This is a genomic window from Halomonas sp. PAMB 3264 (genome assembly GCF_031954245.1).
Taxonomy (GTDB): Bacteria; Pseudomonadota; Gammaproteobacteria; order Pseudomonadales; family Halomonadaceae; genus Vreelandella.
On the sequence record NZ_CP134866.1, the window covers coordinates 685,033 to 742,703 of the forward strand.

Consider the following 57,671-nt stretch of genomic DNA (forward strand, 5'->3'; position numbering starts at 1 on the left):
AGGCGTGGCGTGCATACGTAGTCGCCGGTGGCCGGGGTAGAGAAAGCCTTCGACCAGCTCAAAAGGCACGCCGTGATCGTCGGCCAGCCACTCCACGGTCGGCCCCGATTGCTCGGCCAGCCGCTCGACGATCCTTTGGTCGGCCTCGAAGCCGTTCTTGCGCTGAATGTCCTCGGCCATGAGGCGTGGGGAGTCCTCGACTTCCAGCGCCTTTTGAAAGCGCGTGCCAGCGGCGGGAATGAAACCTTGTGACATCGCAGTGCTGCCGCGAGGCAGCGCATCGCGCTCCAGCACCGCAAGCTCGATGCCCGCCTCACGCGCCTTGAGCGCCGCCACCAGCCCACAGGCGCCGGTACCGATGATCAAAAGCGGCAGGTGGGCATCGAATTCAGTGGTGTGGGTGTAGGGAACGATCGCCATTACGCCTGCTCCGCGTGAGTGAAGGCATCCAGAATCTCGCCCGCTGGCGCCTGCCACACCTCAGCGTGCCCGCTGATATGCGCAAGCACTTCTTCCAGGCAGGCGATGCGGTGGGGCTGGCCGACAAGCCAGGGGTGAAGGTTCAGGGCGAACAGGCGCCCGCCAGCGGTGCGCGACTCCTCCAGCAGAAAATCGAACGCATCCTTCACCTGCGCGACCCATGAGTCTTCCGAGTGGAGGTTCTGGCTCATGACGAACTGGTCCTCGATCTCGGTGGAAAGCCCCATCATGGTGAGCGGGCCCGAGGCGGTCTTCCAGGCGTAGGGCAGCTCATCGTTGACCCAGTCGGCGCAGTACTCGATGCCGTTTTCGGTCAAAAGATCCGGTGTGTTGAAGCTCTGGTGCTTCGCCGGGCTGAGCCAGCCGCGAATGCGTTGGCCGGTCACGCGGCGCAGGGTGTCCACCGAGCGCTTGACCAGCTCGGCCTCTTCCTCGACGGGCTGGCCACCGTAGTGCAGGTGATCCATGTTCCAGCCGTGGGCGATGAACTCGCCGCCGTGCTCTTGAAGGCGCTTGAGCAGATAAGGCGTCTGCTCGGCGAGCTGGGCGTTGATCGCGTAGGTCGGCGTGATGGCGTATCGCTTCAAGGCCTCGAGCACCCGATAGATGCCCACCCGGTTGCCGTAATCGCGCAGCGAGAAGTGGCGCAGGTCCGGGTAGGGCATGGTCATGCCGTTGGGCACCTTGAACGGCTCGCCGCGCTGGTTGAGCGGGTAGAACTGCAGCGAAATATTGATCCATACCGCCAGCGTCTTGCCGCCGGGCCAGGTAATCGGGGGGCGTTCCCCGAGCATCGACCAGTCATAGCGGTCGTGGTCGTAGCCATGGCGGCGCAGCGGGTAGTCCAGGTAGTCGTCGTTGAGTGCCATGGTATCAACCCTCCCTTGGTGCGGTAGCGGCCTGCGCCTGAATACTGTCAAGCGCGGCATCGTAAGAGTGCGCCCGGTAGTGCTCGGCGATTTCCCGGCCGGTGGTGACCCAGACGTCGGAGTGGCCGGTAATGTACTCCAGCGCCTCCTCGAAGGCCTTGATGCGGTGAGGGCAGCTCACCTGGTAGTTGTGGGTGGGAATGCACATCACCGTGCCGGACTCGGCGCCTTCCTGATACAGGCGGTCGAAGTGACGCTTGAGCATGGTGGCGTACTGGCGCGGCTCCACCTTGTTCACCGCGTAGACGATGGTATCGTTCATCTCAAGCGAGTAAGGCATGGAGATGAACCGCTTGCCGGAGCGCACGCGTACCGGCGTGGGCTGGTCGTCGTGGAATAGGTCGCAGGTGTAGAGTCCGCCATCGCTTCCAAAAAGCTCTTCGCCCACTTCGGCGAACAGATCCAGCGTGCGCTCGGAGTGGGAAAGCGCCGGCGCCAGATACCCCGCGCAGGCCTGGCCGGTGTGGCGATGGATGGTCTCCATGCTGTCGCGGATCATGGCGCGCTCCTGGGCCTCGCTCAGACCGTAGGTGTAGCGCGTGTTGTAGATGCCGTGGCTGAAGAACTCCCAGTCGCGCTCCTTGCACATCTGGATGATTTCCGGATGGTGCTCGCAAAGCGCCGTCGAAAGCGATACCGAGCCGCGAATGCCGTACTTGTCCAGCAGCGCCATCTGGCGCTGGTGGCCTACCCGGTTGCCGTAATCGCGAATGCTGAAGCCCGGAACCGCCGGGTGCGGGTGCGGCCAGGGCTTGCGGCTGGGGTTCTGGGGCGGGTCGAGCTCGTAATACTCGATATTGGGTGCGACCCAGAAGGCGACCTTCGCGCCACCCGGCCACTCGATTTTCGGACGCTGGTCATAGGCCCAGTAGTCGTATACGCCAAGGGATTCCTTCATGGTTTGCTCCTCAGCCCTTGAGCCATGCCAGCACGTCGGCCACGGGCATGACGTCGGCGTATTTCAGGTGCAGGTCGGTCAGGTTGGCGTAGTGGTAGCTCTCGTGCTTGTCGGCCACGCACTCCATCGGCACGATGGTGCGATAGCCGCGGGATAAGCTCTCCACCGCGGTGGCGCGAATGCAGCCCGAGGTCGAGCCGCCGGTGATGATCACGGTATCCACCTGATGCCACACTAGAAGCGACTGCAGCGGGGTCTCGAAAAATGCCGAGGGCATGCGCTTGGTGTAAATCACATCGCGGGCGCGGTCGATCTCGGCGCGCTCGTCGAATTCGGCGCGCTCAGAGCCGTACTTGATGTTCTGCAGCGAATCCGGGGTGTCGGTGCGCGTGCCCCACACGCCGGCATCCTCGGCGGAGTCGAGAAAGGCCACGTGGGTCCAGACCACCGGCCAGCCTTTCGCGCGAAAGCCGCGGGCCAGTTGATTGGTGTACTCGAGCTGTTTCGGGTCGGTCTCGTAAGCGGTCTTGAAAAGATCCGTGCGGGTGTAGGCCTTTTGCGGGTCGACGTTGACGAGTACCGCTTTCTTGCCAAAGCCAAAAGGCACCCGCTGCGGGTTAGCCATGACGTCATGAAAAATCTCTTTGGCCGTCTTGTCCGTCGTCTGCATTGCTGTCTCCTGACATGGTTATTTTTAAAGCGTCGTTCTTGAAAAAGTCTTTCTTCTAGGCATTGTTTTTCGAAGGGGGCCGTGTCCAACTCTGTCTTGACTGACGCGGGCGCCCGGGGCCTGCCATTAGCGCTCTTCGTAACGCTCACCCAGTTCGAGCATTTTCTGAGTGCCCAGGTAATCGTTGAGCTCTTTGAAATCGAGCATCTGATCGCGAAAGGCGTCGGTGGTGCCGTCCTGTTTCAGCGTGGCGAAGAAGCGGCTCGCCATATGGGTAATCGCGCGCACCAGCGCGCCGGGGAAGATCACCAGCGAGAAGCCGAGCGCTTCCAGCGCCTGGGCGTTTTGCAGCGGCGTATCGCCACCTTCGACCATGTTGGCCATGATCGGCACCTTGCCCTTGAACCGGGTCATGATCTTGTCGATATCCTCGTCGGTGCGGATGCCTTCGATGAACAGCATGTCCACGCCGGCTTCAAAATAGGCCTGGGCGCGCTCGATAGCGCTGTCGGTACCTTCCACACCCAGCGCATCGGTACGCCCGATGATCAGCGTGTCCTCACTCTCCCGAGCATCCAGTGCCGCATGCAATTTACCGACCATTTCGCCCTTGGAGACCAGGGTCTTGCCCTTCAGGTGACCGCAGCGCTTGGGATAGGTCTGATCCTCGAGCTGAATGGCGTTGGCGCCGGCGCGCTCCAGAAGGCGCACGCTGCGCATTACGTTCATGGCGTTACCAAAGCCCGTATCGCAATCCACGACCACGGAAAGGTTCGTGCGCTCACGAATATGCGACATGGCGGTGCAGATTTCGGTGATGCTCAAAAGGCCGATATCCGGCCGCCCCAGCTGGGTATAGGCGAGACTGGCGCCGGAGAGATAGACCGTATCAAAGCCAGCCTGCTCGGCAAGTGAGGCGCCAAGGGCGTCGAATACGCCGGGGGCGACCACGATGGAAGGATCCTGCAACAGGCGTGTGAGACTCGGTGGGGAAGTGGTTTTTTGTGTCATAAGGCTCTCTTCAGAGGGGGGAGTGCCCGGCAGGGGCAAGGTGGGGGCGCACAAGCGCCAGATCGTTCCAGACCTGCTGACGGATGATCAGGCCATCTTTCAGCTCGAAGCGGTCGATAAAGCGCACGCCCGTGGACGTCGTGTCATCCAGCCAGGTCACGTCGAGCACGCCGTGGCAGATGACGATGGACTCAAGCGGCGTGACGCAGTGATCCACGCCGTGAAGGGTCTTACTCACGTGTCGGTAACGACTGCCTGCCCAGGCGATGACCTCCTCGAGGCTTGCCATCGTAGGCGCCCCGGGAAACTCCAGCGCAACGCGCTCGGCCAGAAACCGCTTGGCTTTCGCCAAGTCTCGCGCTTGCATGGCGGCGAGAAACGCGCGCACCTGCGTTTTATCGCTGCCACGCCGCTCGCTTGCGTTACTCTCCATGGCTGGTCTCTTGGCTGAGTTGCCGCTTTCTGCTTCGAAATGCTCGCGATGTGTGTTACTCAGTGCGTGGCAGAGCTGTGTCCTCGGCCGAACGTTTTGGTCACGGGTATACGAATCGATGAGTCGTTTAAATGTATTAAATTTGATACATTTTTATGTCTACAAAGCGGTGCGCGTCAAGTGCGCTGGAAAATTTTTTGACGACGTAGGGGAACAAGGATGAGCGAGGCACATACCTCGGCCGTGGGAGGGACGAAGTCGCATCGCATCTATCTGCTACTCAAGGATGCCATTCTCAGCGGCCGTCTTCCCTCGGGCGGAAAGCTTCCGGGCGAGAACAGGCTGGCCGAGCAGCACGGCGTATCGCGAGTGACCGTGCGCCGCGCCATCAAGGCGCTGCAGGCGAGCGGCCTGGTCGAGCGCAAGGCCGGGGTGGGCACGGTGGTGCTCAAGCAGCCGCTGGAGGCCACGGTGATGACGGCGAACGTCTCGAATCTGATGCCCAACATGGTGAAGATGAGCCAGGCCTCCCAGGTGCGGCTGCTGGAATTCGGCTATGCGCCGCCGCCGGAGACGATCGCCGAGCGGCTGGGCATGGCTCCGAACACCAAGGCACAGCGCTCGGTACGCGTGCGCATGGTGGACGGCAATCCGTTCTCCTACCTGATCACCCACGTGCCCGAGAAGATCGCCCTGCACTACAGCGAGGCGGACCTGGCCGATACGCCGCTGTTCGTTTTGCTCGAGCGCAGCGGCGTCAACGTGGATCACGCCTCTCAATCCATTTCTGCAACGCTTGCAAGCCACGATCTTGCCCAAGCGCTGGAGGTATCGGTCGGCTCGCCACTGATTTCGCTGACGCGCGTGGTGTTCGATGAAAAAGGGCGGGGTGTCGAACATCTGGAGGCTTTCTATCGCCCCGACCGCTACCGTTTCCAGATCGATCTCGAGCGCAATGGCGACGACAGCTCACGCTATTGGGAACCCCGGGTGGGCGGTATGCCTACCGACTCGACGGTATGAAAAACTTTACGAACGCGTTTTGCATGTATTATTTTTAATACCAATTATAAATTCTAAAAAATACATTTGACCTGTGCTTAAGATTTGCGCTAGTTGTAGAAAACTAATTGAAGAAAAATCTGTAGAGAAAAGCTGGCAGCCATATCCCCGTCGGCCAGAGCCAGGCTGAAAGCTGCCCAGGGCGTGATGACCGCCCCCACTAATAAAACGGTGCCACGCAGTGGCACAGGCCGAGACAGCGAACATCATGAGCACTCCCCAGACGCTATTCGACAAGGTGTGGTCCGCCCATGAGGTGTACCGCAGCGACAGTGGTCAAAGCCTTTTGTGGATCGACCGCCACTTCGTCCATGAAGGCTCCTTTCATGCCTTCAACAAGCTGGAAGAACGCCATCTGCCGGTCGCCAGGCCCGCCCTGACCTTTGGCATTGCCGATCACTACGCGCCGACGCTATCGCGCACTCTCGATGAAGTGAATGATCCCAGGATTCGGTCCATGATCGAACAGCTCACCGACAACACCGCCAAACACGATGTCACGCTTTTCGGGCTCGATGACCCACGCCAGGGCATCGTCCACGTCATGGGTCCAGAGCAGGGGCTGACCCAGCCCGGGCTTGTCATGGTTTGCGGCGATAGCCATACGGCGACCCACGGGGCGTTTGGCAGCATCGCCTTTGGCATTGGCGCCTCCGAAGTTGCGCATGTGCTGGCCACCCAAACGCTTTGGCAGACCAAACCCAAGGTAATGCGCATCACCTTGAAAGGACAGCTCTCGCCCGGGGTAACGGCCAAGGATATCGCGCTGACCTGGATTTCACGGTTGGGCGCCGACGGCGCACGCGGCTTTGCCATCGAGTATGCCGGCGAGGCGATTCGTTCACTTTCGATGGAGGCGCGTCTGACGCTTTGCAATCTGTCCATCGAGGGCGGCGGCCGGTGCGGCATGATCGCTCCGGATCAGACCACCTTCGACTATTTGAAAGGCCGGCCCTACAGTCCGAAAGGCGAGCTTTTTGACCGCGCCTGCGCGTACTGGTCCACGCTTTACAGCGATGCCGACGCCGTTTTCGATCAGGACGTTACTATCGATGCCGCGGAGATTGCGCCTACCGTCACCTGGGGCGTCTCGCCGGAAGAGGCGCTACCCATCGATCACCGCCTGCCTTCGTTGGCCGGCGACCAGGAGAGCGCCAGGGCGCGCCAGATTCGCGATAGTCTCGACTACATGGGGCTTTCGCCGGGCCAGAAACTCACCGATATCGCCATCGATCGGGTGTTCATCGGCTCCTGCACCAATGCCCGCATCGAAGACCTGCGCGCCGCCGCGGCCGTGCTGAACGGGCGTAAAAGCCGCGTGCCCGGTGTCGTGTCACCCGGGTCCACCCAGGTCAAGGCCCAGGCCGAAGAGGAGGGGCTCGATCGTATCTTCATCGACGCGGGGCTCGAGTGGCGCCACTCGGGCTGTTCGATGTGTGTGGGCATGAACGGCGACACGGTTCCCAGCGGTGAGCGCTGCGCCTCGACCACCAATCGTAACTTCAAGGGGCGCCAGGGCCCGGGGGCGCGTACCCATTTAATGTCCCCTGCCATGGTCGCCGCCGCCGCCCTCGAAGGGCGGCTGACCGATATCCGCACGCTGGCGCCAGGCGCCCACACCGACGGGGTGCGCTCATGAAACCCATCGAGATTTTAACCACGACGGGCATCGGCTTACCCCACGCCAACGTGGACACCGACCAACTGATTCCCGCGCGTTTCATGAAAGAGCCGCGCAGCGTCGGCTACGGGCAGTTTCTTCTGTTCGACGTGCGCCGCGACGCCCACGGCGCGCCTTCACCAGACTATCCCCTCAACCAGCCCGGCGCCGATGAGGCCGAAGTGCTGGTGAGCCGGCGCAACTTCGGGGCGGGGTCCTCGCGGGAGGCGGCGGTCTATGCGCTGGTCGACGGCGGTTTTCGCTGCGTGATCGCGCCGAGTTTCGGCGATATCTTCGCTTCCAACGCGGTCAATAACGGCCTGCTGCCCGCGGTGGTCAACGAGGAAGACGCCGAGCGTCTGCTCAAGGCGCTTGGCGAGGCGGCGCCGGTCGACGTGGACCTACTCGAGCAGCGCATTCGCGTTGGCGAGCTCGAGGTGGCCTTTACGATCAACCCGGTCTGGCGCACCAAGCTGCTCAACGGCTGGGACGATATCGACATGACCCGTCAACATGAAGGCGATATCGACACATTCGCCGCCACCTACGCCGAGCGATTTCCCTGGGCGCAGCCCTACCCGGGGGGCACGCCTTTGATCGGTAAAGGATAGCGGTGATTACAAGGGCGCTTTGCGACTCACCCTGATCGGGAAAGCGCCAAGCCCCCACGATTATTCAGTACCGGCATGTACGCTAACAGCCATTCCAATAAACAAACGTACCGGCAATCGACAGTCGTACCAATGATAATATCTACAGGAGACTCCCCATGAAAAAAGCCCCCTTGACGCTCGCCATAATGACCGCGCTCGCCTCCGTTCCGGCCTTCGCCGTCGATCAAATCAACGCCGTTCACGCCTTCCCGCCATCGTTGATCTACACCCAGAGCTTTCTGGAGTTCGTCGATAAAGTGAACGAGCGCGGCGAAGGGGTCGTGCAGATCAATGTACGAGGCGGCCCCGAGGTCATTGGTCTCTCCGAGCAGCCGGAGGCGGTGCGCAACGGCGTGGTGGACATGGCCTATACCGCGGCGAGTTTCTACGCCGGTACCGTGCCCGAGCGCGATGCCATGGTTGCCTCGAATACCAACGCCATTTACGCCCGCGAAAACGGCGGGATCGATCTGCTCAACGAGATCCATCAGGAGAAGATGGGCACCTACTATCTGGGCTGGTTCGACAGCGGCGTGAGCTACAACCTCTACACCATCGACGAGCCGGGCCTCGATGAAAACGGTGACCTGGATATTTCGGGGCTTCGGCTTCGCAGCAATCCCGTGTATGACGCCTTCTTCCAGGATTATCTTGGCGCGCAGCCGATCAGCCTGCCCACCACCGATGTCTATTCAGCGCTCGAGCGCAGCGTCGTGAACGCCACGGGCTGGACGCAGATCGGCCTTAAAGATCTCAACTGGGACAAATTCCTGAACTACCGGATCGACCCGGCATTTTTCTCTACCGACATGGGTGTGATCGTCAATCTGAACAAGTGGAATCAGCTAAGCCCCGAGTCTCAGCAGATTCTTCAGGAAGTGGCGATCGAGCACGAGCGTGACAGCGCCGAGCAGTTGGCCGAGCGTGCCGTCGAGCAGCAGGCCGAGCTCGAAGAGGACGGGATGAACGTCGTCACGTTGGAAGGCGAGGCGGCCCAGCGTTACGCCGATGCCGCCCGCGAAGCGACCTGGGCGCGCATGAAAGGCCAGATGGAACGTCACCCGATGGGCCTTGAGCATTACGATGAGCTGATCGAGAAGTTCAACGATCTATAACGTCGCCGGCCCTTACCGTACTCAAGACGCCGGCTCTTGCCCCGGCGTCTTTCTGCAGGACGCCAACTGCTTCGGGGTTTCTATGCGCTATGCACAACGCGGCTATTTGCTGCTGCTCAACGGCATGGCACTGCTTGCCGCCATCATGCTGGTATGGCTGATGGTGGCGGTGGTGCTGTCGGTCGTGATTCGTAACCTGGGGTTACAGCCCTCGGCGTGGTTCTTTCTTTCCACCGAGTACGCCATGTTCTACCTGACGCTTTTGGGCGCGCCCTGGCTTGTGCGTCAGAAAGGGCACGTGCATATCGAGCTGCTCACATCGGTACTGCCGCTGCCCGTGCTCAATATTCTCAGCCGAGCGGTTGCGCTGGTCTGCGTGCTGGTGAGTGGGGTGCTCGCCTGGAAGGGGCTTGATCTATTTTTGCTCAATATCGAACGCAGCGACTATGACGTGCGCGCGTTTTTCGTACCCAAGTGGATACTCACCATCGTCTTTCCGGTCAGCTTTACCCTGATGGCGGTCGAGTTTGGCCGCTTCGTCATCGGCCCGGAGATTCTTCACAGCGGCGAAGCGGGGATCAAGGAATGATGGAATGGTATTTTGCGCTGGCGTTTCTACTCTCGCTGATTCTTTTCTTCATGGCGGTAGGCACGCCCATCGCGCTGGCGTTTTTAGCCGCCAACGTCATCGGGGCCTGGCATTTCATGGGGGGGCAGGCGGGCATCGTACAGATGCTCAACAACGGTTTCGGGGCACTTTCGAGCTTTAACCTCGTACCGATTCCGCTGTTTCTCTTGATGGGTGAGCTGTTCTTTCGTACCGGGCTTGGCATGAAGATGTTCAACGCCGTGGATCGGCTAATGGGCAAGGTGCCCGGTCGGCTCTCCTACGTCACCGTGGTGGGTGGTACCGCCTTTTCCACGCTCAGCGGCTCCTCCATGGGGTCGACAGCGCTGATGGGCTCGCTTTTGGTGCCGGAAATGGAGCGCCGGGGCTACAAGAAGAAGATGGCGATCGGCCCCATTCTGGGTACCGGAGGCCTTGCGATCATCATTCCGCCCTCGGCGCTGGCGGTGCTTTTGGCAACGCTTGCCAAGATCGACATCGGCGCGCTGCTGGTCGCTGGCATTTTGCCGGGGCTGACGCTGGCCGGCTTTTACATGGCGACCATCTTCATCCAGACCCGGCGCGACCCGGAGGCGGCACCGGCCTACGAGCTCGAGCCGGTACCGCTAGGTGCCAAGCTAAAACTCATCGTGACCGACATTCTGCCCATGCTCAGCGTGATGGTGATCATCGTAGCGCTCATGCTGATCGGTTTCGCTACGCCCTCGGAGGCGGCGGCCTTCGGTGCGCTCGGGGTCATCATTCTGGGCTTTATCTTTCGCTGCATGACCTGGGCGGCGTTCACTCAGTCGGTGATCGGGGCGCTCAAGGTCACGCTGATGGCGTATCTAATCGTGTTCGGCTCGGCGACCTTCAGCCAGCTCCTGGGCTTCTCCGGCGCCTCCGGCGGACTGATTCAGTGGGCCACCAGCTTCGATCTATCGCCCATTTTGATGCTGATGGCCATGTTCGCCGTGCTCCTGGTGCTCGGCACCTTCATGGAGCAGATTTCGATCATGATGCTGACCGTGCCGATCTTCTTCCCGCTGGCTCAGGCGCTCGGGTTCGATTTGATCTGGTTTGGCGTGGTCGTGCTGCTAGCGCTGGAAATCAGCTTCTCCACGCCGCCGCTGGGGCTTTTGCTCTTCGTCATGAAGGGGGTCGCACCGCCGGGAACCACCATGCGGGAAATCTACTCCGCCGCCATTCCCTATATTCTCTGCTCGATGCTGCTGGTCGCGCTGCTGGTCATCTTCCCGAGCCTGGCCACCTGGTTGCCACGAATGCTGTGAGCGAAGCGAAATCCAAAAGAGAGGCGCCAGCCTCTCTTTTTTTATGGAGACGTCTTGATGGGTAAAGGTATTACGATGTTTCTTTCGCTATTCGCTCCTGCCAGCGATCCCAGGGCGGTACGTCGCCCAGTTCTTCGAACAGGTGCTCCAGAAAGGCACTGACCTTGGGCGCGGTCAGGCGTCGCTGGCCGTACAGGACGTGGATGTCGCGCCGGGCGGGGGCCACTTCGCCACGCCAGGATTTGAGTACGGGAATCAGCGCCTGGCGGGCGAGCTCGTCGGCAATCAGCCAGGTGGGAAACATCACCAGCCCCTGGCCCATCAATGCCGCCTGCAGCAGACTCTCGGCGCTGTTGCTGTAAAGCGAGCCTTCTACCTTGCAGATTAGGGGGCTACTGGCGCCTGGCTGGTCAAAGTACCAGCGCTGGCGTCCCATTTCACCCTGGTAGAGCAGGCAGTCGTGCTGGCAAAGCGCCTCCGGGGTCTGCGGCGTTCCGTAACGCTCAAGGTAGGCAGGGGAGGCCGCCACCACGTAGTTCATGGGCGCCAGGCGCCTTGCCACCAGCGTGGTGTCCGAAAGCTCGCCGACCCGAAAGGTGATATCGATACTCTCTTTGACCGGGTCGGTGAGCTGGTCGGTCAGTACCAGCTCCGCCTTGATAGCGGGGTAGCGACGCTGAAAACGGTGGAGGATGGGTACGATCTGGCGCTGGCCGAAGGATACCGGCGCGTTGATACGCAAAAGCCCCGACGGCTCGCTGCCCGACGCCTGAAGCGCTTCGGTCGCCAGGTCGAGCTGGTTGAGAATCTCACGAATATCCCGGTAATAGCGCTCGCCGGCCTCGGTCAGGGTCACCGCGCGCGTGTGACGGTAAAGAAGCTGCTGGCCCAGCGACTCCTCAAGCGCCGTGATCTGACGAGAAATGGATGAAACCGCCCGGTGAAAGTGGTGCGCGGTTACCGTGAAGCTGCCGGTCGCAGCAACACGTTCGAATACACGTAGAGCGTTGAGATCCATCGTATTGCGCCTGATGCAATAAAGATTTGCGGTTTTTCCAATTGTAGCAACTGACGTCTCTTACCAGAATGAACGTCATCGCTCGCCGTGAAAAGGTCACAAGGCCTTGAGAAAAGCGGGCAGTCACGTTCATCGAAGGAGTCATCATGCGTAAAGGCAACGCGCTCGTGGTAGGCGCTACCGGCATTACCGGCGGCAATCTGGCAAGCTATCTCAACGCCAGCGGCTGGACCGTTTACGGGCTGTCGCGTCGTGCGACCGAGCAAAGCGGCGTCATTCCCGTCACCGCGGATCTGCTCGATCGCAAGGCGACCGAAAAGGCGCTGGCCGAGCTGCCCATCACCCACGTGTTCTACTGCACCTGGATCAAGCGGGACAGCGAAAAGGAGAACGTCAAGGCCAACGGCGCCATGATGCAGAATCTGCTCGACGCCTTGCAGGACAAGAACATTCAGCACGTCTCGCTGGTCACCGGCACCAAGCAGTACCTGGGCTCTTTCGAGAGCTATGGCAGCGGTAAGGTGGAGACGCCGTTTCGCGAGTCTGCGCCCCGGGTGCCCGGTGATAACTTCTACTACGCCCTGGAAGACACCCTGTTCGCTGCCGCCGAGCGCGACGGGTTCAGCTGGAACGTGCACCGTCCGCACACGGTGATTGGCTACGCGGTGGGTAATGCCATGAACATGGGCACGACGCTGGCCGTCTACGCCTCGATCTGCAAGGAAACCGGCCAGCCGTTCACTTTCCCTGGTTCGCAAACCCAGTGGAACGCGCTGACCGATTTGACCGACGCGCTGGTACTGGCCCGCCAGATGGAGTGGGCGGCCACGACGCCGGGCGCGCACAACGAGGCGTTCAACACCGTCAACGGCGACATCTTCCGCTGGCGCCGCATGTGGCAGGAAATCGGCGAGTTCTTCGAACTGGAGGTGGCCGAATGCCCCGAAGCGCCCAAACCGCTGGAAGAGCAGATGAAAGATAGCGCCGATGTCTGGCAACAGATCGCCGAGAAGCACGACTTGGCCGAGCCGGATGTCGACAAGCTCGCCTCCTGGTGGCACTCCGATGCCGACCTTGGCCGCGAGCAGGAGTGCGTCAACGACGTAACCAAGATGCGCGATTTCGGCTTCGACCACTTCCGCGAGACCCGCGCCGCGTTTTTCGATCTGTTTACTCGCTTGCGTGCTGAGCGTCTCATTCCTTAAGACGTGTTTAGTGAATAAAAAAGGGGGCCTAATGGCCCCCTTTTTTAATGCGTTCATCTCCGCTTTAAGCAAGGACGAATATTGTCGGCGCTGTGCAACGAACATTACACATCGACCAGCTTATTGCCTGATCGAAAGATTATTGCCACATGGTGTCGTATTGCTGCCAATAGCGATCCAGGTCGCGCTCCTGAGTGATGGTGTAAAGATCGTACCGGCGGCTCAAACGTGCGCCGCCATCGCGGGTGAGCGGTTGCCACCTAAGCGTCGTGCTATTGCGGCTGGAGAAGGTGAAAAACGCGTCCAGTGGAATGGTGAGGTAGAGGCCCTTGTCGAAACTGCCCTCGCCAAAATCATCGCCGGCATCGGTCAGGGTGCCCCAAGCGCCCACTCGGACGCCCGAGTCGAACTCGCGGGAAAGATCGAGCGTGGCGCCTATATCACCGGCCAAATAACGGCCAACGCTTAGTTTGGCCAGCACGTCTTCCACGCCGGTTTCCACATAGGCGTTAATGTGGCCTGTCCAAACGCTGTAGTCACGCATATCGAATCGCTGGTCGAAGTCGCGTTGGCGCACCCAGTTGATGTCCGCGCCGAGCGCCCAGGGAGCGTCAAACTCGCGGTACAGCCACTCGGCACCGACGCCGGCGTACATCATTTCCAGTATGCCGCCATAGCCCATGGCGTATACGTTATCGCTCACCTTGGCCGTGCGCGTGTACTGCAGGTTCTCGATACCGAAGGGCGACTCCGACAGGTAATCCCCTACAAACGTACGCACTCTGGGCAGTCGAGAGTTGGCAATATATTCGTAGTTGCCCAGATTATCCGCCACTGTCCAGGCCATACTGCCGGAGAACCAGCCGTTGGGGTCGGTTTGATACTCGGCGCTGAGCTGGGCTTTGAGGCGGTAAAGATAACCGTCCGGGCCGCCGAAGTTTTGATCGAGCCGGGGCCCCAACTGCCAGTTGAAACGTTGGGCGGGCGCCTGATGCAGGGTCTCACCGGTGCCGTCTTCCAATCGGGCATGGGTATAAATACCGTATCGATAGGCGTACTCATGATCGGCCGAGGTCGCCGCCTCTACGAACTGCTCACGGTCATGAACGCTTTCGCGCAGCGGCAAGCCCCGCTCCTCCCAGTCAAAGCGGAACGTTTCGATCTCCTCATCGGCCTGGGCGTTCAGGATGCGGTTCGCACGCCCCTCGCTTTGGGCCAAAGAGCGAAAGCGCCCGGGCCGGGCGGTAACGGTCAGGCTATCGCCCTGTCGGGAGATGCGCTCCACCTGCATGCCGGCATTTTCGTTTAGGCGTTGGCTGGCCGCCGCCCAGCTTGCTTGCGGCGCGGCGTCCAGAGGCTGCAACGGCGGATCGTTTTTTAACTGATCAAGCCCGTTAAGATCGAGGTTGAACGTGATGCCCGCCATGGCCGTATTGCCGCGCTGCCACCCGGTATGCAGCTCCACGTTATCGCTAATGGCCAAGCGCGCCCCAACGTTGAAGCGACTATCCTGAACCTGATCATTGTCCTGGGGCTCATTGGAGTAATCGTTTCCTTCGTACTCGAGCTGAAGGATCAAGGGGTCCCAGGGCGTCTGATACTCCACTCCGCCGAAAACTGCCGCGGGCCCTGCAAAGTACTGGCCGAAATTGAGCTCGCCGCCGCCTGAGCCGCTGTTGGCCGAACGGTTATCGAAGCGGTCCGCCAGCCATCCAAAGGGAGAATCGATATCGCTTGCGGTCCCCAGGTAGCCCCAGCCTAGCCCTGCGGTGAAATCGAAATTCCCCCAGCGTTTACTGGCGACCACATATTCGGCGCCAAACAGCGTGGTACCGCCTATATCGCGTGCGCCCACGGCCAGCTGTGGCCAGTAGCGGGTTTCTTCCAATAGTCTCAGTTTGGCATCGAAACCCTTATCCAGGTTGCGGTCATACAGCGGGCCTGGCCGATTCTCGACGGAGACGTAGCGAAAACCGCCTTCGAACCAGCGAGTGGGTTGAAGAAACACGTTATAGCGTCGATAGGGGGCGGTGCGGCTAGCGCTCACCGACATTTCACCCAGCGGGTTCATGCGCGCGGTGGGCGTTTGCATGATGCCCACACCGCCGAAATCGCTTTGACCATGGCCCAACTGGCCGGCCAGGCCATCGGCGGCGGCCACGTTGGGCAAAATGAAGGCGGACAGCGTTACGCATACCCATGCCATGGGCCTTGAGGTACATGGGTAACAGCGAAAGGGGCGAGCAGCCAGTAAGTGAATTAAGGAGCGTGCCATTGAGTACATTGATCGCCAGGGAGTTGAGCGGCCAACACGCCTGGCAGCCGCTGATTGATGATATCCGGTTCTTCCGTCGTGCCGGGAAAGGGAAGCGCACCCATCAGCCCTTGCCGACTGGGCAGCGCGATGAGTAAGCGGCTGCCGGGGGCAAGAGGTGTTGTCTCGTGGTTCCAGGCCGCAACGCCTCGTCGTAACACATTCCCTTGAGGCGTTATCAGAGACGCATGGTCAATGTTGTTGAACGTTTGTTCTGGCAACGCTTTTTTTACATCGTCGATCGTCATGTTAGGGCGCCAGGCGGTTCGACTAACCCCCTGAAGGCCCCAGACTTCTACCCAGTCAGGAATATCGCAAACGCCCCAATAGGCCACGTTTTCCAGCAGCGGTGCCTCGCGTAGGTTGGTGCCCAACGCCAATAAATCCAGCCGCTGCGGGCTGCGCATCGCGCCATTTTCCAAACTGCGTAGTGCTTCTTGCCACTTCAAAAGCGCCTGAGCGTAAATCGTATTGCCTGTCACTTGGGCACTTATGACTAACGTGCCTAGCTCTTCGATCAAGTAGCGCCGCTGTTGTGGGTAGCGCTGCTGGTCGGTGAGCAGGAGAGCATAGGCATGGCTCCAACTGATGGGCGTCGCCTGTTGAGACAGTGTTTCCAGCCAGGCATCGGCCAACGTGCGCTCGCCCGGTTCGGTGGCGTGGCTTGCACCCGCCATGCCTGACACCAGAGCGCCCATCAGTAGCGTCCTGATAACCAAGCGTTTAGCGTAAACAAAGTGCGCTCGAGTAGTGGCGCGGTCGATCATGGTTTTCATGGTTCTCGCTTAAAGCAGCACGGGCAACTGGACGGGGCGGGGCGATTACTACCAGCGCCGTAGTGGCGGCTTAGCTGTCCCACCAGGGGCGAGCCACTTGCCATTTGATATCAGGGCCACCGGGCCAGGCTATTTCCTCCACTTCCCACAGCCGTTGTGTGACGGGGTCTTTCCACCACTGAGCCCTGGTCGTTTGGCCGTTATCCCAGGTGTACGTGATGTCGCAAGGCTGAAGCAGCAGCTCGGTCAACAATAGCGCACGTGTTCGAGGTGCTTTACACGTCATATGCCCCTCAGCGCGATGAGCATGGCTGAGCCCATCGGTATCGACCCAATGGCGTTCTATCCAGAAGCGGGGTTGCGAACGCTGCCAGGGCAGTTCACCGGCCGCTGCCAGGGCGTCAGCAGCGGCTGAGTGGTCGAAGTAATAACGCGTGCTCAGTAAGTCTCCCTCTAGCGTGGACGCTGCATATAAACCACCGCTTTCCAGGCTCAAAAAGCCTCTTTGGGAGGGCCAGTGCGTTTGTGTGCCGGTTTGAGCGCCCAATACCAGCAGGCCGCGCTGAGTAGAGCTATCGAGCGCTAAAGAGGCAAACGGGATGCTGTCTGCCTGAGTAGCCGTTGCCAAGCCCTTGCTCGGATCCAGTGCCACGATGGCTTGGCCTATCGGAGAGCTTTCGAGCACGCTACAGCCTGCCATCGCTAATAAACTGATGGCGCCCGTCACCGTCTTGAGCGCTTGCAAACGGCTTTTTCTTTCGCCATTGACAACATGAGTGAAAAACAGGGAAGCAGGACGCATAAAAGCCGCTAAAAAGCGGCTTTTGTACATCTCGATGTCGCGATCAGCCTGGCGCGATTTTATGTGTTTCAAGCGTAGCCTCAACGCGTTCCGGTCGTACCCGTTGTACCGCTGGTGCCGCTCGTACCGCTGGCGCCGGATGACTCCGCGGCGATACCGGCAGCCACCTGGGATGGCGTGCTGGTGGTCAAGGTGGTCGCGCTAGTGCTTAACGCGCCAGATAAACCGCCCGGGGCGGCACCTCCTGCCGTGACGCCTGCGCTAGCCGGCGTGGTGGTTGTGCCTTGACCTGCAGCGCTCGGGCTGGAGGAAATATTCATGGGAGCAGAGCCACCAGGCTCGACACCGCTCTCGATCGACGCCGCGCTATCAGACGTTGTTTGTGCCGAGGCTAGCGAAGCGATGCATACGCTTCCTGTGACCAATAAAATCAATGCTTTTCTTAACATTGCTCGATCTCCAGATAAAGTGAGTAGCTGCCATTTTGGCCTATAAGCATGCAGGTGTTGTGTTACTCATGCCAGCATCGCAAGCCTGATCCAGTCATGAGAAGCGGCGGCCACCGATTTGGGCTGAATGGTAACCTGTAAATATCCTGGAGAATAGATCAGAATTAACATTCAAGTCGTTTATTGATAAGCCTAAATAATGATTCATTTGTTTAAAAAAATGGGTCTTACCCGTTGGCTATTTCAATATGCTTGTTTTTGAATAAATGAATTTTTTATAGGCTGTACTTGAGTAAAATAATTTATGAGTATTTAAATCAATGCGCAATGCGATTATTAATTGTTTAAAGTCGCGGTTGTATAGTTATTTTTAAATTAAAACAATGATTTATTTACTGATGGCGAGAGGTTGTCGTCAAAACCTATTTTGGGGCCGTCTTCAGATTAATCAAAAGGCTCCCATAAAACGTTTTCCATGCGTCATGCGTTATTAGGAGTGGCGTAATCGTGCCGGCTAGTCCTGCTGGTTTCATACGCAGGCCTATCGCACGCTTAAAGATATTGCGACTGGTTTAGCACAGCAGATTTAGGTAGCATTGCCGCTCATTTAATAGCGTGTTTCAAAGTATTCAAGGTATCTGCTGGCGCCAGCCGTGCAGGTGGATTTTTTTACATCGAGTAAAACGGATGTTTCAGCCTTATCTCGCCTCTCGCCCTTTGCGGCGGCTATCTCTTGCGGCAGCTTACCTGAGCGCTTTTGCCGGTGTGCTGACGCTTTCCGGTTGTGCACTGGCGCCGGGCGGGCACCTTGACGCAAATACGCAAGCCGCGCCCATCGATAACCTGATCGACGTTCAACCCATTACGCCGGGGCTTTTGGCGACCATGCCGCACGCAGGTAATCGCGCCACGCCCATGTCAGGCGAGCTTCGCCAGGCAATCGATGAATGGGAGTACCGTATCGGCGCCGGCGATGTGCTGAGTATCGTCGTATACGATCATCCTGAATTGACCATTCCCGCCGGCAGCGAACGCGGGGCGGAAGAGGGCGGTAATCGAGTGCGCAGCGACGGCACTATTTTTTACCCCTTTGCCGGTCGTGTTCAGGTCGCCGGATTGACCCTGGAAGAGGTGCGCGAACTGCTGACTCAACGCCTGAGCGGCGTTATTCAAACGCCTCAGGTGGACGTCAGCGTCGCTGCTTTTCGCTCGCAGAAGGTTCAAGTAAGCGGTGCCGTTGCAAGCCCAGGTAGCGTGCCCGTCACGACCGTGCCGCTCACCGTGATCGATGCCGTGAGCCAGACAGGGGGCGCTACCGAAGACGCCAACTGGCACGAGGTGTATCTGACTCGAAACGGCGTGGAGCAGCGTCTTTCTCTTTTCAGCCTGCTGCGTGAAGGTGATCAAACCCAAAACCGATTGCTGCGAGATGGCGACGTACTGCACATACCTAGCGCTGAGAGCCAAGCGGTTTCCGTCATGGGGCAGGTGAATTCGCCTGGCAATGTTCGCTTGGGTAACGAGCGTTTATCCCTTTCTGATGTGCTAGCGCAAGCGGGCGGCGTCAATGAAGTCACCGCTGAACCCTCGGGCATCTTTGTCATTCGCGGTAATGAGCTGAACAGTGACCGTTTGGCGACCGTTTATCAGCTGGATATAAGCAACGCTGCTGCTTTCGTACTGGGAAGCAGGTTTGCGATGCAGCCCAATGATGTGGTGTACGTGACCACCGCACCGATTGCCCGCTGGAACCGTGTGATCAGTCAACTCCTGCCGTCCGTTCGCTTGCCGGGCTACGCCGCAGGCAGTATTTCTGACTCACGTAATCTGCAATAAACCCCTGATATAACGTCGCGATAACGACTCGGAGCAGGAAAGCCCCGCCATGTTTCAGCGCATTCTAGTGGTATGTGTCGGCAACATATGCCGCAGCCCCGTGGCGGAGGCCATGCTGCGCCAGCGCCTGCCGGGTAGGCAGTTTTCTTCTGCCGGTTTGGGCGCGCTGGTAGGCAGTCAAATCGATGCCCACGCTCGCGTTCTTGCCGAGAGGGACGGGCTCGAGGTTGATAACCACCAGGCTCGCCAGCTAACCCGTGAGATGCTCGATCGCGCCGACCTGATACTAGTCATGAGTGACCAGCAGCGTCTGGCTGTCGCAGAGCTTTCCCCAGCCGCGCTTGGCAAAACGATGCGGCTAGGACAGTGGCTTGAAAATGGTCGGGGCAAGGATATCCCTGACCCGTATCGAAAAAGTGCGGAAACATTTCAGCACGTTCATCAGCTAATGGATCAGGCCGTACAAGCCTGGGCCTTGAAGCTGGCGTAACGCCGCCCCTGAATAGCCAAAATGGATGTAGCCAAAGCATGAGTGATGTGACGGCCCAGCGCCCTGTTGGAAACGATAGTGATGAAATCGATTTAGGCCGCCTATTCGGTCTGCTGCTGGACAAAAAGTGGTGGATCGTGGGAATCACCGGGATATTTGCCGCTATTGGCGTTCTCGTGGCCTTGAGCGCAACGCCTGTTTACCAAGGGGATGCGCTGGTACAAGTCGAAAAGCGATCGTCGATCAACCCGCTGGAGGGGTTGGGCGACATGCTGGGGCCGGAGAGTGAGTCCTCGACGTCTGCCGAAGTGCAGATTTTGCAGTCGCGCATGGTGCTAGGCCAAGTGGTCGATCGCATCTCGCTCGATACCGTGGTAACACCTAATACGCTCCCCCTTATTGGCGGCTTTATTCAGCGCCGCGGTATCAATCGGCCTGACTTTATGCAGGGGCACGCAAGTGTATGGGGTAACGAGAGTATCGATGTCGGCCGACTCGAAGTGGACGATGCCTACCGTGGTATGCCCTTCACCCTGAAAGTAGAAAACGAGTCTGCCAGCGAGTACTCGTTATGGTTAAGCGGCGAGCGTTTGGGTAATGGCCGGGTAGGCGAATTTAGCAGCTTCCTTGAGGGCGGCGTACAGGTGAGCGTGGTAGAGCTCTCTGCTGCTCCGGGCGCTGAATTCATCTTGACCAAAGTGGTTCGCTCCAATGCTATTAACCACTTGAGAGGTAATCTGAGCGTAAGCGAGCAGGGTGGCGGTGGACGTGGCGGCAGTACCGGCATCTTCAAACTCACTTTGAAGGGTGAAAATAGGCAGGCTATTCGCCGCTCTCTTAATGCAGTTATAGAAACGTTTTTGACCCAAAACGTCGAGCGGCAATCCGCCGAGGCCGAACAGCGCTTGGCGTTTTTGGAAGAGCAGTCGCCGGAGCTGCGCGAGCAGCTCAACTCCGCTGAAAACCGTCTCAACGAATACCGGGTCAACGCCGAAAGCGTTGATCTTAACAGCGAGTCTCAGGCAGCGATCAACCGCTACATCACGTTGGAGCAAAACCTCAACGAACTGGAGCTTCAGGAGGCGGAGCTGTCTCAGCGCTTCACTCCAAACCACCCGAGTTACCAAGCGCTTTTACGCCAAAAGCGACGCCTACAAAACGATTTGGATCAGTTGGACGAGCAGGTCAGCCAGCTTCCTGAAACCCAGCAGGAGATCGTTCGGCTAACGCGTGAAGTGGAAGTGACGCAAGCCATTTACGTTAACGTGTTGAACAAAACCCAGGAACTACAGATGACCCGCGCCGGGACCGTGGGCAACGTGCGTATCATCGATGACGCCCTCGTAGGCGGTGGCCCTATTGCGCCGAGAAAATCGCTCATCGTAATGGTCGCGACACTGCTTGGGGGAATGTTGGCCGTTGGGGGAGTGCTGGCGCTGGGACTCCTTCGCCGGGGAATAGAATCCGCCGAGCAGATCGAGCAAAGCGGATTGCCGGTATATGCAACGATCCCGCTATCGGAAGCGCAGCAGAATTTGGTACGTAAAGTAAAAGGTAAAAAAGATAAACGAAGCCATCAGGTCATCAGCGGCATTTTGGCCAAGCACGACCCTACCGATCTTTCCATAGAGGCGCTGCGCGGTCTTCGTACTAGCCTGCATTTCGCGATGATGGAAGCCAAAAATTCATGTTTGATGATCACCGGTTCGAGCCCCGGTATCGGTAAGAGTTTTATAGCGGTGAACCTGGCCGCCGTGTGCGCTCAGGCAGGGCAAAAGGTCCTCGTAATTGATGCGGACATGCGCAAGGGCCACATTCATCATGCATTTGGTGGGCAAAGCGCCGAAGGCCTTTCTGACGTACTTTCTGGTCGCAGTGGCTGGCAAACACAGGTGCGTGCAAGCCAGGTAGAGGGTCTGAGCTATATGTCTCGAGGCATCGCGCCGCCTAATCCCTCCGAGCTATTGATGAGCCAGCATTTCGCTCAGCTACTTAGTGAAGCCGAGCGGCAGTTTGATCTGGTGATCGTGGATACTCCGCCAGTACTGGCAGTGACCGACCCTGCCGTGGTGGGTAGTCATTGTGGTACGACCTTGTTATTGGCACGTTTTGAAATCAATACGTTGAAAGAGCTACAACACGCAGCTCGTCGACTGGAAGCGGCAGGCGTGGTGGTGAAAGGCGCCATTTTGAATGCCATGGAGAAAAAGGCGGCCAACAGTTACGGCTATGGCTACTACCAGTACAGCTATAAATCAGTCAACGAGTAAACCTGCGCTCGAACGGCCTGACTAGTTTGAAGGCTCGAGTCAGGCCGTTCGGGTATCAATAATGCGCCTGGTTATCGCGCTGAGAGCCATAACGAATACCGCGCCTTTAATGGGCCCGCGGTGGGAAAGCGTAGCCAGGCACAGGGTACGGTTGGAGACGCGGGGTTACATACGGGTGATTTTTGCGCAGTAGCCTATCAGGAATGTGTTTTTTTCAAGACGTTGAACAAGGCTACGAGATAGTAGGTCGCTCTCCCATCAACCGGGTGTGGAAGTTTCATGAGTATTATCGATGGTATGGCGCTATTAATTGATGAATAGTCTAGCTCTGGGCAAGCTGCGCGTACGCGCGAGTAAATTCAGCAAAAGTAGTTTCGTGCGCAACGTTGTTGCCGTGGCAACGGGCATCGCAGCGGCTCAGGCCATTTCGCTTGCTTTTATGCCGTTTCTTACTCGGCTGTACGGCCCCGAGGCGTTTGGTGCGCTCGCCGCATTCACGGCAGTGATCAATATCATTTCACCCATTGCCACGCTTGGCTATGCCAATGCGATCGTGATGCCGCAAACCGAGGAGGGGGCTACGGCGGTCGCTCGGCTGTCACTCGTTTGTGCTTCTATCATGGCCCCGGTCGCGCTTGTGATCGTTTTGCTTTTTCGCGCACCGATTGCCCACTCGCTGGGGCTGGAAGCAGCACCGTACTTGTTGTATCTGATACCCGTGGCTTTACTGTTAAGTGCACTATTATCAGTGGCGAACCAGTCCGCGATTCGAGAGGGGCTTTTCAAGCAAAAGGCGCGCTCCTACGTAGCCAGTACGTTTTTAATGAATCTGGGGAAATTGGCCGGTGGTCTTTTAGCCCCTCACGGCTTGCTGCTGATTATTATCATGATAGGGGGCAAGGCGCTTAACTTCACCATGTTGCTTTCCCGCGTCCCCAAAAAAGGCGCTTTCGAGGTGCGCCGCTGGTTCGGACGTGCAGGTATTCGCAAGGCCGCGATCGAACAGCGTGATTTTGTGCTCTATCGCATGCCGCAAAGCATGATTAATGCAGCGTCTCTCGGACTTCCGGTGCTCGTCCTGACTTCCTTGTTCAGCGCTTCCATTGCCGGGCAATACTCCATCACCACATTGGTTCTCGGCGCGCCGATCATGCTGCTTGGGCAATCCGTGCTGGAGGTTTTTTTCCCCCGCGTCACAGAAGCCGTTCGTCGAAATCCCGCGAACGCGTTGCCGTTGATACAGCGTGCCACGCTTGGGATGGCGTGCATCGGGATTGTTCCCTTTGGTGTCATCGCTTTATGGGGGGACATCTTGCTTCCCTGGTTCTTTGGCGATGAATGGCTGCGTGCTGGTGAATACTCGCGTTGGGTTGCCTTATGGATGGCTAGCGTTTTAGCGACCCGACCCGCGGTCTCTTCAATGCCGGTATTGCGCATGCAGGGAACACTTCTCATTTATGAAGTCGCTATTACTGCTGCTCGGGTACTGTCGCTTTTCATTGGCGCCAATCTCGGGAACGACCTCGTCGCAGTAGCGGTTTTTGCGCTCGTTAATGTAGCAGGATACCTGGTGCTTCTCTTACTCGTTTTGAGAAAGGCAGCGGCAATAAAACGGAGAGGCAACGATGCTTACATCACTTAAAAGTAAAATACCCTTATCGATCAAGCAAAAATTGCAAGGCGTGCTGTCTGCACGACGCATGCAGCTTCCCGACGCGCCACGCTGCTTCGTCTTTTTGGCAGCGGACTATGGAAACATAGGCGATCTTGCGATCACGGCTGCGCAACAAAACTATCTTTCGCGGCACCTGCCCAACCATCAACTCGTATCGGTGCCCATTAGCGATACACGGGCAGTGATTCGCTCGATACGCAAACAAGCGGTCAAGGAAGACGTCGTCACGATCATCGGTGGCGGCAACATGGGGTCTTTGTATCCTGATATCGAAGCGTTGCGACAGCTGGTCATTCGTTCCTTTCCACGCAATCGGGTGGTGTGTTTCCCCCAGACGCTTGATTGGGATGACTCCGAGCAGTCTCAGCGTGCGGTCGACAGAATCGTGCGGGTATATTCGAGGCATCAAACCCTTTATCTACACGCGCGCGAAGCCGTGAGCTTTGAAAAACTCAAAAAGCTGTTTGCCGACCATAAAAAGCCGGCAGTGCGTTTTGTTCCCGATATCGTTCTCAGCGCGACGGCCGTCGATTTCGGGGTCAATAATAGTGTCGAGCCACGTGGAGCGCTGCTTTGTTTGCGAGACGATCGTGAGCGTTCGTTAGGCGATCATCAGCATCAAACGCTTTTGAAAGCTCTCACCGATGCAGGACTGGTGACCGAGGTAACCGATACCCATGCAGGTGGCTCGCGCCTTTCTTCAGAACGCTGTGCCGAATTACTGCAGGGAAAACTCAGTCAGTTTCAAAGTGCGCAGCTTGTGGTAACCGACCGCCTTCATGGCATGATCCTGGCCGCACTGGCGGGAACTCCGTGCCTGGTTTTACCCAACTCCAACCATAAGATTCGTCAAACCTGGACAGACTGGTTGCGTGATGTTCCTCAAGTACGCTTTTTAGAGCTTGGCGAGCTTTCCAATATCGACGGGATCGTTCAAGACGTTCTCGCCATCCCGCGTCGCGAGCCTGCACACCCAGTGATAGAACCCGCACATTATAACGATCTCCGTATGGCGGTTGCTGATTCATGATTTCTGACACCTCTCCACTGGTATCCATTATTGTTCCCGTTTTCAACGTTGAGTTTTATCTCGACGAATGCCTGGATTCGGTTCGTCGCCAAACCTACGGCCGCCTTGAAATCATCGTGGTAGAGGACTGCTCGACCGATGGATCGCTGGCCAAGCTCGATGCCCACCTTGAAGACGACCGCGTACGCGTGATTCAACACGACACGAATTCGGGGTTGTCGGCGGCACGAAATACCGGTATCGAAGCCGCCCAGGGTGAGTTTGTGCTGTTCGTGGATTCGGATGATGCGATCGCACCGGAACTGGTCGAGACATGCCTTGCTCGAGCGATCGAAACTGAGGCTGATGTGGTGATGTTCGATTTTGCTGTTTTCCATGACGGCGAACCGCTGCCGGGGAGCGACGGGCGTATCGATATGCATCAAGCACGCTCGCTTACCGAGGTCGAATACTTCAAACTTCCGCATTTTGCCTGGCTGAAGTTCATTCGAGCTGAGCTTCTGGATGATCCACGGTTACGGTTCCCGGTAGGGCATTACTACGAGGATTGGCCGTTTCATTGGGAACTGGGATTCTTGACCCGAAAAATCGAACGCATTCCCAATCGCTTTTATCAGTACCGGCAGCGCTCGGGTTCGATCACCGCCGCCGGGGATCGCAAGCTTTTGCACATCTTCTCGGCACACCGGCTAATTCTCGACATCGTTGAGCGCCACTCTGCCTCGGTGGGCGTTCGGCAACTACTGGCGACTAAAATTTACCGTGGCATCTGGTTTGTGGTGATGACGATTCAACATGACTTTCTGAAAGAGGCCTTGCTAGCCGCGCGCAATCACCTTGCCAGCACTCGAAAAGCGCGACAAAGCGCATCACCTGCGCCCAGGGTTAAAGTGCTGTTGGCCGCCCTTCGACTGCCTAAGCCTTTCGCCTATAGCTCTATTCGCTCCCTTCGTGCGGCGTTGTCCAGGCTTTCATCTTATCGCCGCAATGCCACGTCGTCTGCCTAGTCACCGAACGGGATATCACTGCTTTATGGCTCAGTACGTATTTATAAAATTTCGAGACCCGGCTGCATCGGGGAGCGCGCTTTCTCGACTTGAGAGCATCTGTGAGATGTTGACGCCCCATTCGCTTCAGGGACGCTGTAACCACATCGTCGCCGAGTGGCCGGGTAGCTCGGGCGGCTATTACGCCATTCAAAATAGCGATAGCGTAACCGATCAAGCTGCCGGGCAACTGACCATCGGGTGGGTAGCCTCTGATGAGGATGAAGAAGCGTCAATAGAGCGTCACAGCGTGCAGGCAGACGGTTCTTACGCGGTTATTCAGGCGAATACTCAGGAAGTATCTTTTTTTACTGATCAGTTCGGCTCTCGCACGCTTTGGTACTACATGGATGACGAAATGCTCGTCGTCTCCACTTCGCAGCGAGCGATCGTTCGATTCAAGGGCGCATTCGCTCCCAATCAAGCGGCCACCGGCTGGTTTCTTTCCTCCGGTTGCCAAGGCCCCTTCGCGGCCTGGGATGAAAAAATCGTACAGGTGAAACCTGGTCTTGAGTATGTTCTGGATGTGAGTCAATGGCAGATCGACGCTCGTCCAAAACCGGGCATTGCGCTGCCACAATCGGGTAAAGAGTCGTCTCAAAACTACCTGGACCAGTTCGAATCCCAGGTGATCGATACGATCAAAAAGATCGTGGGCTCCCATGAAGCTGGTGAGGTGTTGTTGCCTTTGTCCGGCGGTTTGGATAGCCGGCTGCTACTGGCGCTTTCACGAGAGGCCGGCGTGGCTTCCAACGTCGAGCTGGTTAACTGGGGCATCGAACAGCGAGACACGGTTTTCGATGACAAACGCGCAGCGCAGCGTATTGCCGATACCTACAGAAAACCGCTTTTGGATCGGTTTCTGCCTACGCAAGGCGGTGACTACGATGATGTGCTGGACAGATTTGTAGAAGCCTCGGAAGGCAGGATTGATCACTTTAATGCCTATACCGATGGCTTCTCCATGTGGGATGAGTTTTATCGCTCGGGTTTTCGTTGTGCGCTACGGGGAGACATTCCTTTTCCGACCGCCATCTATGCCGATCAGCTTTCTGCAAGGCAGCAACTGGGGTTTGCCACGTTCGAGGATTATGCGAACACACGGCATTTTTCAGCGCTCTTCGACCAACGCTCAGCGTCACTTGATGTCGCGTTGTTACCCGGAGAAACGCTGGTTCAATGGCGGGATCGCCTGTATGCCAGCTATCGCATCCCCATGGTGGTTTCGGCATTCACCGATCTAGTGAGTGGCCATGTTGAAAATTACTCTCCCATGATGAGCTGGTCGTTGTTCAAGGCGTACGTTGCGCTTCCCGACCATGCCAAGGGGGATAAAAAACACATTAGAACGCTTTGGAGAAAGCACGATCATAGCGGCGTGCCGTCGCATGCCGAGGGGTCTCTAGCGTCTCCGGTTTCGTTTTTTCAAAACACAACCGGACGTCGATTCATGAATGACTACCTGACGACGCTTCGCCAGAGTCAGCGCTTTCCCACCCCGGTGCTGGATATGGCATCCGCACCCTCCGAAGAGAACGATCAACAGACCCCCACACGATCAGCTAAATTGTTGCGAACGGGGCGTAGCTGGGTCTCCAGACACTTGCCGCGAAGCCTCAAAGCTTATCTCAAGGCCAAGCGACCTTATAGGCTATCGCCACAAACATTGGCTTACCGTTTGGTTCTCGTGGATAAAATTTTAAACATGTATGAGGCCGACGCAAAACAGGGAGCTGTCCAGCGCCCGAACGCTCAGGAAACCGCTCATTTGGCTCAGGGAAAATCGTGATGGCGTTAGCACGTGTACTGCATGTCGTCGGCCGCATGGACCGTGCGGGGGCAGAAACCATGGTGATGAACCTGTACCGTGAAATCGACCGCAGCCGGTTTCAGTTCGATTTCGTCTACTTCACCGATGAGCGCTGCGATTACGATGACGAAATAGAAGAGCTGGGCGGACGTATTCATCGAATCAACGCGACTAACCCAGTCTCCCGCTTTTGGAAACTCTATCGTTTGCTATGCAGCGGTGTCTGGAAGACGGTCCATTCACATACGCTTTTCAGCAGTGGCCTGCACTTGATGGCTGCTCGTATGGCCGGTGTACCTTGCCGGGTCGCACACTCTCACAATACGCAAGATGCCAATAGCGCAAGCCGGGCTGGCCGGCTTTATCAGCGTGTAGCCAGACGCCTCATTGTCATGTCGGCCACACGTTTCGTCTCCTGTGGCAGGGCGGCCTCGAATTATTTGTTTCCCGGTAGAGAGGACGTGGTGGTTATCCCGAATGCCGTCGATATCGAGCGGTTTTCACAGGCATCCGGTATAGCGGTGCGCAACGAGCTCAAAATTAATAGCGGGGAGATAGTGATCGTGCAGGTGGGACGCTTCATGCCCGTTAAAAATCATGAGCGTTCGATTCTCATTGCGAAGGCACTAAGGCAAAAAGGAGTGGATTTTCAGTTGCTCCTGGTTGGCACTGGACCTGAACAGGACCGTATTCGGGATCTGATCCTTGAACATCGTCTTGAAAGCCACGTACAAGTGCTCGGTTTGCGAACCGATATCCCCGAATTGATGGCGGCTGCAGACGTAATGCTAATGCCATCGCTACACGAAGGCTTCCCAGTAGTATTGGTCGAGGCTCAGGCGGCGGGATTGCCAGCAGTGGTTTCCAATGCTGTCTCGCCAGAAGTGGAATTGGGCATGGACATGGTGCGTTTTGTCGAGCTTGAGGCGGGAGATGCCGATTGGGCGCAGACAATACTGTCCGCGGCGACCGCGGACCATCCTGAAAAGCATGTACGCCACAGGATTCTGGAACAGGCAGGGTTTTCATCCGCGGCGGGTGCGCGCCGGCTCGAACAGGTATATAACGCTGCATGATTGCGTATTTGCTGCTACTGATATTCGTCACTATTAACACCTGCGTATGGCGGCGCGCAGGAAGCTCCGGTGTGCGTCGGCTGGGCCTTTTTTTTACCGGCACCGCACTGGTGTTATTCGCGGGGCTGCGTAATAGGCGAGTCGGTACGGATACCGGTACTTATATACGTCATTTTTACGAAAGCGATAGCTTTGATATCGTTATTGAGCGACAGGATACCGGCTACTACCTGCTGTCCTGGATTGCCAGAACGCTCTCCGAGTCCTACTCGATGCTGCTGGTCCTGATCGCGCTCATCGTTGTCAGTTGTTATCTAACAACTATTACACGCCTGGTGAAGCGTTACGAAACCGGGGTCTACCTTTTCGTAACCTTGGGCACCTACACCTTTTTTTTCAACGGCGCGCGTCAAGGTATTGCCGCAGCGATCTGTTTTCTTGCTATTCCATTTTTACTTGAGCGGCGCCTGTGGCCCTACATAGCGTTGGTGGCATTCGCTGCGCTGTTTCATAGAACCGCTCTGATTGCGTTGCCCCTTTACTGGCTAGCTACGACACAGGTGCGCTGGCAGCGGCTGGCCATTCTCGGATTCACTACCGTGATAGCGGTCGCTTTTTTGAGCGTATTTGTTGGGTTGGCATCGGAGCTTCTTAGTGACCGATTTTCTACCTATGCAGAAGCGGGAGAGGGGGGCGGCGAAGTCACGGTGGCTTTCCTGTTCGGACAAGGTGTCATGCTCTATATCTTTAAGCGCTATGTTCCCGATCCTAACGGATGGTACGCACGGTTGCTCAATATCTACTTGATTGGTCTGGTCCCGACGCTGGCCTCGACCCTGTCGAGCGTTAATCCATCGGGAGTACTGCGACTGCATTTGTATTTTAGCTCTATGTCGATACTTTTATGGCCCATGGTGTTTCAGCAGCTTGGCACCACAACGACGCGCATTCTTTTGGCGATGGGGTTTTTGTGCGTCACCGCTATGTACTTCGTCCTAACGACGTCCACGTTTAGCAATCTTTCTCCTTACTCCTTCAATATGGATATCTTTGCATGGTAGATAAAGCGCTGCCTCCAGTATCGATAGGGCTTCCTTTTTACAATTCAGAGCAGTTTCTGCTCGATGCCATCAAGTCGGTCTTTGCACAGACTCACCAGGAGTGGGAGCTTATCCTCGTCGACGATGGTTCTACCGATAAATCGCTCGATATCGCTCGTTCTATCGACGATCCGCGCGTTCGTGTCTACTCGGACGGAAAAAATAAAAGGCTGGCAACCAGGCTGAATGAAATCAATTCTCTAGCGAAATACGATATTGTCGCAAGAATGGATGCAGACGATCTCATGGATACGGATCGTATCCGAAAGCAGCTCGAATGTTTAATGGAACACCCTGAGCTTGATCTGGTGGGAACGGGCGTATGTTCATTGACCGATGACGGGAAGCCTGTCGGTATTCGCTGTGTTTCTCCAAACCACCATATAACAGAAAAGGCGCTTTTAGCGGGGCAGGCGGGTATCGTTCATGCATCGATTCTCGGCCGTAAAGAGTGGTTTATGCGAAACCGATACCGAGAAGATCTCCCCAAGTCGCAGGATACCAATCTATGGATACGCTCATTTTCGCAAGATGATTTAAACATCGCTATCATTCCCGAGCCTCTTTATTACTATCGGGAGGATGGCAATGTCACCGCCAATAAGTTATTGCTTGCCTATCGGGTAGGGCGTATCTCAATACGTGAAGATGCCAAGGGGCGGTTTACGAACAGGGTGCGTACTAAAGGGCTAATGGCACTGTATGCCAAGTCAAGCGCTGTGACGTTGCTGAACTGGTTGGGAAAGATGGACGTCATTCGGCGCCGGCGAAATCAGCAGGGCATTGAAGCAGCAGAAAAAGCGAAAGTCCTGGGTGAAATTCAGACCGTTCAAGCGTTGCAACTTCCTGTCAATCAAGCGCACATGGCCGAAAAATCATGAAGCGTCTCTGTTTGGTGGTGACGGACGCGATATCATTTAACGTACTGTATCGTGGGCAGCTCGAACATTTGAAGGCGCAAGGCTTTCAGCTCACGCTTTTATGCGGCGGGTCCGCCGATGAAATCGAGCTGCTTCGGCGGCGTGACGTTGGGAAGGTCGTGCCTATCAAAATGGTGCGCCCTCCGCGGATAGGAGCAGATTTGGCCGCTCTGCTCCAACTGCTGTTTCATTTTTTACGCTTTCGTTACGACATGGTTCTCGTGGCCACTCCCAAAGCAATTCTGCTTGGCTCGATAACGGCTTGGTTGACGCGTCAATCTCGACGCGTGGTGTTTTTCAAGGGCCGGGTATATGAGAATTTTTCGGGTTTTTCCCGATCGCTGTATTTAACCTTCGACCGTATCGCCGTATTTTGCGCCCACGAGGTGCTTTTCGTATCGCGCTCCTTGATGGCCGAGTACCGCCATGCGGGTGACTTTTTCACCCGCAAGGGGCGCGTCTTGGGTGGCGGCTCCAGCAACGGTGTGAATGCTGATCATTTTGATCCAGAAAACGTTAGTAATGATAAATTGGAGGAACTAAAAAAATCGCTCGGCATTGAGCCAGATGCGTTCGTTGTACTCACGGTTGGCCGTATTTCGATGGAGAAAGGGCTGGCCGAAATGGAGGCGTTAACAAAACGCGCCGCGCAGTCGACCGAGAATATCCGCTTTGTGATGGTCGGGCCCGTCGAGGCGGGCTGTGAGTCAGTGTTAACGCGTATCCAAACCATCGGTAATGTGAGCCATGTAGGATTCACAGACGATGTTTCTGCGTATTTTGCCATCGCGAACGTACATCTGTTTCTTACGCACCGAGAAGGGTTTGGCAATGTCGCTATCGAAGCGGCGGTCATGGGCGTCCCTACGATTGGTTTCGATGTGGTAGGCGTGCGCGATAGCGTTGCAGAGGGCGTAAGCGGAGTGCGTGTTCCTTTTGGTGACGTTGAAACTGTTTGGCAACACATTGAACGCATGCGGCGTAATCCAAAAGAGACCGAGCAAATTTACTCGAACGCACGTCAGTGGGCATTGGAAAACTTCGACCAGAATCACGTTTGGGAGTTGTTCGAACGCTACTGTGCGCGTTGATCCGAGGCCGTCGTTCGGCTGATCAGTGGCTGTGCAAGCGAAAAGGCGTATGGCATCAAATCACTATCTTTAAAGCCGTTTTAAGAGCCGTAACTTTGCTCGATTTCGTTCGGATCGTGTTACGCAGGGCGACGCTTGCAACGAATAGCCGCGTTGGCAAATTATCATCTTCATTTATATATACGTTGGATTTACCAATGAAACGACTATTTGATTTTCTAGTGTCTCTGCTCGCCCTGAGCTTGCTTTCTCCCGTGCTTTTGGTAGTGGCGTTGCTCGTTCGTAGCAAACTTGGTTCCCCCATCCTGTTTCGCCAGATTCGTCCGGGCCTCCATGGAAAACCGTTTGAGATGGTTAAATTCCGTACCATGAAGGATGCATATGATGCTCAAGGTCACCCGCTACCAGATGATCAGCGCCTCACCCGCTTTGGTAATTTTCTACGTGCCACTAGTCTGGACGAGCTGCCGGAGCTTTGGAATGTGCTTAAGGGCGATATGAGTCTGGTCGGTCCTCGGCCGCTTTTAATGGAGTATTTGCCGCTTTACAGCGCCGAGCAATACCGGCGTCATGAAGCGCGACCCGGCGTAACCGGTTGGGCACAGATTAACGGCCGTAACGCTATCTCCTGGGACGACAAGTTCAAGCTGGACGTGTGGTATGTAGAAAACCACTCTCTTTGGCTCGATTTGAAAATTCTGATGCTTACTGTGAAAAAGGTGCTGGTGAGGGATGGCATCAGCGCAGAAGGTGAAGCGACCATGACCAAATTCACGGGAAGTGGCAAATGAAGCGCTTGGCCGTTTTGGGCGCCAGCGGTCACGGTAAGGTCGTTGCGGAGACGGCGTCTCTATGCGGCTGGCAGCACATACTCTTCTTCGATGATGCCTGGCCGAGCTTGCAAAGTAACGGTCTTTGGCCCGTTATTGGCGATACCCGGGCATTATTGGAGCAGTTGCACGATTTCGATGGCGTCATCGTAGGTATCGGCAATAATCACGTGCGGTTGAAAAAAACGCGAGACCTCAAGGCCCTCGATGCTCCCTTGATAACGCTCGTCCACCCCTCGGCTTATGTCAGTAGCACTGTGGCATTGGGTGCAGGTAGCGTCATATTTGCAGGAGCCGTTATACAAATCGATAGTCGTGTGGGCGAGGCGTGCGTGGTTAACACGCGAGCCAGTATTGATCACGACTGCCTCCTGCACGACGGCTCACACGTGTGCCCTGGCGCTTCATTGGCCGGCGCTGTCACGGTTGGCGAAGCCAGCTGGATAGGCATTGGCGCAAGCGTGATACAGCTGTTGAATATTGGCCATAACGTTACCGTAGGAGCAGGGGCCGTCGTTGTCTCTGAAATTTCAAATGGTCAAACGGTAATTGGCGTGCCTGCGCGACCCGTGATTCGATGAGTCGCTCTGCCCCTTCATTTAATTATTTTAAAATCAGGTGATCGCATGCTAAGTGGCCCTTTTTCTCCATGGCCCTCCTTTTCCGAGGAAGAGTCTCAAGCGGTGCAGCGCGTCCTGCTCTCCAACCGTGTTAACTACTGGACAGGCCAGGAAGGTCGTCAGTTCGAACGTGAGTTCGCTCAGTTTGCCAACTGTGGATACGCGATTGCAGTTTCCAATGGCACGACAGCCCTGGATTTGGCATTAAAGGGATTAAGTATTGGTGAGGGAGAAGGGCGAGGTAAGGATGAGGTAATTACCACATCGCGTACTTTCCTGGCGACGGCTTCCAGTATCGTTACCGCGGGCGCGGTTCCGGTTTTTGCCGACGTGGACCATGATTCACAGAATGTTACCGCGATGTCCATCGCCGAAAAGATCACGCCCAATACACGCGCGATCATCGCCGTTCATTTGGCGGGCTGGCCCTGTGACATGGAGTCCATCATGGCCCTGGCTAACGAGCACGGTTTGCACGTTATCGAGGATTGCGCCCAGGCTCATGGCGCCACGTTCAAAGGCCAGAGCGTCGGTAGCTTTGGCCACGTCGGCTGCTGGTCGTTTTGTCAGGATAAAATCATGACGACCGGTGGTGAAGGCGGCATGGTCACCACCAACGACGAAGCGCTTTGGCGAAAAATGTGGGCCTATAAGGATCATGGGAAAAGTTGGGAAGCGGTTTACGAACGTGAGCACCCGCCCGGCTTTCGTTGGCTACATGAAAGCTTTGGAACCAACTGGCGGCTGCCGGAAATGCAGTCCGCTATCGGCCGTATCCAACTGACCTCCATGCCGGAGTGGAAAGCGGCTCGCCAAGCCAATGCCCAGCGGATCTGGCAAACCGCTAGTGAGTGCGATGGGCTACGCGTGCCTTTGGTGCCCGAGTACATCGAGCACGCCGCCTACAAGTGCTACGTATTCGTCGAACCCTCTCAACTCCAACAGGATTGGGACCGTGATCGCATCATGAATGAAATCGTGGATCGCGGTGTGCCATGTTTTTCCGGTTCCTGCTCTGAAGTCTATTTGGAAAAGGCGTTCGACGGTACAGGCTGGCGGCCTGAAGAACCGCTAACTGTCGCCAAGGAACTGGGGGAAACCAGCTTGATGTTTTTGTGCCACCCTACGTTGACGGAGAGGGAAATTCAAAAAACCTGTGACGCGATTAGCGAAGTAATGAGCCTTGCCACTCAAAAGGGAGCCAACCCATGACTATCCTTGTAACCGGTGGGGCGGGATATATTGGTTCACACACAGCGTTGGCTCTCCTCGAAGCCGGGTACTCTGTCGTCGTACTGGATAATCTTGCCAACGCTTCACGTGAGTCACTCGCTCGAGTAGGAGCGCTCGCCGAAAGGACGCTTACGTTTGTGGAGGGAGATATCCGCGATAGGGGGGGGTTGGATCGCCTCCTGAACGAGCACGAATTTAGCGCAGTCATCCATTTTGCCGGTCTAAAGGCCGTGGGCGAAAGCGTGAGTCAGCCGCTCGGCTATTACGAAAACAACGTTTCCGGAACCGTAACGCTTTGTCAGGCCATGCAGGCCGCGGGTGTTTTTAAGCTTGTATTCAGTTCGTCAGCGACGGTATACGGGGACGAGCATCCCATGCCGCTACATGAAGGGCTTCCTACCGGTAAGCCTACCAATCCGTATGGTCGATCAAAGCTCATGGTTGAAGAAGTCCTTCAGGACCTTGCACACTCTGATACGCGTTGGTCGATCGCGCGCTTGCGTTATTTCAATCCGGTAGGCGCGCACGAAAGCGGTCAAATAGGCGAAGACCCTCAGGGGATTCCAAACAACTTATTGCCTTATGTTGCCCAGGTCGCGGTTGGGCGCCGCGACTGTTTAGCCGTTTACGGCAATGATTACGCTACTCCGGATGGGACCGGTGTACGCGATTATATTCATGTCATGGACTTGGCAGAGGGGCATCTGTGTGCACTGAACACGTTACTGAATAACAAGAATGATTGCTATACGTGGAACCTGGGGACAGGCCAGGGATATTCGGTGTTGGAAGTTATCGATGCTTTTGAACGCGCATCGGGGGTAACTATTCCTTATCGTATTGAATCCAGGCGGCCCGGTGACGTTGCGACTTGCTGGTCGGATCCCACCTTGGCAGAGCGTGAATTGGTATGGAAAGCCAAACGTGATTTAACCACGATGATGGTCGATACCTGGCGCTGGCAGCAGAGAAATCCCCAAGGGTATCGTTAGTGCAGCGGGTTAATAAGCGTCAAGTCTGCGCTTATCATAAAGGAAGTGCCATGTGCTTTTTAATAAGTCAGTGAGCGTGGAAGCTTTTTTGCTTTTATTGTTTAGCACCATGGATCTGCCCGCCAAAAATTACATATCTAATAAGTCAAGGTAGGTCCTGATAACTAGAAGTTTGTTGTGGTAGGCGTGGGTTTTCTAGTATTTCACCACGCGCTCTTTTACTTATGCTTGCATGAGCTTGAATTAGTGTTTTGCCACACTTTTTGAAAAAAAGAGTGAAAGCGTTGGTGATGTGAAATCGAAAGCTCTAAAGAGCTGTAGTGCTCGTGTAGCTGGCGGTTTAGTATTGCCGTATTGGTGAGATATTACTATCTCATTACTCTCATGCTCATTGAAAGGAAGCGTCCGTGCCTAATATTGATAACGTCCATCTGGGGGTCATTGGTCTTGGTTATGTGGGCCTGCCATTGGCCGTCGAGTTTGGTAAAGTCTTACCCACAGTAGGGTTCGATATCAATAAGGGGCGCGTTACTGAGCTGCGCGATGGCATAGACCATACTCTGGAGGTCGAGCCCGCGCTGATGGCGAAAGCCAAGCAGCTTAGCTTTGCCAGCGAGCTCGAAGCACTGCGCGCGTGTAACGTCTATATCGTGACCGTGCCCACGCCGATCGATGCCAGCCGTCAGCCCGACCTCACCCCGCTGATTAAAGCCAGCGAAACGATAGGTCAGGTGATTTCCAAAGGCGACGTGGTGATTTACGAAAGCACTGTGTATCCCGGGGCCACGGAAGAGAAGTGTATTCCTGTCGTCGAGCGGGTGTCCGGGTTGGTGTACAACCAGGATTTCTTTGCGGGCTATAGCCCGGAAAGGATCAATCCGGGTGACAAGGAGCACCGCGTTACCACCATTAAAAAAGTCACCTCGGGCTCTACGGCCGAAACCGGAGAGTTCGTCGATGCGCTTTATCGTAAGGTCATCGTGGCTGGAACGCATCTGGCCAGCAGTATTCGGGTCGCCGAGGCCGCCAAGGTGATCGAAAACACGCAGCGCGACATCAATATTGCCTTGATCAACGAGCTAGCGCTGATCTTTAATCGACTGGATATCGATACCGAAGAGGTCTTACAAGCGGCAGGTACGAAGTGGAATTTTCTTCCATTTCGTCCGGGGCTGGTGGGAGGACACTGTATTGGTGTGGATCCCTACTACCTCACGCACAAGGCCCAGCAAGTCGGCTATCATCCGGAAATGATTCTGGCAGGGCGCCGTTTGAACGATGCCATGGGCGCCTATGTAGCGGGTCAGTTGGTCAAGCAAATGATCAAGCGGCGTATTCACGTTGAAGGCTCGCGCGTTCTGGTACTGGGGTTGACCTTTAAAGAGAACTGCCCTGACCTTCGCAACACGCGTGTCGTCGATATTCTAGCCGAGCTGGCCGATTACGGCGTCTGCGTCGATGTGTATGATCCTCAGGTCAGTAAAGCGGAAGCCGAAGCTGAATACGGTATTACTCCCGTCGAGAGCCCCAAGGCGGGTGCTTATGATGCGATGATACTGGCCGTTGCGCACCGGGAGTTTTGTGAGCTGGGCGCGCAGGGTATTCGTGTCTGGGGTAAGCCTGAGCATGTACTTTACGATTTAAAATACGTGCTGCCGAAACATGACGCCGACCTGCGACTGTAAGTCGAGCGCTTCGATGTAAAACGATCTCACCACGTATCAAGGAATGCAATGAGTCGAATTTTATCGCTCCAGGCCGAGCTGAAGGCCACTCCTCGTACCTGGCTTGTGACCGGTTGTGCCGGTTTCATTGGCAGTAATCTAATCGAAGCGCTTTTGAAACTCGATCAACGCGTGGTGGGATTGGATAACTTCGCCACCGGTTTTCAGGCCAATCTGGATGAGGTGCGTTCTCTGGTAAGCGCCGAGCAGTGGGCACGCTTTAGCTTTATCGAAGGAGACATTCGCGATCCCGATACCTGCCGCGCGGCCATGCAGGTCGATGGGCAGTCGGTCGATCACGTATTACATCAGGCCGCGCTTGGCTCCGTGCCGCGCTCGATTGAGGACCCGATCGCGACCAACGCTGCTAACATCACGGGCCATCTGAACATGTTGGTGGCGGCCAAGGACGCCGAAGTAAGAAGTTTTGTATATGCAGCCTCGAGCTCTACCTATGGCGATCATCCAGCGCTACCCAAGGTGGAAGAGTGCATAGGCAAGCCGCTATCGCCGTATGCTGTCACCAAGGTAGTGAACGAGATGTATGCTGATGTGTTCGCTCGCACCTACAATTTTAAAGCCACCGGTCTGCGCTACTTCAACGTTTTTGGAAAACGGCAAAATCCCAATGGAGCCTATGCAGCGGTCATTCCCAAGTGGGCCGGCGCCATGCTGCAGGATGAAACGCTTTTCATTAACGGCGATGGCGAAACCAGCCGAGATTTCTGCTATATCGCTAACGCCGTGCAGGCCAACCTGCTGGCGGCAACCGCGGAAGACGTAGCGCAGGGCGAGGTGTATAACGTAGCCGTGAGTGGTCGTACAACGCTAAACCAATTGTTCGAATACTTGCGCAACGGGCTGGCTGAGCAGGGTGTCAGTTATACAGAAGACCCGACATATCGGGATTTCCGAGCAGGTGACGTGCGCCATTCTCAAGCGGATATCACCAAGGCAGCTCGCTTGTTGGGCTATGCGCCCAGCCACACCATCGTCGACGGTATTGGCGAAGCCATGCCCTGGTATCTGAACTATTTTCGGCAGTAAAGTGCCATAGCGACTTAAATTGCTTGAAAGTATCGAAGACCATCTGTTTGAAGCTCGCAGCGGTGGGGCCCTTTGAATAGAAAGCGCCAATGAAGGCTGCCATGTACGATTTAATAAAAAGCCTTACGCCGCCGCTTTTAATGCCCTTGCCGATAAGCATGGCCTTGCTGTTCTTGGGGTTAGGGTTGGTTTGGCTAAAACGTTTGTACTCGGGGCGTGCGCTATCTGCTCTGGGGCTGACGGTTCTACTCTTGGCTAGCTGGGCACCGATTGCAGAGCGCTTGTTGGCGCCGATCGAAACGCGCTACCCGGCGCTTTTGGATGTCGCTGACGTAGAGGCGCCTGCTGCGATAGTGGTGCTGGGCGGAGGCTGGCAGCCGCAGGCGCTTGTTTCCAGCGTAGCCAAACTGAGTGAAAGCTCAGCGCTTCGCCTAATGGAAGGCATACGGTTATGGCGTGAATTACAGGATGTGCCGCTAGTCGTGTCAGGGGCCGCCCGTGATACTTCGATAGCGCCAGTAGCTCGGGGTTATCTCGAAGCCGCGCATGCATTGGGCGTGCCACGGCAATCCATACGCGTACTGGATTGGCCAACCGATACCGGCCAGGAAGCCCGAGCGGTTCGTGATTTAGTAGGGGAGGGCGCACCAGTCATACTGGTCACCTCTGCTTCCCATATGCCGCGTGCCATGCGCCACTTTCAAGCGGTAGGGCTTTTACCTGTCGCTGCCCCGACCCATTTTTTAACGCAGTTCGAGTCGCCTCATAGCGTTCGCTACTGGATTCCTTCGGCGAGCCAGCTACACAAAACCGAACGGGCGCTGTACGAGACGCTGGGGCTTTTAATGGTCGATGTTGAGCATTAGCCATCTCTTCCAACGCTAACAAGCTCCCATGTGTTTAAAACTGATGATGCTGCGAAACACTTCCCTGATTTTTTTCGGCACTAGCTTTTTAATCGCTGCGCCGCTGCTCATACCCAATGGCGGATGGTTAGCGTTGGGCGCGCTAGCCGTTTTAGGTGGTTTTGAATTAGTCAGCGGGCGTTTTAAAAAAGCCACCAGGCTGGCTCGATATCTCGTCCTGTTACCCATTTTTTGTGCGGCAGCCACCCTGCTGGCTTGTGCTGTGCAAGGGCCGCAGACGTGGCAGGACGAATGGCCTCGGCTCCTTGTTTTACTGCTGAGCGTGTTAACGGTTTGTGCCTTGCCCAAGCTTTATGTAAGCGCCGCGAACGTTTTTGTGGCGTTCGCCGTGACCGGAGCCGCTGTGGGTGCGTGGGCATTATGGCAGTTCGCAGGTCAGGGCGTTGAGCGGGCAAGTGGACAGGCGCCTTTTCACGCTATTCTGTTTGGCAACTTTTCGCTCGCGGCGGGGGTTGTCTGTTTGGCTGGGTTGCCCTGGGCATGGCAGCAGCCTAAACGCTGGGGCTGGGTAATGCTAGTAGCAGCAGGAGCGTTGGGAGGGCTTGACGCTTCTCTGCTTTCCGGTACGCGGGGTGGCTGGCTGGCGCTGCCGTTGACAGTGTGGATGCTCTATCGCGCTTATGCCCGGCAGTGGCCCTTGCGCTTGCGCGGGGGGATCTCGGTCGTGATCGCCGTGCTGGTCATTGGGCTTTACGCGCTGCCCCAGACCGGTGTACAGCAGCGGGTGAACAGCGCGATGAGTGAAAGCCTTGATTACCTGAATGGCGAGGCGCACGGATCGATCGGCGTTCGTCTCGAGCTCTATCGAGTCACTCTGCAGTTGATTGCCGAGCGGCCGTGGTCGGGGTATCGCCTTCAGGAGTATCGCAATGTTTTGAAAACGCTCAATGAGCAGGGTCGTGTAAGTACTGGTGTCGCCGAGCACTGGCATGCTCACAACGATATTCTGAATGCCTGGTTACGCTATGGTGCGTTGGGGGGGCTGGCGACATTATTGCTGTACGTGGCGCCGCTTTGGTTTTTTGCGCGGCGGCTACACGGGGGATGCCCGGATCGGGATCCACTAGCGCTAGCAGGCTGTCTACTGGCGCTACTATTTTTTGATTTTGGCTTGAGCTATGCCTTCTTCGCCTATCCGATAGTACTGGCCGCCTATTGGGTTTGGTTGGTGGTGTGCGTGGCAGCCGTTGTAAACCGTCATGCACATTCTAAAGAGCCTTTCAAAACGTCTTTGAAAACAACTGCCGAATAATACGTCATTTTTTTAACCTGGATTGGTTTTGAAAAATAAAGTAATAAATTGCGATTAATGGCTGTTTTTGTGCTACTTAAAAGGCAATGGTTTGACTAGAAAAATCATACGATAATTTATAAAAAATAAAGGCTATAGAAATTATAATACTTGTCGCGTCGGCTTGAACGATCAAGCGCTCTTCGCTGGATGTAATGCTGTTGTCATACTGGGTCCGGTATAAAGAAATGCCCTCCTGATACTTATCTTATCAGCTCGCCTTAATGGGCACGAATAATGTCTACGCTGCATACTTTAATATGCAGGTAACTTGCTGAATTTAAGCCATCAACACATTTATCTGCGTGTGGACAGCATTGATTTTAAACTGCTCAATAGTACAAGGATGTAGGCAAAGGTATGATAAAACTAATCCGAAACAGTACGTAAAACTGCTCCAAACACCGTAGTAAACGGTGAATGCCGTATCGACAGCTCGTGAATTCGAGCGCTCGTTGAGCTGAATTGGAGTCGACTGCTATGTTATCGCGCTTATTGCACCCCTTATTTCGTCTGCCAAGACCTCAAAAACGCCTGATTCAGTTAGTGGTTGATGCCGGGCTGATAACGGTTAGCTTTCTGCTGGCCATGTTCTTGCGGCTAGATGGTTGGTCCTTTGTGTCCAACTCCAACGTCTGGCTGGTCTTACCTGCCATTATTCCTATTAGTCTTTTCATCTTTGCGCGACTGGGATTCTACCGAGCAATCATCCGCTTCATGGACATGCAGGCGGCGACGACCGTTCTAGCCGGCGTATTAGCATCCACGATGGTACTGATCGTGGTCAACTACGTCGCGCTTTTACCTATTCCTCGTTCGGTACCTTTCATTTACGCCATGCTCGCCATGTTGACCATCGGCGGCGTACGAGCGGTATTGAGATCACTCTACTCTCGCGGTCAGGTACGTTACAAAACGCGTGTATTGATTTATGGCGCGGGCAGCTCTGGGCGACAGCTGGTCGTGTCGTTTCGTAGTGGGAACGAATACGAGCCCGTATGCTTCGTGGATGATGACAGCGAAGTACAGCGCTCCACTATCCAGGGGCTCAAGGTTCATCATCCCCGCGCCGTTCAAGGCCTGATCGATGTTTATGGGGTTGAAAAAATTCTGCTGGCGCTGCCCAGCGCGAGCCACGCGCGCCGTCGGGAAATTCTCGAGTCACTGGAAGACCTGACGGTCCCGGTACAAACGGTTCCCGGCATGGCCGATGTGATTACTGGCAAGGCCAAGACCACAGAAATTCGCGATGTGGCCGTCGAGGACCTGCTGGGGCGCGACCCGGTACCGCCCAACCCTGACCTGATTGGTGCCAATATCTCCGATAAGGTGGTACTAGTCACCGGGGCGGGTGGATCGATCGGTAGCGAACTGTGTCGGCAAATTTTACGCCAGCATCCTACCAGACTGCTGCTTTTGGAAGTGTCTGAATACAACCTGTACTGCGTCGAGCAGGACCTGCGTGGCCTTGCCCAGGAAGAAGGGCTGGAGCATGTAGAGGTACTGGCGTTATTGGGATCGGTGCAGCACACCGAGCGCCTTCAATCCGTCATGACCTACTACCAGGTGCAGACGGTTTACCACGCGGCGGCCTATAAGCACGTGCCCATGGTCGAGCACAACGTGGAAGAGGGGTTGGTCAACAATGCCATTGGCACGCTCAACTGCGCGCGGGCAGCCGTCGCCAGCGGTGTCAGCGACTTTGTGCTGATTTCTACAGACAAGGCCGTGCGGCCGACCAACGTGATGGGGGCGACCAAGCGGCTGGCAGAGCTTGTGTGTCAGGCCATGTCTAGCGCACAAAGTAACACCCGTTTTTGCATGGTACGTTTTGGCAACGTGCTGGGCTCCAGCGGCTCGGTTGTGCCCATGTTCCGTCGTCAAATTGCCGCGGGCGGGCCGGTCACCGTTACTCATCCTGAGATTACGCGTTATTTCATGACCATCCCCGAGGCTGCCCAATTGGTCATCCAGGCCGGAGCAATGGCCAAGGGTGGCGACGTATTCGTGCTGGATATGGGCGAACCCATCAAAATCACCGACCTTGCCACCAAAATGGTGCGTCTGTCCGGATTCGACCCCTACGTGACGGAGCCGAACCAGACGAAACACTCGCTCAATGGCGATATCGAGATTCGCTTTACCGGCTTGCGCCCGGGGGAGAAGCTCTACGAGGAGCTTCTCATTGGCGAGCGCGTGCGAAATACGGCCCACCCGCGCATCATGTCGGCTAACGAAGTATCGCTGTCCCTCGAGGAAACCGAGCGCTTGATGAGCGAACTGATGCGTGCATGCCGGAGCAGTGATTCTCGACGCCTTCAGCAGCTGTTGATCGATGCGCCCTTGGGCTATGCCCCCAACAGCGAGCTGGTGGATCACCTGTGGCAGTGTCCGGTACGCAAGGAGGCCGTTCTGACCGCCAGGCACGGTGACTTCGACAGCGGCCCGGCTTTGCACAGCGCCGCTTAAATTTTAACGCGCGAAACGCCGATAGGCTTGAATAGCGCATCGATTTAACCGACAACACCTCAAGAGCCGTTCGTCCTACACGCTGATCTCTTTCAGCGGTAGAAGGCGAACGGCTCTTTTTTATGTTCAAGCGGGCCGGCCAGCGATGGCTGGCAGGGCCCCAAGGTAGCGGTGGGGCGTAGGGAGATAAGACCAGTGTCAGGCCACTGGTTTTATTCACGCGTCTCTCGCGAATATTCTCAATGTTTAATCAAGTCTCACTGCCTGTAATACGACCGACTACTCCCAGGCCGGAAACGGATCCGGCAGCGTCTTCCAGGCATCGAACCCCTCCAGCAGCTCTTCTTCGTTCAAAAGACAGTCGTCCAAAGCGGCGCGCATACGGGCTTTATCCATGTGCTGGCCGATGAACACCAGCTCCTGACGCATGTCGCCGAAGGGTTCGACCCATTTTTCCTTGATGAAATCACGATACTCCGGGTCCGTGGGCCAGCGCGACTCGGGGATCGCTTTCCAGAACATGCCGGCGACGCCGTGATGGGCAATGCCGCCGGCCTGGCTCCACTGGCCGGCCCACTGGGGGCGGGTGGCCAGCCAGAAAAAGCCTTTCGAGCGCAGCAGCCCTTCGCCGAACCAGTCCGCGTGCAGCAGCTCAAAAAATTTGCCCGGGTGGAAGGGGCGTCGCGCGTGGTAGGCGAAACTCGAAATGCCGTACTCTTCGGTTTCCGGCACGTGCTCGCCGCGCATCTCCTTGAGCCATCCCGGCGCGCGCTGGGCGCGCTCGAAATCGAAGCGCTGGGTGTCGAGCACCTTGTTCAGCGCCACCTGGCCCTGGCGGATCGGGACGATCTCGGCGTCCGGGTTTAGTGAGGTCAGCACCGCTTTTAGCGATTCAAGCTCACGCTCGCTCATCAGATCAACCTTGCTGACCAGCAACACGTCGCAAAACTCGATCTGATCGACCAGCAGGTCCGCCACGTTACGCTCGTCCTCTTCCCCCAGGTGCTCGCCCGCCTCTTCGAGGCTTTGAGCCTGCTGGTACTGGGTAAGAAAGTTGGCGCCATCGACGACGGTGACCAGCGTATCCAGACGCGCAACGTGAGAGAGGCTCTGGCCCTCTTCGTCCTCGAAGGTGAACGTTTCGGCCACCGGCAGCGGCTCGGAAATACCGGTAGACTCGATTACCAGATAATCGAAGCGCCCCTCGCGGGCAAGCTTACCTACCTCGACGAGCAGATCCTCGCGCAGTGTGCAGCAGATGCAGCCGTTGCTCATCTCGACGAGCCGCTCATTAGAGCGGTTCAACGCCACTTCCTCTTCTGATGCCTCGGTAGGGCCGCCACGAACCAGGGCGGCGTCGATGTTGACCTCGCTCATGTCGTTGACGATCACCGCCACGCGGCGGCCTTCACGATTGGCCAGAATATGGTTGAGTACGGTGGTCTTGCCGGCGCCGAGAAACCCCGAGAGCACGGTAACGGGGAGGGGGTGGAAGTCAGACACGGTCGATCTCTCTACTTTTAATGTTACGTTATACTATATCAATCAAAAGAGAGTTGAAATATGTTTTGCTCAACGTGATCTGGTCATGGTGCTGTGGAATGCCCCCGCGGGGGCAGGGGGATTAGAAGCGTTTGTACTGGGTCGGGCAGTAGCCGCGCTGAATGGCGGGCGAGCGAAGCGCGCGGTGTTTGGTTGCTCGAGCACTAACGCGTCGGCGCCAGAGTTTGAACGAGCCGGGTTTGAGCGCGTGGCGCATGACATCGACGACATCGTGCTCGCCCAAACCGTACAGGCCTTCAATGGCTTCAAACGGGGTACGATCCTCCCAGGCCATTTCGATGACGCGGGAGCGGTCTTCTTCGGGAAGTCGCTTGAAACGTTCGACGGACGCTTTGGCCATGGGGCATACCTTCCAGAATTACGGTGGTCAGGATCACAACTGGTTGTTTGGACATGTTTGTTTGGAACTGCTTGTTGTTTGGAGCTGCTTGCTTGGACACGATCCGCGGTGCTGCGTTCGCCTGGACGCCAGGGGTTACTTTTCGTTCGGCGCCTTTTGATGAAGGCGCGCCGCCAGACTTTCGGTGATATCGAGGATGAGCTTACGATCCTGCTGCTCGAGCGGCGCCAGCATGTCTTTCATTCGGCTCGCTTGATCGTCGGTTTGAAGACTCACTTCACCCAGCAACTCGGCGGTCTCGCAGTTGAAAATCGCGGATAGCTGTACCAGACGTATCACGTTGGGAATCACTCGCCCCCGCTCGATACGGGAGACGGCTTCGTTACCGATCCCCAGCCGCTCAGCCACTTCTTCCTGGGTCATCTGGCAGCCTACGCGCCGTTTGGCGATTGCACCGCCGATGTGACTGGCGATATGTTCCCGTTCTTTTTTCGTCACGTTGCCCTCCCAGTGATAAAGAATGGTTAAGGACCCACCTGTTGACATGAAGGACTAAGCGAGTTGAGTATCAACTCAAGAGGTTGGTAGGCGATAATTAAATTTGTCGAATCAAATCATTGGCGCTGGCTATGTGGGGCGTGCCGAGGCGTGGGCGGTCCTTGCACAAATGCTGCGGTAAATTCGTCACGTTCAGGGTCAAGAACGGGCGCAAGAAGCCGATATAGCTTCCAATGATGTTGAGTGGGAATGATGCCGAGTGGGAATGATGTTGCGCGGGAATGTAGGGCGGGTGAGTCGTCAATGAGAACTTTCGTGCCAGCTGCACAGTTAAATTGTTATATTCGTATTAGCCATATGTTGTAAAAAGATAGCACCGCACTGAGGCTGACGGTCCTCACTGTGGGTGAAGAGGCATCGGTATCGACGCCGTTAATGGATCAACTTCAAGGCGTTCAACTTCATGCTCTCAGACTCTGCGCCCAGTATCCTGCAGCAGCTCTCCAGAAGCCTTCTTCGCAGCAGCCGTGAAGAGTTCTTCGAGCAGTTGACCCTCTCGTTGTCAGCGCTTCTGGGCGTCGATCACGTGCTGGTCGCGCGCATCGATGCGCATCAAAGCCTCGTTTCTCCGGTAACGCTCTACTCCAACGGGCAGTGGCTTCCTCAAGCGCCGTTCCCGATCAAGGGAACCGCCTGCAGCCAAGTGAGCCCGAGCAGTGAGTTCTTTGCCGAGGCGGGCATTTGTTCCCGCTTTCCCAATGATACGCAGCTGGCCGCGCTTGATGCCCAGGGGTATCTGGGGGTGCCCATGCTGGATGCCGATGGCAACTGGCTCGGGCTGATCGCGCTGATTCACTCCTCGCCATTGACGCTTCCCGATTTCGCCGTCGATACGCTGAGAATCGCGGCGTCACTTGCAAGTTTCGAACTCTCTCGCCGTTTGGCTGGCGCCAACGCCAATGTGCGTATCGCCGGCCAGCGCCGGGCGCTCAAGCTTTTAAGCGAAGGCGGCGAGGCGGTGTTCAATGCCCAGGATGAAACGGCGCTCATGCAGAGCTGCTGTGATGTGGCCGTCGACACTGGCGGCTACGCCGCTGCCTGGATCAGCCGCCCGGGTCCTCTGGGCCGCGCCGATTCGCTGAGTGTGAGGACGATGGCCGACCGGGACGGCCAGGAGATCGCCTGGTGCAGTCCGCGCCAGCTGATGATCAAGCGCTACAGCCGGGCCTTGACCCAGACCGCATTCGCGACCGGCAAGCCGGTCTTTATCACAAAGCCAGGCCAGACCGGTGGCGTCAACGAAACGGTCGCCTCCACCTTATGCTCTCTGGGGGTTAAAGCATTCATCGCGCTGCCGTTGATGTTTCGCGATACGCCTTTGGGCGTGCTCAGCTGCTACCACGCTCAGGAAACGTGCATTTCCAAAAAAGAGCGTAAGGTCCTGGGCGATCTGGCCAACGATATCGCCTTTGGACTGGACAGCATCGTGCGCCGACAAAACGAGCAGCGCATTCAGCACGCGGTGGCCCACGTGGCCACGGCGGTGTCGGCCAACCACGGCGAGGCGTTTTTGTCTCAGCTCACCGCCCACATGGCGACGGCGCTCGATGCCCAGGTGGGGTTCATCGCTCGGCTCGACGCAATGGAGCCAGGCGTGGCGTCGATGGCGTCGCTCAATATCAGAGGCGAAGAGCAGCCTGGCATTCGCTATCGAATAGCCGGCGTGCCCTGTGAAGACGTTGTCAATCACAAAGAGTGCGTGGTGCTCGAAAATGCCGCCATCCGTATGCCCGCCGAGTCCAACGGCGAGCTCGACTGGGTCAACGGCTATATCGGTCGCCGATTGGACGATGCCCAGGGGCAACCGATCGGCGTTGTCGGCGTCATGTTCGAACGGCCCCTGGAGGACACCCACATCGCTCGCACGGTGCTGCAGATTTTTGCCGCACGGGTCGCCTCGGAGCTTTCGCGTCAGCAGGACGAGAGCCGCATTCGCGAGTTGGCCTACCGCGACGAGGGCACGCGCCTGCCCAACCGGGCGGATTTCATGCAGCGACTGGTGCAGCACGTGGGACAGACACCACCGCGTTCGTTGGCGCTACTGCTGCTGGGCCTTAACCATTTCAAGGAAATCAACGATATCGCCGGCCATTATGTCGGCGATCTGGTGCTTAAAGAGGTCGCCAAGCGGTTCTCGACGGTGCTGAAAGAGCGCCACTATCTGGCAAGACTGGGCGGCGACGAGTTTGTGGTGCTGTGTCTTGACGCCGGCCAGCATGAAGCGATCGAGATCGCCACCCGGCTTCAGGACTCGCTCGTGGCGCCCGTGGTCGTCGAGCAGCATACGGCGGACGTCAGCGCAAGCGTCGGCGTATCGGTGTGCCCCGACCAGGCGCGCACCGCCCAGGGGCTCCTTCGATACGCCGATATCGCCATGCATCAGGCCAAGCGAGCACCGTCGAGCGCGCGATTGTTCGAGCCGTGGATGGAGCAGGCCATGCGCGAAAAGCTCGACATGGCCAAGCGGCTTGCCATCGCCATCGCACACAAGACGCTGACCCTGAACTTCCAGCCCCAGGTGAACCTGCACACCCGCGAGTTGATCGGCGCCGAGGCGCTTTGTCGCTGGCAGGACGAGGTGCTGGGCTTCGTCTCGCCGGGTGATTTCATCCCGCTGGCCGAGGAGCGCGGCATGATGGTCGCGCTCGGGCGCTGTGTCATCGAGAAGGCGTGCCAGCAGCTCGCCCAGTGGAAAGGCCAGGGGCTTTCGCTTTGCGGGCAGCTTGCGATCAACGTGGCGGCGGATCAGTTCGACGACAACGACCTGATCGACACGCTGTTCGAAAACTGCAGCCGCTATCATATTACCCCCTCGATGCTGAGTCTGGAGCTGACCGAAAGCGGCATTATGGTCAACCCGGAAGAGGCCGTGGCGATCACCCGCTACTGCAAGGAGCAGGGCATGGGCCTGGCCATCGACGACTTCGGCACGGGCTACTCCTCGCTTGCCTATCTCAAGCGCTTCGCCGTGGACAAGATCAAGATCGATATCTCCTTCATCCGCGACATGCTGGTCAGCGAAAACGACCGCATTATCGTCGCCACCATCATCGCCATGGCCCATACCCTGGGGCTCGAAACGATCGCCGAAGGGATCGAAAGCCAGGCGCAAATCGAGCCGCTGCTCGAGATGGGCTGCACGCAAGGGCAGGGCTATCTGTTCGACCGGCCGCTCACGGCGTCACAGTTCGCAACGCGCTGGCTTTGAACGCGTACCCAACGTTCGCCCCCTTTAACGCGTCAACTCTCTTTACTCACCACGTCGGATTTGCCGAAACTTGATAGGCGAAGCGCCTGGTTGGCGCTAAGGTGAACAGAAGAGAGACCACACACGGCGTCGGCGCCCGCCGGCGGGGTCAAGCGCACAGGGGGCAATCATGACCAGGGCTTACCATACCCAGGTAGGGAGTCGTCGCTACGGCTTTTCGAATCTGGCCGAGCTGATGGCCAGGGCCACGCCGGCCCGCTCTGGTGACCGGTTGGCCGGCGTCATGGCCGAAAGCGCCGAAGAGCGCGTGGTCGCCCAGATGGTGCTGGCCGAGCTTCCGCTTTCCACCTTTCTCAACGAAGCGCTGGTGCCCTACGAAGACGATGAGATCACTCGGCTGATCATCGACGACCACGACGCCGCCGCCTTCGCGCCGATCAGCCACCTGACGGTCGGCGATTTTCGCAACTGGCTGTTATCGGATCAGGCCACCCCCGAGGTGCTTGCGCGTGCGCGCGCTGGCATTACCCCGGAAATGGCCGCAGCGGTGAGCAAGCTGATGCGCAACCAGGATCTGATTCTGGTAGCGAAAAAATGCCGCGTCGTCACCGCCTTTCGCAACACCATCGGCTTGCCCAACCGGCTTTCCACTCGCCTGCAGCCCAACCACCCGACCGACGATGTCACCGGGATCGCCGCGAGCATTCTCGACGGGCTTTTGTACGGCAGTGGTGATGCGGTGATCGGCATCAACCCGGCCACCGACAACGTTGCCCAGAGCGTGAAGCTGATGCGCCTGATGGACGAGGTGATCCAGAAGTACGAGATCCCCACCCAGTCCTGCGTACTCACCCACGTGACCAACACGCTGGAGGCGATCGAGCAGGGCGCGCCGGTGGATCTCGTCTTTCAGTCGATCGGCGGCACCGAGGCCACGAACAAGAGCTTCGGCTTCGATCTGGCAACGCTTGCCGAGGCCGAAGCCGCGGCGCAGTCGCTTGACCGCGGCACGGTCGGGCGCAACGTCATGTATTTCGAGACCGGCCAGGGAAGCGCACTTTCCGCCGATGCCCATCATGGCCTCGACCAACAGACCTGCGAGGCGCGCGCCTACGCCGTGGCGCGCAAGTTCAACCCGCTTTTGGTCAATACCGTGGTCGGCTTCATCGGCCCGGAGTACCTGTTCGACGGCAAGGAGATCACTCGCGCCGGGCTCGAGGATCACTTCTGCGGCAAGCTTCTGGGCGTGCCCATGGGGTGCGACGTCTGCTACACCAACCACGCCCAGGCTGACCAGAACGACATGGACAACCTGCTCACGCTTCTGGGCGTGGCCGGCTGCAATTTCGTGATGGGCATTCCGGGTTCGGACGACATCATGCTCAACTACCAGACCACCTCGTTTCACGATGCGCTCTACGCGCGCCGGGCGCTGGGCCTCAAGGCCGCTCCCGAGTTCGAGCAGTGGCTTGCGCGCATGCAGATTTTTGAGGATGTCGATACCCACCGGCTAAACGACCACGTCCCGAAGGCGTTCGCGAAAAGCCTGCGCCGTCTACCCGGGGAGGCGAGCCATGAGCAGTGATCACACGCCAACGCCACGCTCCTCTACGGAGCAGGGCCTCGACGCCGGCGTGGTCGACAACCCCTGGGCGACGCTTCGCGCTTTCACCGATGCGCGCATCGGTCTCGGTCGCGCCGGGGTGAGTCTACCTACCCATAAACTGCTGGAGTTTCAGCTCGCCCACGCCCAGGCCCAGGACGCGGTGCACTGCCCGCTGGACATCGACGCGCTGAAGGCGTCGCTGAAAGAGGCGCTTGATCTCGACGCCGAGCCACTACTGCTGAAAAGCCGGGCAACGGACCGCGCCACCTACCTGCAGCGCCCGGACTACGGCCGCCGGTTGAGCGACGAGGATCGCGAGCGCCTCGAGGCGCAGACGGACAGCACCGAGCCCAGTGATCTTGCCATCGTCATCGTCGACGGCCTCTCGGCGCTGGCGGTACAGCAGAACGGTGCCCCGTTTCTGAAGGCGCTCGACCAGGCGCTGAAGCAGGATACTAACGACTGGCGCCTGGCGCCGGTGACCGTCGTCGAGCAGGGCCGCGTGGCCATCGGCGACGAGATTGGCGCGCTGTTGAACGCCCGCGCGGTGCTGGTGATGATCGGTGAGCGCCCCGGGCTCAGCTCGCCGGACAGCCTCGGGCTCTACATGACCTGGGCGCCGGAAGTGGGGCTTCGAGACGACCGGCGCAACTGTATCTCCAACGTGCGCCCGGCCGGGCTCGAGGCCGACCAGGCGGCGCTTAAACTCCTGCTGCTGCTCAAGGAGGCGCGCGAGCGACAGCTTTCCGGGGTCAAGCTCAAGGACCGAAGCGAGGACGACGTGGTCGAGGGCATAGGCTCGACCCGCAATTTCCTGGTCGCCGACTGAGGCGGCCAGGCGCTTTACACCGCGCGCGACACGGGCTACAACGGGACGTGATCTGACAAGGAGAGCGTCATGTTGACAGGCGAACCCGTGGGCGAGCGCCACCCAAACGCTGGCACGCCGCCGCACCTGGTAGTGTTCACTGGCTCCGGCATCAGCGTCGAAAGCGGTATCAAGACCTTTCGCGCCAGCGATGGCCTCTGGGAGGAGCACCCGGTCGAGCAGGTGGCGACCCCGGAAGGCTTTCGCGCCGACCCCGAACGCGTGCTCGCCTTCTACAACCAGCGCCGAGCGCAGATTCGCCGCGCCCAGCCCAACGCAGCACACAAGGCGCTGGCCACGCTCGAGCAGGACGGCTTTAACGTCTCGATCATCACCCAGAACATCGACGATCTGCACGAGCGGGCGGGCTCGCGCCACGTGCTGCACCTTCACGGCGAAATTTTGAAAGCGCGCTCCAGCGTTGACGCGAGCCTTCGCTACCCGGTGGCCGGCGATATGACCCTGGGCGATCTTTGCGACAAGGGCAGCCAGCTGCGCCCGGACGTGGTCTGGTTCGGTGAGTCGGTACCGCTTTTCGAGCAGGCCTGTGAGCTTGCAAGCCAGGCAGACTTCTTTCTGGTCGTGGGCACCTCACTTGCCGTGATGCCCGCCGCCTCGCTGTTGTCTTATATCGGTGTCGATGCGCCCTGCGCGCTGATCGACCCGGACGCCGATGCGCTGACCCCGCCGGGGGTGCTGGCGATCAACACCACCGCCGGGGAAGGGGTGCCGGCATTGGTCGAGCGCTGGCGCCGGCAGCGAAGTCTAGCGCTTGACTGAGTTGGCCGGAAGCCGCGATAAAGCAGCACCGCTGTGACAGCGATCAGCTAAAGGTAACAAGGAACCACTACATGAGCGATGACACCACGGACCTCGAGGTGTTGGATCATCAAAACGCCGAGCGCGCGCGCTTTACCCTGGCGCCTTCCCTGACGACGCGCACACTGGCGCCGGCACAAATTCCCGTCATCGACCTGGGCCCGTTGCTCGATCAGAGCGACCCGATGAGCGTCGCCAACGCGATTGGTCAGGCGTGTGAACGCACCGGATTTTTCTATGTGCGCGGTCACGGAATCGACCCCGGGCTCGTCGAGCAGGCGTTTACGATGGCGGCCGGTTTCTTTGCGCGCCCCCTGGCGGAAAAGGAGGCGCTCAATATCGTCGGCTCGGGGCTCTCCTTGCGCGGCTACACGCCACTGTTTGGTGAAAACGTCGACCCAAACAAAAGTCGCGACTTGAAAGAGTGCTTCGATCTGGGGCTCGATGAGGCCGAGGTGTCGCCGTTTCGTGGGCCCAACCGGATGCCGGCCAAACCCGAGGCGTTCAAGGCGGTGTTCGAGCGCTACTACGCCGAGATGCTGACGCTGGGCCATCGCCTGGTGGGGGCCATCGCGCTGAGTCTTGGGCTTTGTGAGGATTACTTCGCGCCGCGCCAGAAACGGCCCATAGCGATTCAGCGACTGCTGCACTACCCAAGCCAGGCCGGCGCGATCGGTGAAGAGGAGATCGGTATCGGCGCCCACACCGACTATGGGCTTTTGACCATCCTCGCGCAGGACGCCGTAGGTGGTCTGCAGATTCGCCATTGCGACGGTACCTGGATCAGCGCGCCGCCCATCGACGGGGCTTTCGTGGTCAATATCGGCGACCTGGTGCAGACCCTCACCAATGACCGCTACGTGTCGACGCTGCACCGGGTGGTCAACACCAGCGGCCGACAGCGTTACTCGCTGCCGTTCTTCTTCGATCTCGATTTTGAGGCCATGGTCGAGGTACTACCAAGCTGTACGAGCGAAAGCGTCCCGCCGCGCTACGCCCCTTACGCCAGTGGCGCGCACAAGTTCGCCCGCTACGCCGCAAGCTACACCCATCTGCGTGATACTTCCTGCTTGGAAGCCCTGGCCGAGTGAATTCGGCCAGAGCACACCCGGCGTGCTGGCATCGGTTCAGCGCTGACCCCATGGGAAAACGGCGAGCCCGCTTGCGCTTGGTGCTCGCGGGTTCGTCACGCGAGCGGCGCTGCTTTATACTCTGCGCCCTTTGATCGTTTGGGTGCGCCGATGTCTGCCTCTGATACTCCCTCTGAATTGGCTTCGTCTGCCGAGCATTCGCGCCCGCCACGGCGCGAGTTCAAGGCGCGCGGCAGCTTCGTGATTCGCTGTGAAGGGTGCAACCTGCCCAAACTCAACTGCCTCTGCCCCTACAAGGTGAGTGTGGAGAGTTACGCCCAGGTGTGGCTTTTGACCCACTCGCTCGAGCACTTGAAACCCACCAACACCGGGCGGCTGATTGGGGACGTGCTAAATGAAACCCGCGTTTTCACTTGGGCGCGCACTGCGCTCGACCCCGAGCTTGAAGCGCTACTGCAGGATGCGCGCTACGCGCCGTTTCTGATCTTTCCCGACGACCAGCCGGACTACGCCGACCGCGTGGTGGGAATGGACGCGGTGCACGCGGTAAAGGCCTGCGACCGGATACCGGTGTACGTGATTCTCGACGGTACCTGGCGTCAGGCGCGGCGCATGTTTCGTAAAAGCCCTTATCTCGATGGCCTGCCGGTACTGCCGCTTCGCACCGAGCGTGAAACCCGCTACCGCCTTAGAAAGCCCGCCTCGAAAGCGCATCTATGCACCGCTGAAGTGGCCACCGAGCTTCTGCGCCAGGGCGGCGATATTGAAGCGGCAAACGTGCTCGACGACTACTTCGACGTGTTCAACGAAAGCTACGCGGCGAGCCGTTTCTATCGCAAAATCGACGAGCCGACGCCCGCCATGGAGCGGCTATTGGCCAAACGGGCGGATATTTAAAGGGTTGAACCGGTTTCAAGCGCTTGTTTGCGCCGGCAGCCAGCGGCGCAGCACCTTGCGTACCCAGTACCAGCGGTTGATCAGCAGCGCCAAAAAGATCAGCGCGCAGCCCGAAAGCTGTAGCGGGGTCATGGTTTCATTGAACCACCAGGCGGCAATCAGCGCGGTCCACACGGCTTCGAGCATCAGGATGACCGAGGCGTGGCTCGGCGTCGTCATGCCCTGGGCCTTGATCTGCAGGAAGTAGCGAAGCGAGCTTGCCAGCACCACGCTTGCCAAAAACCAGCCCAGCACCGGCGTACTCAGCGCCATGGGCTGGCGCTCGAAGATTAGCGAAACCAGCGTCAGCACCGCACCCACCGCCAGAAGCTGCAGCGTGGTCAGCGGAAGGGCCGCCACGTTGCGCACCACTCGCGTGTTGACGTTGATCAAAAGCGCAAAGCAGAGTGCGGCGCACACCATCAAAAGTTGGCTAAGCTCGACACGAAAGCCCGCGTTGAGTGACAAAAGCCCAAAGCCTGCCAGCGCCACGGGCAGCGCGATCCAGGTCGTGCGCGGGGGCGTGTCGCCAAACAACATGCCGAGCACCGGCACCATCAAAATCCCCAGGCTCGTGATAAAGGCACTTTCGCCCAGGTGCGAGGAGACGCTTAGTCCCATGATCCAGAAACCGGTCGCCAGGCTGAACAGCAGCCCAACGAACAGGCTTCGCCGCACCCGCCGGGCGGGCAGGCGCGAAAGCGAAGGCCAGGCAAAGCCCAGAAGGATCAGTCCGGCAAGCAGAAAGCGGCTGCCGATGAACAGAAGCGGCGGCATGCCGGCAAGCGCTTCTCTGGAAAAGATCCAGCCGCCGGCGGCCATGAGCGTCACCAGCAGCAGCAAGGCATCCGCCTGCCAGGGCGCACGCTCGATTCTATTCACGCCGCGCTTCCAAACAGCGCCCCGGCGATTCTAAAGCCCGCCACCCAGGTACCCACCGCCGAGCCGAGGGTGGCCAGAATGAACACCAGCAGCGTGCGCGAGACGCGGTTTTTCCACCACCCCTTGAGCGCGGTGACATCGTGTCTGAGCGAGGAGAAGTCGCGCACCTTGGGCTTGCGCATGTAAAGCTCGACCCCGGCGGCCACGAACCCGGCGCCGATGGTCGGGTTGAGCGAGGTCAGCGGGGCGGCGAAGAAGGTGGAGATGATCGTGACCGGGTGAGCCAGCGCCAGAATCGTCGCCCCACCGGAAAGAATACCGTTGATCAAGAACCACTCCAGCACCAGCTGCCAGCCAAGCTCGGTGTTGCGCGAAAAGCCGATCGCGAAGCCCGTAATGACCAGCGCGGTGATCAGCCAGGGCAGTGCCTTCCAGAGCTTCGACGGCGGCGGCGTATGCTCGAGCGCCTCACGCTCGGTGGTCGGGTTCTCCGGCAGCCGCGCCTCCAGGTGCTCGGCGGTGCCTTTCAGGTGCCCGGCGCCGAGTACCACCAGCACGTTCTTGTAGCGCCCGGGTGGGGCTTGCTCGGCAAGGCGCAGCGCCATGTAGCGGTCGCGTTCGCGAATGAGCGGCGTGTAGAGGTTCTCCGACTCATTGGCGAACTCGCTAAAGGTCGCCTCCAGCATGTCGCCCTCCTTGAGCTTCTCGATCTCCTCCTTCGAGACGTCCTGGCGCGACATGACGCTGCCGATCAGCCCGGTGAACAGCGACATGCGCTGCCACCAGGGCACGTTGCGATAGATCCGCTTGAGCGTCACGCCGACGTCGCGGTCGATCATCAAAAGCGGCAGCGCGTGGGTTTGGCTGGCCTCAACCGCGGCGCGCATCTCGGCGCCGGGCTGGATGCCTGACTGCTCGGCGATGCGCTGCTGAAACGCGCCCAGCGCCAGGCTTGCCGCCACCATGCCCGCCTTGCCCTGCTTGAAGACCTGAAAAAGGTCCTGCTCGCCCATGGCGTCCGGGTTGGTCATGCTGTGGTGGCGGGCGTCGCAAAGTTCGATCGCCACGGCGTCGAAGGCGCCGCTGTCGAGAAGCCGCGTCACGTCGTCGGCGCTTTGGGCCGACACGTGGGCGGTGCCCAGTAGCGTATAGCGGGTGCCTTCGATCTCGATGGCCTTCAGCGGGCCGCTGGTCGCGGGCAGCGTCTCGAACTCGCGGCCCATCGGGGGGTGAGCGTCGTGCGTCATGGGTATCTCGCTAACATAAGGTGGCCCCCGGGCGGCGCTAGCGGCGCCAGAATGCGGGAGTGAATAAAACCAGTACGGTAAAGATTTCCAGGCGGCCCAGCAGCATCGCCACGACCAGAATCCATTTGGCGAGGTTGGGCATGTCGCCGTAGTGTTCGCTGGCCTCGCCCAGTGCCGGGCCCAGATTGTTGAGCGCCGAGCCCACGGTGGACCAGGCGGTGATTTGATCCACTCCGGTGGCCATGACGCCGACCAGCATCAAAAAGAACAGCATCACGTAGGCGGAGAAAAAGCCCCACACGGCCTGGGCGATGCTGTCCGGCACGCTGACCTTGCCGACCTTCACCGCGATCACCGCGTTGGGGTGGATCAGGCGCATGACCTCGCGCATGCCCTGTTTCAAAATCAGGATGATACGGATCACCTTCATACCGCCGGCCGTGGAGCCGGAGCAGCCGCCGATGAAGGCCGCCACGAACAGCATGAACGGCAGCGCCCCCGGCCAGGCGGAGAAATCCGCCACGGCGAAGCCCGCGGTGGTCGCCACCGATACCACCTCGAACAGCGCATGGCGCAGGCTGTGCAGCGTATCGTAGGTGTCGGTAAACCAGAGCGTGAAAGCGGCGATCAGCACCAGCCCCACCAGAAACAGCATTAAAAAACGCGCCTCCGGGTCCTCGAAGTAGTGCAGCAGGCGTTTTTCGCGCCAGGCGATGAAGTGCAGGCTGAAGCTGAACGCCGAGACCAGCATGAAGACCACGCAGATCAGCTCGATGGCGGGGCTATTGAAGTAGCCGATGCTGGCATCGTGGGTGGAGAAGCCGCCGATCGCCACGGTCGAAAAGCTGTGGCCGAGCGCGTCGAACCAGCTCATGCCCGCCAGCATGTAAGACACCAGGCACGCCATGGTCAGCGTGGCGTAGATGTACCAGAGCGCCTTGGCGGTTTCGGTGATGCGCGGGGTGAGCTTGGAGTCCTTGAGCGGCCCGGGGATTTCGGTGCGGTAAAGTGCCATGCCGCCGACGCCGAGCGTCGGCAGGATCGCCACCGCCAGCACCACGATCCCCATGCCGCCGAGCCACTGCAGCTGCTGGCGATAGTAGCGAATCGATTCCGGTAGAAAATCGATGCCGGTGATCACCGTCGCCCCCGTGGTGGTGAGCCCGGAAAACGACTCGAACACCGCGTCGGTGAAATGCAGCGCACTCGGACCGAAGAGCATCAGCGGAATCGAGCCGAAAAACGCCAGCACCGTCCAGAACATCGCCGCGATGATGAACCCGTCGCGAATACGCAGCTCCTTGCGCGCGCGCCGGTTGGGCAGGTACAACAGTAGGCCGGTGATCACGGTAATGGCGATGCCGCTGGCGAAGGCGTACCAGACACCGTCGCGAAACCAGAGCGATATCAGCATCGGGGGCAGCATGGTGAGGCTGAACAGCATCAAGAGCAGCCCTAGAATGCGTAAAATGACCCTCAAACTCATGGAATCCCGCAGCTCCTGGCCAATGTTTGTAATGACATGGGGCGCTTAAAAGAACGTCAAACCGACCTGGAATAGCCGCTCGACGTCGCGAATCCGGCGCTTGTCGATCACGAACAGAATCACGTGATCGCCGCTTTCCACCGTGGCGTCCCCGTGGGCGATAATGACCTCCTTGCCGCGCACCATCGCCCCGATGGTCGTGCCCTCGGGCAGGTCG

The 57,671-nt window shown here is 57.8% G+C and carries 50 protein-coding genes (2 of these 50 only partly in view); 33 read left to right on the plus strand and 17 right to left on the minus strand.

What is annotated here, in order from left to right:
• The 6 genes from RN347_RS03165 to RN347_RS03190 form a co-directional block, all read right to left on the minus strand.
• A protein-coding gene (locus tag RN347_RS03165) for an FAD-dependent oxidoreductase (RefSeq protein ID WP_311960152.1) crosses the window boundary here: on the minus strand, positions 1-420 show its beginning. 996 nt of this gene lie to the left of the window's left edge; 420 of the gene's 1,416 nt are visible here — the first part of the coding sequence; it begins with the start codon at positions 418-420; its stop codon lies off the left edge, out of view.
• Positions 420-1,349 carry a polysaccharide deacetylase family protein gene (locus RN347_RS03170; protein ID WP_311960153.1) on the minus strand — a complete coding sequence of 310 codons (930 nt, stop codon included), beginning with the start codon at positions 1,347-1,349 and terminating at the stop codon, positions 420-422. The genes RN347_RS03165 and RN347_RS03170 overlap by 1 nt, the downstream gene beginning before the upstream one ends.
• A gap of 4 nt (positions 1,350-1,353) precedes the next feature.
• Positions 1,354-2,307 (minus strand): polysaccharide deacetylase family protein, encoded by a 954-nt coding sequence (locus RN347_RS03175; protein ID WP_311960154.1) that lies wholly within the window; start codon positions 2,305-2,307, stop codon positions 1,354-1,356.
• Between the two features lie 10 nt (positions 2,308-2,317).
• Entirely contained in the window at positions 2,318-2,977 is a 660-nt protein-coding gene (locus RN347_RS03180; protein ID WP_311960155.1) for an isochorismatase family protein, read from the minus strand.
• Positions 2,978-3,103: 126 nt separating this feature from the next.
• Positions 3,104-3,988 (minus strand): oxaloacetate decarboxylase, encoded by an 885-nt coding sequence (locus RN347_RS03185; RefSeq protein WP_311960156.1) that lies wholly within the window; start codon positions 3,986-3,988, stop codon positions 3,104-3,106.
• Positions 3,989-3,998: 10 nt separating this feature from the next.
• Positions 3,999-4,421 carry a nuclear transport factor 2 family protein gene (locus RN347_RS03190; RefSeq protein WP_263585033.1) on the minus strand — a complete coding sequence of 141 codons (423 nt, stop codon included), beginning with the start codon at positions 4,419-4,421 and terminating at the stop codon, positions 3,999-4,001.
• A 219-nt stretch (positions 4,422-4,640) separates the two neighbouring features.
• Between RN347_RS03190 and RN347_RS03195 the strand changes: the two genes are divergently transcribed.
• The 6 genes from RN347_RS03195 (at position 4,641) to RN347_RS03220 (ending at position 10,810) form a co-directional block, all read left to right on the plus strand.
• Complete coding sequence (locus RN347_RS03195) at positions 4,641-5,444, plus strand: GntR family transcriptional regulator (protein ID WP_311960157.1); 804 nt, start codon at positions 4,641-4,643, stop codon at positions 5,442-5,444.
• A 247-nt stretch (positions 5,445-5,691) separates the two neighbouring features.
• Positions 5,692-7,122 carry a 3-isopropylmalate dehydratase large subunit gene (gene leuC, locus RN347_RS03200; protein WP_311960158.1) on the plus strand — a complete coding sequence of 477 codons (1,431 nt, stop codon included), beginning with the start codon at positions 5,692-5,694 and terminating at the stop codon, positions 7,120-7,122.
• Positions 7,119-7,754, plus strand: coding sequence for a 3-isopropylmalate dehydratase small subunit (gene leuD / locus RN347_RS03205; protein WP_311960159.1), 636 nt, complete (start codon positions 7,119-7,121; stop codon positions 7,752-7,754). Before leuC ends, leuD begins: the two co-directional genes overlap by 4 nt.
• A gap of 158 nt (positions 7,755-7,912) precedes the next feature.
• On the plus strand, positions 7,913-8,911 hold the full coding sequence (dctP, locus tag RN347_RS03210) for a TRAP transporter substrate-binding protein DctP (protein WP_263585029.1): 999 nt from the start codon (positions 7,913-7,915) through the stop codon (positions 8,909-8,911).
• An 82-nt stretch (positions 8,912-8,993) separates the two neighbouring features.
• Positions 8,994-9,500 carry a TRAP transporter small permease gene (locus RN347_RS03215; RefSeq protein ID WP_263585028.1) on the plus strand — a complete coding sequence of 169 codons (507 nt, stop codon included), beginning with the start codon at positions 8,994-8,996 and terminating at the stop codon, positions 9,498-9,500.
• Entirely contained in the window at positions 9,497-10,810 is a 1,314-nt protein-coding gene (locus RN347_RS03220) for a TRAP transporter large permease (RefSeq protein ID WP_263585027.1), read from the plus strand. The genes RN347_RS03215 and RN347_RS03220 overlap by 4 nt, the downstream gene beginning before the upstream one ends.
• A 70-nt stretch (positions 10,811-10,880) precedes the next feature.
• On the opposite strand, the gene RN347_RS03225 is transcribed toward RN347_RS03220, so the two are convergent.
• Positions 10,881-11,828, minus strand: coding sequence for a LysR family transcriptional regulator (locus tag RN347_RS03225; protein ID WP_311960160.1), 948 nt, complete (start codon positions 11,826-11,828; stop codon positions 10,881-10,883).
• 146 nt (positions 11,829-11,974) lie between these two features.
• Here RN347_RS03225 and RN347_RS03230 point away from each other — a divergent pair, with 146 nt between their 5' ends.
• Positions 11,975-13,033 (plus strand): SDR family oxidoreductase, encoded by a 1,059-nt coding sequence (locus RN347_RS03230; protein WP_311960161.1) that lies wholly within the window; start codon positions 11,975-11,977, stop codon positions 13,031-13,033.
• Between the two features lie 139 nt (positions 13,034-13,172).
• Here the strand turns inward: RN347_RS03230 and RN347_RS03235 are convergent, their stop codons facing one another.
• From RN347_RS03235 to RN347_RS03245, 3 genes are all read right to left on the minus strand, one after another.
• Positions 13,173-15,239, minus strand: coding sequence for a YjbH domain-containing protein (locus RN347_RS03235; RefSeq protein WP_311960162.1), 2,067 nt, complete (start codon positions 15,237-15,239; stop codon positions 13,173-13,175).
• Positions 15,240-15,292: 53 nt separating this feature from the next.
• Entirely contained in the window at positions 15,293-16,123 is an 831-nt protein-coding gene (locus tag RN347_RS03240; protein ID WP_311960163.1) for a hypothetical protein, read from the minus strand.
• Positions 16,124-16,193: 70 nt separating this feature from the next.
• The gene (locus tag RN347_RS03245) at positions 16,194-16,997 is read right to left on the minus strand and encodes a hypothetical protein (protein ID WP_311960164.1); all 804 of its coding nucleotides are present in this window, start codon (positions 16,995-16,997) and stop codon (positions 16,194-16,196) included.
• 1,064 nt (positions 16,998-18,061) lie between these two features.
• Here RN347_RS03245 and RN347_RS03250 point away from each other — a divergent pair.
• From RN347_RS03250 to RN347_RS03345, 20 genes are all read left to right on the plus strand, one after another.
• The gene (locus RN347_RS03250) at positions 18,062-19,210 is read left to right on the plus strand and encodes a polysaccharide export protein (RefSeq protein WP_263585020.1); all 1,149 of its coding nucleotides are present in this window, start codon (positions 18,062-18,064) and stop codon (positions 19,208-19,210) included.
• A gap of 49 nt (positions 19,211-19,259) precedes the next feature.
• A complete protein-coding gene (locus tag RN347_RS03255) occupies positions 19,260-19,700 on the plus strand; it encodes a low molecular weight protein-tyrosine-phosphatase (protein ID WP_263585019.1) in 441 nt (146 codons plus the stop codon).
• A 38-nt stretch (positions 19,701-19,738) separates the two neighbouring features.
• Positions 19,739-21,970: a polysaccharide biosynthesis tyrosine autokinase gene (locus RN347_RS03260; RefSeq protein ID WP_311960165.1), complete on the plus strand. Its 2,232-nt coding sequence runs from the start codon at positions 19,739-19,741 to the stop codon at positions 21,968-21,970.
• Positions 21,971-22,283: 313 nt separating this feature from the next.
• Positions 22,284-23,612 carry a lipopolysaccharide biosynthesis protein gene (locus tag RN347_RS03265; RefSeq protein ID WP_263585017.1) on the plus strand — a complete coding sequence of 443 codons (1,329 nt, stop codon included), beginning with the start codon at positions 22,284-22,286 and terminating at the stop codon, positions 23,610-23,612.
• A complete protein-coding gene (locus tag RN347_RS03270; RefSeq protein WP_311960166.1) occupies positions 23,596-24,675 on the plus strand; it encodes a polysaccharide pyruvyl transferase family protein in 1,080 nt (359 codons plus the stop codon). Before RN347_RS03265 ends, RN347_RS03270 begins: the two co-directional genes overlap by 17 nt.
• The gene (locus tag RN347_RS03275; RefSeq protein ID WP_311960167.1) at positions 24,672-25,682 is read left to right on the plus strand and encodes a glycosyltransferase family 2 protein; all 1,011 of its coding nucleotides are present in this window, start codon (positions 24,672-24,674) and stop codon (positions 25,680-25,682) included. The genes RN347_RS03270 and RN347_RS03275 overlap by 4 nt, the downstream gene beginning before the upstream one ends.
• 25 nt (positions 25,683-25,707) lie before the next feature.
• The gene (locus RN347_RS03280; RefSeq protein WP_263585014.1) at positions 25,708-27,510 is read left to right on the plus strand and encodes a hypothetical protein; all 1,803 of its coding nucleotides are present in this window, start codon (positions 25,708-25,710) and stop codon (positions 27,508-27,510) included.
• Positions 27,510-28,607 carry a glycosyltransferase family 1 protein gene (locus RN347_RS03285; protein WP_311960168.1) on the plus strand — a complete coding sequence of 366 codons (1,098 nt, stop codon included), beginning with the start codon at positions 27,510-27,512 and terminating at the stop codon, positions 28,605-28,607. The genes RN347_RS03280 and RN347_RS03285 overlap by 1 nt, the downstream gene beginning before the upstream one ends.
• On the plus strand, positions 28,604-29,668 hold the full coding sequence (locus tag RN347_RS03290; protein ID WP_252109657.1) for an EpsG family protein: 1,065 nt from the start codon (positions 28,604-28,606) through the stop codon (positions 29,666-29,668). Before RN347_RS03285 ends, RN347_RS03290 begins: the two co-directional genes overlap by 4 nt.
• Positions 29,662-30,588, plus strand: coding sequence for a glycosyltransferase (locus RN347_RS03295; protein ID WP_311960169.1), 927 nt, complete (start codon positions 29,662-29,664; stop codon positions 30,586-30,588). The genes RN347_RS03290 and RN347_RS03295 overlap by 7 nt, the downstream gene beginning before the upstream one ends.
• Positions 30,585-31,718 (plus strand): glycosyltransferase, encoded by a 1,134-nt coding sequence (locus RN347_RS03300; protein ID WP_311960170.1) that lies wholly within the window; start codon positions 30,585-30,587, stop codon positions 31,716-31,718. The genes RN347_RS03295 and RN347_RS03300 overlap by 4 nt, the downstream gene beginning before the upstream one ends.
• A 197-nt stretch (positions 31,719-31,915) precedes the next feature.
• Entirely contained in the window at positions 31,916-32,509 is a 594-nt protein-coding gene (locus RN347_RS03305; RefSeq protein ID WP_263585009.1) for a sugar transferase, read from the plus strand.
• Entirely contained in the window at positions 32,506-33,129 is a 624-nt protein-coding gene (locus RN347_RS03310; RefSeq protein WP_263585008.1) for an acetyltransferase, read from the plus strand. The genes RN347_RS03305 and RN347_RS03310 overlap by 4 nt, the downstream gene beginning before the upstream one ends.
• 45 nt (positions 33,130-33,174) lie before the next feature.
• Positions 33,175-34,380 (plus strand): DegT/DnrJ/EryC1/StrS aminotransferase family protein, encoded by a 1,206-nt coding sequence (locus tag RN347_RS03315; RefSeq protein ID WP_311960171.1) that lies wholly within the window; start codon positions 33,175-33,177, stop codon positions 34,378-34,380.
• The gene (galE, locus tag RN347_RS03320; RefSeq protein WP_311960172.1) at positions 34,377-35,393 is read left to right on the plus strand and encodes a UDP-glucose 4-epimerase GalE; all 1,017 of its coding nucleotides are present in this window, start codon (positions 34,377-34,379) and stop codon (positions 35,391-35,393) included. Before RN347_RS03315 ends, galE begins: the two co-directional genes overlap by 4 nt.
• A gap of 407 nt (positions 35,394-35,800) precedes the next feature.
• Complete coding sequence (gene tviB / locus RN347_RS03325) at positions 35,801-37,078, plus strand: Vi polysaccharide biosynthesis UDP-N-acetylglucosamine C-6 dehydrogenase TviB (protein ID WP_311960173.1); 1,278 nt, start codon at positions 35,801-35,803, stop codon at positions 37,076-37,078.
• A 48-nt stretch (positions 37,079-37,126) separates the two neighbouring features.
• Positions 37,127-38,164 carry an NAD-dependent epimerase/dehydratase family protein gene (locus RN347_RS03330; protein ID WP_311960174.1) on the plus strand — a complete coding sequence of 346 codons (1,038 nt, stop codon included), beginning with the start codon at positions 37,127-37,129 and terminating at the stop codon, positions 38,162-38,164.
• A gap of 101 nt (positions 38,165-38,265) precedes the next feature.
• Positions 38,266-39,030, plus strand: coding sequence for an ElyC/SanA/YdcF family protein (locus RN347_RS03335; protein WP_311960175.1), 765 nt, complete (start codon positions 38,266-38,268; stop codon positions 39,028-39,030).
• Between the two features lie 28 nt (positions 39,031-39,058).
• Entirely contained in the window at positions 39,059-40,342 is a 1,284-nt protein-coding gene (locus tag RN347_RS03340) for an O-antigen ligase family protein (protein ID WP_311960176.1), read from the plus strand.
• A gap of 519 nt (positions 40,343-40,861) precedes the next feature.
• A complete protein-coding gene (locus tag RN347_RS03345) occupies positions 40,862-42,850 on the plus strand; it encodes a nucleoside-diphosphate sugar epimerase/dehydratase (RefSeq protein ID WP_311960177.1) in 1,989 nt (662 codons plus the stop codon).
• 279 nt (positions 42,851-43,129) lie between these two features.
• On the opposite strand, the gene zigA is transcribed toward RN347_RS03345, so the two are convergent.
• The 3 genes from zigA to RN347_RS03360 form a co-directional block, all read right to left on the minus strand.
• Positions 43,130-44,353: a zinc metallochaperone GTPase ZigA gene (gene zigA / locus RN347_RS03350; RefSeq protein ID WP_263585000.1), complete on the minus strand. Its 1,224-nt coding sequence runs from the start codon at positions 44,351-44,353 to the stop codon at positions 43,130-43,132.
• Between the two features lie 121 nt (positions 44,354-44,474).
• Entirely contained in the window at positions 44,475-44,753 is a 279-nt protein-coding gene (locus RN347_RS03355) for a TIGR03643 family protein (protein WP_311960178.1), read from the minus strand.
• A gap of 135 nt (positions 44,754-44,888) precedes the next feature.
• On the minus strand, positions 44,889-45,251 hold the full coding sequence (locus RN347_RS03360) for a helix-turn-helix transcriptional regulator (RefSeq protein WP_311960179.1): 363 nt from the start codon (positions 45,249-45,251) through the stop codon (positions 44,889-44,891).
• Between the two features lie 463 nt (positions 45,252-45,714).
• Between RN347_RS03360 and RN347_RS03365 the strand changes: the two genes are divergently transcribed.
• The 6 genes from RN347_RS03365 to RN347_RS03390 all read left to right on the plus strand — a co-directional run bounded on the left by RN347_RS03365 (position 45,715) and on the right by RN347_RS03390 (position 53,800).
• The gene (locus tag RN347_RS03365; RefSeq protein ID WP_311960180.1) at positions 45,715-48,519 is read left to right on the plus strand and encodes an EAL domain-containing protein; all 2,805 of its coding nucleotides are present in this window, start codon (positions 45,715-45,717) and stop codon (positions 48,517-48,519) included.
• A gap of 169 nt (positions 48,520-48,688) precedes the next feature.
• Positions 48,689-50,104: an ethanolamine ammonia-lyase subunit EutB gene (locus RN347_RS03370; RefSeq protein ID WP_311960181.1), complete on the plus strand. Its 1,416-nt coding sequence runs from the start codon at positions 48,689-48,691 to the stop codon at positions 50,102-50,104.
• On the plus strand, positions 50,094-50,954 hold the full coding sequence (eutC, locus tag RN347_RS03375; protein ID WP_311960182.1) for an ethanolamine ammonia-lyase subunit EutC: 861 nt from the start codon (positions 50,094-50,096) through the stop codon (positions 50,952-50,954). Before RN347_RS03370 ends, eutC begins: the two co-directional genes overlap by 11 nt.
• 69 nt (positions 50,955-51,023) lie before the next feature.
• Complete coding sequence (locus RN347_RS03380; RefSeq protein ID WP_311960183.1) at positions 51,024-51,773, plus strand: NAD-dependent deacylase; 750 nt, start codon at positions 51,024-51,026, stop codon at positions 51,771-51,773.
• Positions 51,774-51,844: 71 nt separating this feature from the next.
• Positions 51,845-52,903 carry a 2-oxoglutarate and iron-dependent oxygenase domain-containing protein gene (locus RN347_RS03385; RefSeq protein ID WP_311960184.1) on the plus strand — a complete coding sequence of 353 codons (1,059 nt, stop codon included), beginning with the start codon at positions 51,845-51,847 and terminating at the stop codon, positions 52,901-52,903.
• 150 nt (positions 52,904-53,053) lie between these two features.
• Entirely contained in the window at positions 53,054-53,800 is a 747-nt protein-coding gene (locus RN347_RS03390) for a DTW domain-containing protein (protein WP_311960185.1), read from the plus strand.
• A 15-nt stretch (positions 53,801-53,815) separates the two neighbouring features.
• Here the strand turns inward: RN347_RS03390 and RN347_RS03395 are convergent, their stop codons facing one another.
• The 4 genes in view from RN347_RS03395 to trkA are tightly spaced (at most 45 nt apart) and all read right to left on the minus strand, a layout consistent with a single transcriptional unit that may run on beyond the window.
• Positions 53,816-54,721: a DMT family transporter gene (locus tag RN347_RS03395; RefSeq protein WP_311960186.1), complete on the minus strand. Its 906-nt coding sequence runs from the start codon at positions 54,719-54,721 to the stop codon at positions 53,816-53,818.
• A complete protein-coding gene (locus RN347_RS03400) occupies positions 54,718-55,968 on the minus strand; it encodes a TraB/GumN family protein (protein WP_311960187.1) in 1,251 nt (416 codons plus the stop codon). Before RN347_RS03400 ends, RN347_RS03395 begins: the two co-directional genes overlap by 4 nt.
• Positions 55,969-56,005: 37 nt before the next feature.
• The gene (locus tag RN347_RS03405) at positions 56,006-57,454 is read right to left on the minus strand and encodes a TrkH family potassium uptake protein (protein WP_311960188.1); all 1,449 of its coding nucleotides are present in this window, start codon (positions 57,452-57,454) and stop codon (positions 56,006-56,008) included.
• Between the two features lie 45 nt (positions 57,455-57,499).
• Positions 57,500-57,671 carry the 3' portion of a Trk system potassium transporter TrkA gene (trkA, locus tag RN347_RS03410; RefSeq protein ID WP_263584988.1) on the minus strand. Its footprint extends 1,202 nt past the window's final position, so the window shows 172 of its 1,374 coding nt (coding positions 1,203-1,374); its start codon lies off the right edge, out of view — the gene reads right to left on this strand; its stop codon occupies positions 57,500-57,502.

Coding starts and splice junctions, on each gene's coding strand:
- RN347_RS03170 (WP_311960153.1), bottom strand. CDS start 1,349: ATGGCACTCAACGACGACTACCTGGACTACCCGCTGCGCCGCCATGGC.
- RN347_RS03175 (WP_311960154.1), bottom strand. CDS start 2,307: ATGAAGGAATCCCTTGGCGTATACGACTACTGGGCCTATGACCAGCGT.
- RN347_RS03180 (WP_311960155.1), bottom strand. CDS start 2,977: ATGCAGACGACGGACAAGACGGCCAAAGAGATTTTTCATGACGTCATG.
- RN347_RS03185 (WP_311960156.1), bottom strand. CDS start 3,988: ATGACACAAAAAACCACTTCCCCACCGAGTCTCACACGCCTGTTGCAG.
- RN347_RS03190 (WP_263585033.1), bottom strand. CDS start 4,421: ATGGAGAGTAACGCAAGCGAGCGGCGTGGCAGCGATAAAACGCAGGTG.
- RN347_RS03195 (WP_311960157.1), top strand. CDS start 4,641: ATGAGCGAGGCACATACCTCGGCCGTGGGAGGGACGAAGTCGCATCGC.
- leuC (WP_311960158.1), top strand. CDS start 5,692: ATGAGCACTCCCCAGACGCTATTCGACAAGGTGTGGTCCGCCCATGAG.
- leuD (WP_311960159.1), top strand. CDS start 7,119: ATGAAACCCATCGAGATTTTAACCACGACGGGCATCGGCTTACCCCAC.
- dctP (WP_263585029.1), top strand. CDS start 7,913: ATGAAAAAAGCCCCCTTGACGCTCGCCATAATGACCGCGCTCGCCTCC.
- RN347_RS03215 (WP_263585028.1), top strand. CDS start 8,994: ATGCGCTATGCACAACGCGGCTATTTGCTGCTGCTCAACGGCATGGCA.
- RN347_RS03220 (WP_263585027.1), top strand. CDS start 9,497: ATGATGGAATGGTATTTTGCGCTGGCGTTTCTACTCTCGCTGATTCTT.
- RN347_RS03225 (WP_311960160.1), bottom strand. CDS start 11,828: ATGGATCTCAACGCTCTACGTGTATTCGAACGTGTTGCTGCGACCGGC.
- RN347_RS03230 (WP_311960161.1), top strand. CDS start 11,975: ATGCGTAAAGGCAACGCGCTCGTGGTAGGCGCTACCGGCATTACCGGC.
- RN347_RS03235 (WP_311960162.1), bottom strand. CDS start 15,239: ATGGCATGGGTATGCGTAACGCTGTCCGCCTTCATTTTGCCCAACGTG.
- RN347_RS03240 (WP_311960163.1), bottom strand. CDS start 16,123: ATGAAAACCATGATCGACCGCGCCACTACTCGAGCGCACTTTGTTTAC.
- RN347_RS03250 (WP_263585020.1), top strand. CDS start 18,062: ATGTTTCAGCCTTATCTCGCCTCTCGCCCTTTGCGGCGGCTATCTCTT.
- RN347_RS03255 (WP_263585019.1), top strand. CDS start 19,260: ATGTTTCAGCGCATTCTAGTGGTATGTGTCGGCAACATATGCCGCAGC.
- RN347_RS03260 (WP_311960165.1), top strand. CDS start 19,739: ATGAGTGATGTGACGGCCCAGCGCCCTGTTGGAAACGATAGTGATGAA.
- RN347_RS03265 (WP_263585017.1), top strand. CDS start 22,284: ATGAATAGTCTAGCTCTGGGCAAGCTGCGCGTACGCGCGAGTAAATTC.
- RN347_RS03270 (WP_311960166.1), top strand. CDS start 23,596: ATGCTTACATCACTTAAAAGTAAAATACCCTTATCGATCAAGCAAAAA.
- RN347_RS03275 (WP_311960167.1), top strand. CDS start 24,672: ATGATTTCTGACACCTCTCCACTGGTATCCATTATTGTTCCCGTTTTC.
- RN347_RS03280 (WP_263585014.1), top strand. CDS start 25,708: ATGGCTCAGTACGTATTTATAAAATTTCGAGACCCGGCTGCATCGGGG.
- RN347_RS03285 (WP_311960168.1), top strand. CDS start 27,510: ATGGCGTTAGCACGTGTACTGCATGTCGTCGGCCGCATGGACCGTGCG.
- RN347_RS03290 (WP_252109657.1), top strand. CDS start 28,604: ATGATTGCGTATTTGCTGCTACTGATATTCGTCACTATTAACACCTGC.
- RN347_RS03295 (WP_311960169.1), top strand. CDS start 29,662: ATGGTAGATAAAGCGCTGCCTCCAGTATCGATAGGGCTTCCTTTTTAC.
- RN347_RS03300 (WP_311960170.1), top strand. CDS start 30,585: ATGAAGCGTCTCTGTTTGGTGGTGACGGACGCGATATCATTTAACGTA.
- RN347_RS03305 (WP_263585009.1), top strand. CDS start 31,916: ATGAAACGACTATTTGATTTTCTAGTGTCTCTGCTCGCCCTGAGCTTG.
- RN347_RS03310 (WP_263585008.1), top strand. CDS start 32,506: ATGAAGCGCTTGGCCGTTTTGGGCGCCAGCGGTCACGGTAAGGTCGTT.
- RN347_RS03315 (WP_311960171.1), top strand. CDS start 33,175: ATGCTAAGTGGCCCTTTTTCTCCATGGCCCTCCTTTTCCGAGGAAGAG.
- galE (WP_311960172.1), top strand. CDS start 34,377: ATGACTATCCTTGTAACCGGTGGGGCGGGATATATTGGTTCACACACA.
- RN347_RS03330 (WP_311960174.1), top strand. CDS start 37,127: ATGAGTCGAATTTTATCGCTCCAGGCCGAGCTGAAGGCCACTCCTCGT.
- RN347_RS03335 (WP_311960175.1), top strand. CDS start 38,266: ATGTACGATTTAATAAAAAGCCTTACGCCGCCGCTTTTAATGCCCTTG.
- RN347_RS03340 (WP_311960176.1), top strand. CDS start 39,059: ATGTGTTTAAAACTGATGATGCTGCGAAACACTTCCCTGATTTTTTTC.
- RN347_RS03345 (WP_311960177.1), top strand. CDS start 40,862: ATGTTATCGCGCTTATTGCACCCCTTATTTCGTCTGCCAAGACCTCAA.
- RN347_RS03355 (WP_311960178.1), bottom strand. CDS start 44,753: ATGGCCAAAGCGTCCGTCGAACGTTTCAAGCGACTTCCCGAAGAAGAC.
- RN347_RS03365 (WP_311960180.1), top strand. CDS start 45,715: ATGCTCTCAGACTCTGCGCCCAGTATCCTGCAGCAGCTCTCCAGAAGC.
- RN347_RS03370 (WP_311960181.1), top strand. CDS start 48,689: ATGACCAGGGCTTACCATACCCAGGTAGGGAGTCGTCGCTACGGCTTT.
- eutC (WP_311960182.1), top strand. CDS start 50,094: ATGAGCAGTGATCACACGCCAACGCCACGCTCCTCTACGGAGCAGGGC.
- RN347_RS03380 (WP_311960183.1), top strand. CDS start 51,024: ATGTTGACAGGCGAACCCGTGGGCGAGCGCCACCCAAACGCTGGCACG.
- RN347_RS03385 (WP_311960184.1), top strand. CDS start 51,845: ATGAGCGATGACACCACGGACCTCGAGGTGTTGGATCATCAAAACGCC.
- RN347_RS03390 (WP_311960185.1), top strand. CDS start 53,054: ATGTCTGCCTCTGATACTCCCTCTGAATTGGCTTCGTCTGCCGAGCAT.
- RN347_RS03400 (WP_311960187.1), bottom strand. CDS start 55,968: ATGACGCACGACGCTCACCCCCCGATGGGCCGCGAGTTCGAGACGCTG.
- RN347_RS03405 (WP_311960188.1), bottom strand. CDS start 57,454: ATGAGTTTGAGGGTCATTTTACGCATTCTAGGGCTGCTCTTGATGCTG.